A 57,459-nucleotide genomic window follows, 5' to 3' on the forward strand; every position below is an offset into this window, starting at 1 on the left:
TTCAACGTGCGCTGTCTTCGCTGGAGTCTGGCGGTGCACTCGTCGGCGAAAGGGCTCTCCCAGATCGCGCCCTCGTCGCCTCCGGTGTGGAAGGCGGCCGCGCGTGGGGTGGCCCTTCTTCACGGCGTTGTCGGGGTACGGCCCCAACTTACGGGCAAGCGCCCGCGCTTCCCGCGCACAATCCCGCAGCTGTTCTGCCCGCTTCCTCAACTTGGCGTCGTCGCCCGGCGTGGACCCCATGTTCGCTTCCGCCCCGTTGACTGGTGGTGCCTGCTATTTCTCGGAAGTTGATTTACGGCATCGCCGGGGAAGCATACGGGGGCGGTGTCGACCATCCGATGCTCGCGCTGGACGTCGCGGGCCCCCCGCGTTCCTGGAGCCGGACGCGTGGTGGTCCATCCGGACGGCGGCTGGACGGTCGTGGAGATCAAGTTCTTCCCCCTGCTGACGGTTCGGCGGACCCGGCGAAGGTCGGGGCTGCGGCCCGGCAGGCGGCTGTGTACGTGCTGGCCCTGGAGGAGGTCGCGGCCCGTCTCGCCCCGGAAGGGGCCTCTGCCCCGCAGGTGCGGCACCGGGTCCTGCTGCCTGGACCGCCTTCAGGGTCTGACGGCCGAGGAGGGCACCGACCTGGTGGCAGAAGCGCTGAAAGGTGCCGGCCTCACCCGGAAGTCTCAACTCAGTATCCTTGCGCGCTTGATCGCCGGGATGCGTTCCAGCTGGCGAATGTCCGCTGCGTGGCAGGGGCACGACGAAGGGGCCCCTGCCCGGCAGGTGCGCGGATTCGCGGTGTGGGTCTGCGGCCCCCTCGGCTACTGGCACCGTGAACTACCGGCAGAGCCGATACTGCCCGGCCAGGTGGATGAAAACACGCCGCTCAGGCTGGTCCGGGTCGATGCCAAGAAGGTCTGGCAGCTGATCACCGATCTGCTCCCGGCCGCGGAGGAGTTCGCGACGGCGCCGCACTCAGGGTGAGTGGGGCCTGCCCGGAATGATGCCGGGCCGTGCCGCGCAGCGGAAAAATTGTCCGCCGCGCGGCACGGCTTGGCCCGGTCTGTGAGAGCCCCGGCCTACCGGTTGACGGCCTGGATCTCCTGGACGGTGACCGCTTGTTCGTTGCCGAAGGTGCCGTTCGGGAGGTCTCCGCCCGCACCGCCGCTGCCGGTCCAGTTGATGTCCCACGTGATGGTGGCCCGGAGCTTGTACGTGCCGTCGCCGGAGGAGCGGAGGTACCTGATTCCGCACGGCGGCGTCTCGTCGGCCTTCCCCTTGGCGTAGGGCTCGCCGATGGAGTCGTCGGCGTTGAGGACGCACTCGCCCGAGGCCGGGTACGTCACGGCGTCCTCGGTGCCCGGCTCCAGCTTGAGGGACACCGGCCTGGCGGTGGTGGTGGCCTGGATGTTGAAGCCGGGGACGTTGAGCGCCGCCGTCGCCTGGACCTCGTCGAAGACGGCCTTGTCGAGCCAGGCCCAGGTCGGCAGGTTCACCTTGGTGTTGGCCTCGGGGGCGAGGGTGACCTTGGTATCGGGCAGCTGCATGTGCTGGTATGCGAGAGCGGCGAGTATCTCCGGTGAGATGGCCTCTTCGTACTGGGGCGGCGGTGCATCGCCGTTCTCCACCCAGAAGGGGAGATCGGTGCACGAGGTCCGCTTGAGGTAGTCCGGCTCGTCGGGGTTCTCGACGCCGGCCCAGAACATGCCCTTGCCGTCGTTCTCGACGTTGTAGTCCTTGTAGCCGGGAGTGTCGGTCCAGCCGTACTCGTCCTCGTAGTGGCGCTTCGTCTCGCCGATTGCCGAACCCGCGGTCCCGCCCATGCCGGGTGCCTTCAGCTGGCTGTCAATGTGCTTCGACATCTCCTTCTTGAATTCCTTGGCGCCGAGGTACGGGGCATACCAGCAGGGCGGGGGCGTCCAGTTGACGTCTGAGGATGTCACGTTTCCGGTGCCGCCGCCCTTGGCTACGGATCCGGAGTACTGGATGCGGGCGGCAGCGAAGATACCGCTCTTGTCGCCGCCGCCGGCCTGTTCGGTGCTTGCACCCTGGTTGTTGCCCGTCGGTTCCACTCCGTAGGCCGGTTGCGTAAGTACGAGAGCCCCGAGAATCAGCGATAGAGCAACCGTGCTCGTGCGGATGGGGCTTCTCCAGACCCTATTCACTGGCACTTTGCCGCCTTGGCCTCGACGAACACCTTGGACGCCTGCCATAGGCCCTGGTCAGTGGGGAACTTGACCATCACGATCTTGAAGTAGTCGAAGTCAGCGATGCTAGGCTCACTCTTCAGGATTTTCTTGGTCTTGACTTCTTTTCCGTAGAACTTGCTCGAGTCTACGCAGAACGCCACTTCCACCGATTTGCCGTTCGGGGCAGACCGCGTGGTGGCCTGGTAGTGGCGCCGAGTGCCAGTGGCAGTCCAGCCGCCGTCGACCCTGCTGTCGATCTGGGTCTTTGCGTAATGCAGCCCCTCGCCCGTGGAATAGGCGGTCACGGCCGCTCCATCGGACGTACGCTTGTACACGCCGTGGTAGATGGCACGGACGAAATTGGCGGCATCATCCATCGCGGCCGCCTCGTTCTTGTCCTTCGGCTTGTCCCAGTCGAAGACCAGGTCCATGTCGCTGGGCAGGGACAGGTCCACGCCGTCCGGCTTGTCCCCTGCCGGTGCTTGCGAGGCGGACGCCGACTCCTTCGGCGTCTCGGCCGCCTGGCCGGCGCCTGCGATCTTGTCGTTGTCGCCGGACTTGTCGTCCCCGCTACCGCAGGCCGTCAACAGCAGTGCTGCCGTTGCCGTCAACGCGGCAGCAACGGGCAATGAGCGGCGCTTCACAGTGACTCCCCGTGAGAGACAGAAGTTCAGTAGGTGCACTGACGGTACCGGTGAGCTTTCCGCTTTCACCAGCGCGAACTTCTGCGAGAACAGGGATAATGCTGGACGTACAGGGCTCTCTGTGAGCCGGTCGTGTGTCCTGTTCGTGCCCGACTGCTTGACAGCCCCGGGCTCCGTCGAAGTCCGGCATGCGCGGTCGGGCAGGCTCCGATTCGCTAGTGCGTGCAGTGCCCGTCCACCTGCAAAGCTCGCCGTTCCGGCCCTACCGCCCGCCCCCCGAAACTACACTCCCGCCCCATGCGTAACTCCCGCAGCACCAAAGCGCATTCGAAGCCCGCGGCATCCACGACGTCCCACCACAGCGCTGGAAGAAGACACCCCGCGGAGGACACCGGGCCCGGACGATGGCCGGAGCCCGGAGGCGGTGACGCCCCCTGACCCCCGCCGCGTCCAAAGCCAAAGCCAATGCCAAAGCCAGAACCCGGGCCCGGCACAAACAGTCCCGCGACCCCCGAGCCCACTGGCTCCTGCTCGCCCTCACCCTCCCCCTCGTCTTCGCGCTGCTGATCTTCGAAGGCTGGACCCAGCACGAGGTCGACGCCGCCAAGGCGCGGTCGCCCTGTACGGCTCCCGTGCCCGACGCAGTCGCCCGCGGCGGGCCCGTGATCGGGATCAACCGGGACGGGATACGGACCGGGGCGATGCCCGCCCGGACCGTCGCGCTCACCTTCGACGGCGGGCCCGACCCCGTCTGGACACCCCGGCTCCTCGACCTGCTGCGGCAGCACAACGCGCGGGCGACCTTCTTCGTGCACGGGGCCCAGGCCGCCCGGCATCCGGAGCTCATACGGCGGATCCGGGCCGAGGGGCATGAGATCGGCTCCAATACCTATACCGGGGCCGTGCTGGGGGAGTCCTCCGCGCCCCGTTTCCGGGCCGAGCTGGAGCTGACCCAGAGCGCCCTCGCCGGGGCCACCGGACGGCGGACGAACCTGCTGCGGATGCCCCGCACCACCAGCCCCGACACCCTGTGCGGACGCGAGTGGCAGGCCGCCCGGCGGGCCGCCGGGTACGGGTACGTGCTCGTCGCCGCCGACAAGGGGTCGCGCCGGCCCGCCCAGGGGATCGTCCGGCAGCTCAGCCAGACGGAGAGCGCCTATCAGGAGGCGCGCAGTCTTCTGAAGAACCGGGCCGTCGAGCGGTTCACCACCGTGTCCGACGGGCTCGGGCTCGTGCCGTACGCCTCCCCCTCCCTCCTGGAGCGGTGGCTCGGGCGGGGGCTGATCCACGTCACCGGTCTCGGGCAGGTCTTCTCGACCGCCATGATCTGGATCCTCGGCGTCGCCGGTGGTCTCGGCGTGCTGCGGCTGCTGCTGCTCGCACTCTTCGCCCGCGCCCATGTGCGGCGCCTGGAGCGGTTCCGGACCGGAGCGCCCTGGATGCGGGAGACGTCGGCGCCGGTGACCGTGCTGGTCCCGGCGTACAACGAGGAGGCCGGGATCGGGTCGACCCTGCGGTCGCTGCTCGACTCCACCCACCGGCAGCTCCAGGTCGTCGTGATCGACGACGGGTCCGGCGACCGGACCGCCGACATCGCCGAGACCATGGGGGACGCGCGGGTGGAGGTCCTACGGCAGGCCAACGCCGGCAAGGCCGCCGCCCTCAACACCGGGCTCGCGCACGCCCGTTACGACATCGTCGTGATGGTCGACGCCGACACCGTCTTCGAGCCCGACGCCATCGAGCGGATCGTCCAGCCGCTCGCGCACCCCGCCGTGGGTGCCGTCAGCGGCAACACCAAGGTCGGCAACCGGCGCAGTCTGCTGGCGAGATGGCAGCACCTGGAGTACGTCTTCGGCTTCAACCTCGACCGGCGCATGTTCGAGGTGCTGGAGTGCATGCCGACCGTGCCGGGTGCCATCGGGGCGTTCCGGCGGGACGCCGTGATCGGTGTCGGCGGGGTCAGCGAGGACACCCTCGCCGAGGACACCGACCTCACGATGGCCCTGTGGCGGTCCGGCTGGCGCGTGCTGTACGAGGAGTCCGCCGTCGCCTGGACCGAAGTGCCCACCAGCCTGAGGCAGTTGTGGCGGCAGCGGTACCGGTGGTGCTACGGCACGCTGCAGGCCATGTGGAAGCATCGCGGGGCCGTGTTCGGCACCGGGCCGGCCGGGCGGTTCGGGCGGCGCGGGCTGACGTATCTCGCGCTGTTCCAGGTCGCCTTGCCGCTGCTCGCGCCCGTCATCGACGTCTACGCCCTCTACGGGGTGCTGTTCCGCGACCCGTGGGAGTCCGCCGCGGTCTGGTTCGCGTTCCTCGGCGTGCAGATCCTCTGCTCCGGCTACGCCCTGAGACTCGACGGCGAGCCGGTGCGCGCCCTGTGGTCGATGCCGTTCCAGATCGTCGTCTACCGGCAGTTGATGTATCTCGTCGTCATCCAGTCGCTGGTGGCGCTGCTGCTCGGCAGCCGGCTGCGCTGGCAGCGGATGAAGCGGTCCGGGACGGCCGCTGAACAGATCGGCGGGCCCGTCCCGTATAGGAGTGTGCCGATGCGCTGACCCGAGAGCCCCCCACAGCACCTTCGAGGCGTCGATGAGCGACTGGACCGACCGTCCGGGAGACTACCGAACGGGGCAGGACCCGACAGGGGCCCCGCCGCTGTCCTTCCGGGTACCCCCACCCTCGACCCGCACCGCCCCGCTGCCCGGCATGCCCTCGCCCGCCGCCCCCGGCCGCTACGACAGCGGCCCGGGCCCCCGCGGCGGACGAGGCAGCAGGAACCCGCGGCGGCGGGCGGGCAGGGGCCGGAGGTACCTGCGTAACGCGGTCGTCCTGTCGTCCGTGCTGGTGCTCGGCGGGGCCGGTACGTACGTCTGGGCCGACACCCGGCTCAACCAGGAGGTCGACCTCGGCGCGCTCGGCGCTCGCGTGCCGGCCGGCGAGGGCACCAACTACCTGGTCGTCGGCTCCGACAGCCGCGAGGGACTGTCGGAGCAGGACCGGAAGGACCTCAACACCGGTTCGGCCGAGGGCCGCCGCACCGACTCGGTGATCCTGCTGCACACCGGCGCCAACGGCACCACCATGCTCAGCCTGCCGCGCGACTCCTGGGTGACCCTCCCGCCCTACGTCGACCCCGACACCGGCCGCAGCTACCGGGCCGCGCCGGACAAGCTGAACGCCGCGTTCTCGCTGGGCGGCCCCGACCTGCTGGTGCGGACCGTGGAACGCAACACCGGTGTGCGCATCGACCACTACGCGGAGATCGGCTTCGCCGGTTTCGTGGGGGTGGTGGACGCCGTCGGCGGCGTCGACCTGTGCCTGGACCGGCCCGTGCGGGACAAGGACTCCGGAGCGAACCTGCCCGCGGGCTGCCAGACCCTCGACGGCGCCGAGGCGCTGGCCTTCGTACGGCAGCGCAAACAGGAGGCCCGGGGGGATCTGGGCCGCACCCGCAACCAGCAGAGATTCCTCGCCGCCCTCGCCCGCAAGGCGGCCACACCTTCCACCCTCGCCGACCCGTCCAAGTCCCTTCCGACCCTGCGGGCCGGACTCGACACGCTCATCGTCGACGACGGCACGGAACTGCCCGACCTCATGGCGCTGTTCGAGGCCATGCGGAAGGCGACCGGCGGCGGAGGAAGACAGCTCAACGTGCCCGTGGCCGACCCGGACCTGCGCACCCCCAAGGGCAGCGCGGTGAAGTGGGACGAGCGGCGGGCGCGCGCCCTCTTCGCGGCCCTGCGGGAGGACCGGTCGCCGCGCTGATCAGCGCGGCGGGGCGGCACCGGGCCCGCGTGCGACCCCGGTTCACCGCTCCGGTGACCCGGATTCGCTTCACCTCGCGAGTTTGGAGTTCTGCGCCCTCACCACGGTCGCGGACATCTTGGCGTCGCTGGGCCGCCTGCTGTCGGCGACGGCGAAGCCGTTCACCGAGAAGTAGACGGCGAGCACGTCGCCGTCGCGGACGGCTTCGGTGTGCAGGGTGTGGGTGACACCCCGGAACGTCATCGTCGACCGGAAGGCGACGGCACCGGGCGCCGTGCCCTTCTCGGCGGTGACCGAGTCGTAGGCCGTGGTGTTCTCGCCCGCCTTCGCGGTGAACCCGTCCCCGCACCCCGGCACGGCCTTCGCCAGCCCGGCCAGCACCGACTCGGCCTCGGCCGCCGGCTCGTACACGGCGAGAGTGATGTACGTGCTCGCCTTGCCGAAACCCGTCCCGGCACTGCGCGTGATGTCGGCCTGCGGTTCACCGAGCGGGAGTTGATTCATCGCATGGGCCAGCGGGGCACAGCCGGGCCTGTCGACCGTGACCTCGTCCGGGGACTTGGCGAAGGCGTACTCGGCTTCCGGTGCGGACACGTTGTGGCCGGGCAGGTCGTCCTTCGTCACGATGACCTTCGCCAGCCGCTGTGCCGGAGTGATCTGCCTGGCTTTCGGCGCCGACGGCGAACCAGTGGGCGTGTCCTCGCCGCCCGAGCAGGCGGTCAGTGCGGAGGTCAGGGCCAGGACGGAGACGACGGCCAGGGCGGCGCGCTTCAAAGGAGGGCTCCTCGGTGCTGATTCGAGCGGACATCATGGCGTGGCTGCTCGGGGGGGCTCATGGGGGGTGTGCGGGTGCGATGGCAAGGGTGTGACGACGCGGGGACCGCCTGCCCGGTTGATCAACGGCCCTGCTGAGACCGGCCGGCGCGGGACGCAGGGAGCCGTGCTCGTTTCAACGGGCCCTGCCGAGCCCCGCCGACGGGGGCATCAGCGAGCCGTACCCCGTCGCCGCCCACGCGCTCCGCGCGGCCGGGAGCTCGAAGTAGGGGACCGTACGGCCGTTCGCGTCGGTGTCGGGGAGGACCTCGGGGGCGCGGCGGTCCCGCAGCGCGTCCGCACACTCCTTGCACACCGCCACGTCGAGCCGGTCCCGGCGGCCGAGCGGACGCCAGCCGGTGCGCAGGACCGCGCGGCCGTGCAGGGGGTTGAAGAAGCAGAGGGGAAGGCCGGGGGAGCCGGCCAGGGCATCACGGCCCTCCTGCGCCAGGGCCAGGGCGCCCGCGAGGTCAGGCAGGCCCCGGGCCCCGTCGAGGACCGTGCCGGCCGCGGCGTACACGTCGAGGGCCTGCTGGAGGCCGGGGGTCGCGGCGACGTCGGCGGCCTGGGTCGCCTCGCCCAGCGCCAGTACCTCCGCCTCCGCCCGGCGCCGCACCCGCGCCTCGTCGGCCGCGCGGGCGGTGGCGAACACCAGCTGGGGGACGGCCGGGGACGTGCGGGAACGGAGCAGGGCCGCGCGGGTCGCGAGCGCGGTCAGGGCCAGGGCCGGTACGGCGATGAGCAGCCACCAGCCGGTCCAGCCGGACCCGCTCGTGGAGCCGGACCCCGACCGCGCGGGCGGGGCCGATCCGTCCAGGTCGCTCACCGCCTCCTCGTAGCGCTGCTCGCCCTTGCCCTCCGCCACCAGGTCCACGGCCTTCGCGGTCAGGTCCGCCAGTCCCGCGTCCCGCATCTCGTCCAGGAATCCGGCGGCCGCCACGGCCCTGCTCGCCTGGTGGGCGTCGCCGGGCCACTCGTAGCCCCGCAGGGAGTCGGGGAAGTCGCCGTCCGACGTGATGAGGACGAGGTCGCGCCGTGCCGGGAGCCGGTCGCGGACCGTCCCGGCCAGGAGGTCGGATTCGCCGTCGAAGGCGTCGCCCTTGGTGAGGGGGGTGAGCACGACCTTGATGGGCAGGCCCGTGCGGCGGATGCGGTCCGCCAGTTGCCGCTGCCGGGACGGCGGTACGGCTTCGGCGTAGGCCTCGTCGACGTAGACGGGGGAGGTGCGCAGGGCGTTCGCGATGCGCTGCCCGGCGCTCGGGCCGTCGCCGTCCGCCGCGACGGCGCCGCCCGTCGTGGTGAGCACCGTCAGCAGCAGTGCCGCGAGGGTGGTGATCACGCGCTTCGCGTCAGTGGACACCTGCGGTCTCCCTCACCTTGTCGATGAGCCGGGCGATTCCGTGGGGTACGGCGGTCAGGGGGCCGTCGGTCACGTCGTAGTAGGGGAGGCGGGTGTTGCCGAGGGAGGGGTCGGGCAGCTTCAGCAGCCGGCCCGGGATGTCGCCCGGTGCGGCGACGGCCGCATCGCCGCAGAGCGGGCAGACAGGCAGCAGGCGGCGGCTGTTGGCCTCGGCCGAGACGCGGACGTGGTGCCGGCGGGCGGCGGGGCCGTGCAGCGGATTGACGCCGCAGCACAGGTCGGCCGGTTCGCCGGCGAGTGCGGCACGGCCGGCTCGCGCGAGCACGATGACGGCGACCAAGGTCGCGGCGTCCGTCCCCGGCTGCCGCACGCGCCCCGGGTCGCCGTCGACCAGGAGCAGCGCGGCGTCGAGGTGGTCCCAGGCGCGGTCGCGGTCCTCCGGGTCGGTGAACCCGGCTGACAGCGCGGTGAGTTCGGCGTAGGCGGTGCGCCGGAGGTAGGAGGCGGACGGTTCGGTCGGGGCGGTGAGCGGCAGGCTGCCGGACGGCTCGGGCTCGGGGGAGCGCCGCCGCCGCAGGGCCCGGACGATCCATGTCGCCCCGGCCACGAGGCTCGACAGCAGGAGGGCCGCGAAGGCGCCCACGAGCAGGCCCGGCCAGAAGTCCGTCGAGAACAAGGGCGGGAGGGCGGTCTCGTCGGCGGCGCTCGGCGCCGCGGGGGGCGCGGGCTCGGACCAGGGCCGGTCGGTGCGCGGGGTGTCGTCGAGGAAGGTCATCAGCGCGTCGAGGCGCTCGCCGAGGAGGTGGTCGCCGGCCTCGTCCGCCCTGCTGTCGCCCAGCGTGATGGCGTCCGGTACGTCGAAGGAGAGGCTGTTGCCGTCCAGGCGCAGGCCGTGGTTGTGGACGTCGATCGTGCCGTCGTCCGGGTCGGCGACCACGTACACCCCGTCCCCGCCCACCTTGGCGTGCACGGCCGCGGCGAACAGCCCCGAGTCGCCGGCCGACTCGCTCTCCGGTGTCTGCGGCACGAGGGAGACGTACACCGGGCCGCCGCCGTCGGAACGCCGGAAGTCCCGGATCCGCTCGTGCAGCCGGTCCAGTTGCCGGGCGTCGAGGACGCGCAGGCTCTCCGGATCGGCGTACACCGGGTCCTGCTTCAGCCCCGCCGCGACCCGCTCCACACGGGCGGACAGGTCGGCGGGGGTGGGAGGCTTCGCCGCGCTCGACCGGGTCTGGTCGAAGACGACGGTGGCGGTGAGGGCGACGGCGGCGGCGGAGAGGAGGGCCGCGCCCAGGACGAACCGGCGCCGGACGGGCTTCTTCGGCCGTCCGCGCCCTGCGTAGGCCGCGAGCAGCAGGATCGTCAGGGGTACGCCGGTGAGCAGGATGCCCGTGAGGAACGACTGGTTCTGGCGGTCGGACGGGCCGATGTACAGGTCGGCGGGTTCGTCCTCCCGGTGCTGCTCGCGAGCGGCCTCGGCGCGGGCGCCGGCCTTCTGGCCGCCCTGCGCGATGACATCGGCGAAGCGCTCGAAGCTGCGCAACACCCCTGCGTCGTAGGGGAGTTCGTACTGGGTGACGGTGATGGCCGCATCGGTGGGAGCGTCGACGCCGAAGGCCCTGGCCTCCGCGATGTCCGGCCCCTCGAAGAGGACGTACAGCCCGTCCCGTCCGAGCCGGTCGTGCACGGCGCCGAGCAGCTGCCTGCCGTCCGTGCCGCCCTGCAGGGGCAGGACCAGGACGTAGGTCGGGACGCCGGTCTTCTTCGCGATCCGGGCGAGGCCGGGGGCGGTGGAGCGGGGGACCTCGCGGGGGAGCTGGTCGGTGACGTGGACCGGGTTCTCGCGCAGGCGGTCGGCGAGGTAGGCGGCCCGGGTGGGGGAGTCCGCGGCGACGGCGGGGGTGGCGGTTGCGAAGAGGGCCGTCAGCGCGCACAACGCGAGGAGCCGACCCAGAACGCGGGCGCCGCTGTATCTCGTCCCCCATATCCGCTTTGTGCAGGCGTTGTTGGTCGTGACTGCTCTCACCGGTGAGTCCCCCGCGGTCCGTTCGATGTCCGCGCGGCACTCTACTCGGCCGTTCGCGAGTGCTACAGGTCGCCCGGTTGCGGCTCGGCCGGTTCTCCGGAGGGGCCCATGAGCTCGCGGCCCTCACCCTCACGGGCAGGATCACGCGACGCCTCAGCGCGACTTCGTGAGTGAATCGTGCAGGCCTGATGGCCAGTAGGTGACGAACTTGTCTGTCGGCAGGGGCTGTTGGAGTCCCTGGCGATTCGCTCGCGCACAGGTGCTGACGTCATGTGGGGCTGGTCCCGGCCGGGTTGGGCGGGTGGGACGTTGCAGATGGGTAACAGGCCGCAGCCTGCGGCCCGTGGGGCCGGACGCGCCTTGAGGGGCTTATGTGCGGCTGATACGGTGCGATGGCTTGACACTCACCCCCAGTGCTGGCTATTCGCCCAGGTCGGGCGGGTACGTCCGGCCCGTCCCGCACTTCTGCGTGCGGGGCGACGCGGGTGAAGTGTCCGAATTTGAAGGCACATGACAGACATCTTCTTGGGTGTACGGGGAGCGGTTGCGTGAAGATCCAAGAGCGTACGGGGGCGGGCGCAGGTCGTTCTGCCGCTCCGGCTCAGCCGTCGGTCGGCGACCGGCTTCCCACCCCGCCTCGCGAGCGCAAACCGGCACTGGCCGCGCTCGCGGTGCTGCTGATCCTGGTGGGTGCGCTGGGGGCGACCATGCTCGTGCTCCAGGCCGGTGACCGGATCGAGGTCGTCAAGGTCACCGAGGCGATTCCCGCGGGCGGCTCCGTCAACACGTCGAACACGGCCTCCGTCATGGTCGCCAAGGACGACAGCATCCACTACGTCGAGTGGGCTCAGCTGGACCAGCTGAAGAAGCTGAAGGCCGTCAACGCCATCCCCGCCGGAGTCGTCGCCGTCGGCGAGATGTTCGGCGACGAGGCGGGTGTCGCCGCCGGCAAGGCCACGGTGGGCCTGTCCCTCAAGGCCGGCCAGTACCCGACCGGCATCAAGCAGGGCGACACCGTCGCGGCCTACCGCGTCAGCTCCGCCACCGGCTCGTCCAACAGCAACAGCAACTCCTCGTCGTCGTCGGCGTCCAGCAACTCCGTCATCGTCGACAACGCCCGCGTCACCTACGTCCCGGGCGCAAAGGACAGCGGCGACGAACTCGTCAGCAGCACCAACCTGGCGGTCACCCTGACCGTCGACAGCGACAAGGCCGCCGACCTGGCCCAGGCCGCCTCCAACGGCGAGGTCGCTCTCGTCCAGGTCCCCGGTAACTCCGGCAACTAGAAGGCGGCACCCAACCCATGGCGCTCATCGCTCTCGCCGCCGACAAGGGTTCCCCCGGCGTCACCACCGCGGCCGTCGCCCTCGCGGCGGTCTGGCCGCGGCGTGTCCTGCTCGCCGAGGCGGACCCGGCGGGCGGTGACCTCGTCTACCGCAGTGCCGCCGCGCACGGCGGACCGCTCAACCCCAACACCGGCATGCTCTCCATCGCCGCCACCGCCCGCCGCGGCCTCGTGCCCGACCAGCTCTGGGACCACGTCCAGCCCCTGAGCGGCGGTCTCGAGGTCCTCGTCGGGCTCGGCATCGCCGAACAGGCCGCCGGACTCGCGGGGTTGTGGCCGACGCTCGGGCACGCCTTCAACTCCCTCGCCGACTCCCCGCACGCCGCCGCCGACGTCATCGCCGACTGCGGACGCATCAGCGGGGACACCCCGGCCCTCGAACTGTTCCCGCACGCCGCGCTCGTGCTGCTCATCTCGCGCACCGAGCCGGAGGCCCTCGCCCGCGTCCGGGACCGCGCCGCCGCCCTCGCGGGCAAGCTGCACGGCGGACCGCGTGGCGCCGCGAGCCTCGGCACCCCGATGATCGGCGTCGTCCTGATCGCCGACACCGGCACGGCAGGCAAGCTCGCCTCGCAGGTCAACGACATGCTCGTGCATGCCCAGACCGGCGCCCGCGTGGTCGGCACCATCGCCGACGACCCGGCCGGAGCCGACCAGCTGGCCGGCCGCAGGCGCGGCCGCCTCGACAAGTCGCTGCTGATCCGCTCGGCCCGCAAGGTCGCCGCCGACCTCTACCAGCAGTACGGCGCCGCCTGGGCCGCCTCCGCGCAGGCCAACCAGGCACCGCAGGCCCACCACGCCCCGCACGCCCCGGGCCAGATGCAGGGCCACGCGGGGGCCGGCGCATGACCGCTGTCGACCACCAGTTGGTCAAGCGGTTCCGCCAGGACGCCGGCGACCGCATCGCCGAGCAGCGCCGGCAGGACCAGGCCGCGGGCGTCACTCCGATGTCCACGGAGGACGAACGGCAGTACGCCCGTGCCGTCATAGCCCAGATCCTGGAGGAGTACGCCCGCGCCGAGATCAACGCGGGCCGTACGCCGCTGGACGCCGAGACCGAGGAGCAGTACGCGGCCGCCGTGCACGCCGCGCTGTTCGGCGTCGGCCGGCTCCAGCCGCTGCTGGACAACCCCGAGGTCGAGAACATCGACATCAACGGCTGCGACCAGGTGTTCATCGGGTACGCCGACGGCCGTGAGGTGCAGGGCGACCCCGTCGCCGAGACCGACGAGGAGCTCATCGAGCTCATCCAGGTGCTGGGTGCCTACTCGGGTCTGTCTTCCCGGCCCTTCGACTCGGCCAACCCGCAGCTCGACCTGCGCCTGCCCGACGGTTCGCGACTGTCGGCCGTCATGGACGTCACCCGGCGGCCCGCGCTGTCCATCCGCCGGGCGCGCATGGGCAAGGTGTTCATCTCCGACCTCGTCGGCAACGGCACCCTGTCGCCCGAGGTCGCCCACTTCATGGCCTGCGCGGTCCGCGCCCGCAAGAACATCATGATCGCCGGTGCCACCAACGCCGGTAAGACCACGCTGCTTCGGGCCCTCGCCAACGAGATCCCGCCGCACGAGCGCCTCATCACGGTCGAGCGGGCCCTGGAGCTCGGCCTCGACACCTTCCCCGACCTGCACCCCAACGTCGTCGCCTTCGAGGAGCGCCTGCCCAACTCCGAGGGCCAGGGCACCATTTCGATGGCGGAGCTGGTGCGACGCTCGCTGCGTATGAACCCCTCCAGGGTCATCGTCGGTGAGGTCCTCGGCGACGAGATCGTCACCATGCTCAACGCGATGTCGCAGGGCAACGACGGCTCGCTGTCCACGATCCACGCCAACAGCTCGCACGAGGTGTTCAACCGTATTTCCACCTACGCGCTCCAGGCGACGGAGCGGCTGCCCATCGAGGCCAGCCAGATGCTGATCGCGGGCGCGGTCAACTTCGTCGTCTTCATCCAGCGGCGCAACAACTTCGGCAACGGCGGCCGTCTCCAGCGCATGGTCACCTCCGTCCGCGAGGTCAACGGCGTCGACGGACGGGTGCTGTCCAGCGAGGTGTTCGCGGAGGCCCCCGACGGCCGGATCGTGCCGCACGCCCCCATTGCCTGCCTGGAGGAACTGATGGCACACGGCTACCAGCCGTCCGGGACCTGGGGGTGAGCCGGGAATGAACACGACCAACGCGGCGATCGGCTCGCTCGGCTCCATGGGCGGCCTGTTCTCCACCACCGTCCTGTACTCGATAGGGAGCGGCGTCGCCGTCGGCGGCGGACTCGCCCTCCTGCTCATCGCCATCCGCGGGCTGCCCGCCAAGCCCGACCACGAGAAGCAGAAGGCCGCCGAGCGGGCGAGCGAACTGATCCGCTTCGCCGGGCAGCGCGGCTCGCTGGCCGCCATCGTCGGCCTGGTCGTCCTCGTCCTCACCCGCTGGGCGGTCGCGGGCATCGCGGCCGGCGTCCTCGTCTTCTTCTGGGACCGCCTGTTCGGCGGAGCCGGTGAGGAACGGGCCGCCATGCGCCGCGTCGAGGCCCTCGCCTCCTGGACGGAGTCCCTGCGCGACACCATCGCCGGTGCGGTGGGCCTGGAGCAGGCCATCCCGGCCTCCGCCCGCGCCGCGGCCCCCGTCCTGCGGCCCCACCTCGACGCCCTCGTCGACCGGCTGCGCGCCCGCACCCCGCTGCCCGAGGCGCTCCAGCAACTCGCCGACGAGATCGACGACGCCTCCGCCGACATCATCGTCGCGGCCCTCATCCTCAACGCCCGGCTGCGCGGCCCGGGTCTGCGCCAAGTCCTCGGCGCCCTGGCCAAGTCGGCCCGCGAGGAGGTCGACATGCGCCAGCGGGTCATGGCCCAGCGCGCGTCGACCCGCAGGTCGGTGCAGATCGTCGTCGCGGTCTCCATCGCCTTCGTCCTCGGCCTGTCCATCTTCAACCGCGACTTCGTGGAGCCGTACGGAACGGCCGTCGGCCAGCTCGTCCTGGCCTGTGTCTGCGGCCTGTTCGCGCTCGGCTTCTGGTGGCTGCGCAAGCTGTCCACCATCGAGACGCCCGAGCGCTTCCTGGTCCGTGACGAGGCCTCCGTCCAGTTCGTCCGCCCGAGGACGCCGTCGGGGGCGCAGTCCCAGCAGCGGCTGCCGCAGGAAGAAGGGGCACGCTGATGGACCTCACGATGCCGCTCGTCGTCGGCGCCGTCATCGGCCTGGGCATCTACGCCCTCGTGCGCGCCCTCATGCCCAGCAAGCGCAGCGCGATCTCACAGGTCGCGCGGATCGACGCGATGCGGGCCCGCGGCTCGGCCTACGAGTCGGTCCGCGTCGAGCGGGAGAAGGGCCGCCTGGGCGCCTTGCGGGCCGAAGTGGGCCTGCGCGTCTCGGAGTTCTACCTCCAGCAGGGCTGGGAACAGCGCTCGCTGCGCGCGGACCTGGCGGTGCTGGACCGCAGCTGGGAGAAGTTCCTGGCGACGAAGGTGCTGCTCGGCGTGGCCGGCCTGTTCTTCGGCCCGTTCCTGTTCGCCATCGTCTACACCCTGGGCTTCGGCAGGAGCCCGATCATCCCGGTCTGGCTGGCCCTGCTCTTCGCGGTCGTCTTCTTCTTCCTGCCCGACCTGGAGGTACGGCGGGACGCGGCGGAGAAGCGGCGCGACCTGCGGCGTGTGATCGGCGCGTACCTCGACCTGGTGTCGATGAGCCTCGCCGGCGGACGCGGTCTGCCCGAGGCCCTGATGGCGGCTGCCGAGGTGTCCGACGGCTGGGCCAACCAGCGCATCCGCAACGCCCTGTCCGACGCCCGCATCACCGGCGTCAGCCAGTGGCAGGCACTCGGCGCGCTCGGCGAGGAGATCGGCGTCGAGGAGCTCAAGGACCTCTCCGCCTCCCTGGCCCTGGTCGCGGACGACGGTGCCAAGGTCCGCGAGTCCCTCGCCTCCCGCGCCGAGACCATGCGCCACCGCGAGCTCGCCGAGATCGAGGGCAGCGCGGGCGAGAAGTCCCAGTCGATGCTCGTGGCGCAGCTGCTGCTGTGCGCCGGGTTCCTGGTGTTCCTGATCTTTCCGGCGGCGATGCGGGTGTTCCAGGTGCAGTGAGCCGTGCATGAGCCTTGCAGCGACCTTCACAACTGCAGAACTCCGTGAACCGATTTCGAAAGGACAAGACGTCATGAACGGACGCAACTTCCACACCGGCATCCCCGCCGTGGACTTCCTGGTCACCTTCCTCCAGGCCCGCACCGAGCGGGCCCGCTCCGGCGAGCTGGACCGCGGTGCCTCCGCGGTCGAGTGGGTCATCATCTCCGCGGTCGTCGTGGCGATCGTCGGTGTCGTGGCCGCCATCATCAACGCCGCGCTGAGCGAGGGCGCCAACAAGGTCGGCGACTGCATCAAGGGCGCGGACGCGGGCAAGACCTGCTGATCGCCTCGACCATCAGGAGCATCAGAGCAACGGGGTTCACGGGGATGCCGGCAGACGTCAGCAGACGGGTACGCCGCTGGGTGCGGGCCGCACGGGAACGGGCGGCCACCCGCGGCGACTCAGGCATGACCGCGATCGAGTTCGTGCTGCTCACCCCGGTCCTGTTCTTCATGATCTTCGCGACGGTGCAGTTCGCCCTGTACTTCTTCGCGGACCACGTGGCCCAGGCGGCGGCCCAGGCCGGAGCCCGCAAGGCCCGCGCCACGGCCGACGAACAGCCGGGCGCGTGGCGGGGCGAGGCGCGGGACGTGGTGGACAGCTACATCCGCCAGCTCGGCCCCCAACTGGTCCTGTCCCCGGACGTGACGATGGTGCAGCCGGAGCAGAACACGGTGGGCGTGGAGATCGCGGCGAGGGTCCCGACGGTGTTCCCCGGGCTGGACCTGACGGTGCACGCGCAGTCGGTGGGGCCGGTGGAGCGGTTCGTACAGGAAGAGGGCAACTGAATGTCCGTCCCTTCCCTCCCCGAGGGCCGCCGGTCCGCGGACGACCGTGGCCTGTCCACCGTCGAAGTCGTGATCCTCGCACCGGTGATGATCCTGTTCATCCTGGTCCTGGTGGCATTCGGCCAACTCGTGGACGGCCGCGGGGCGCTCGACGGCGCGGCCCGGGACGCGGCCCGCGCGGGGTCGATCCAGAAGGACCACGCGACCGCCATGGCCGAGGCGAGGAAGGCCGCGGAGGCGAACCTGGCGGACGTCTGCTCGGGCCCGGTGAACGTCACGCAGACCAGCCAGGGCTTCGAACCGGACACCATCTTCACCGTCGAGGTGAGCTGTCAGGTGCGGGGCCTCGCCATGCTCGGCCTCGACGTCCCGACGACCCTGTCGTCGAGCTTCAGCTCGCCCCTCGACCCGTTCCGGAGGTCGGCATGAGACGGCTTCGGTCCTTCGGGCCGTCCTGGTGGGCGGCCCGTGGCGCGCGCCTGGACGACCGTGGCTCCGGCGCGGGAGCGGTCATCATCTTCACGCTCGTCTTCCTCTCCCTCTCCGCGTTCGTCATCGACGGCGGCCTGTCCATCTCCAAGCGGGAACGCGCCGCCGACATCGCCGAACAGGCCGCCCGCTACGCCGCCCAGGACATCGACCGCGACGCCCTCTACGAGAACGAGGGCGGCCCCGCACCGATCAACTTCGAGAACTGCAACGCCCGCGTGAAGGCCTTCGCCCGCGAGATGGACATGACGGGCGCGGACATCGGCGCGACCCACTGCGTGGCGGCGAACGCCGAGCAGGTCGAGGTCGAGGTACAGCTCACGTACTCCCCGGTGTTCACGGGCATGTTCTACGGCGGTGACGTGGTGGTCCACGGCCAGGCGGTGGCGCAGAACGAGGTCGGCTGAGCCGATCCGGAACATTCGGCGAATCTGCACACCGTTCACTGTGAGGTCGTGAGGGGGGCGGGCGGAAGGCGAGCCCGGCCCGATTCCCGCACCGTGGGCCACATTCCCGTATCGCGAAGTGGCAGAAGATGTGAAGACCGTGGGGTTCTCGGTGACCAAAAGGCCACACCCGTGAATTCGCCCCTCGAATTCCAACTCCCTCCCGTAGCCACTGACTGGCCGCCCCTTCTTCCGACGTGCTTTGATCAGTCGCGCTCGAGCACTTCGAATTATTGAACGAAGGGAACCGCCCTCCATGGCCTTCACCCCGCAGATCCAGACCGCCCAGATGTCCGACGCCGAGCTGGACACCATCGCCGGCGGCCAGGTGAGCGGTGCTGCCGCGGGTGCCGGCGCCGCAGCCGGTCTCTACGTCGAGACCACGGCCGCCGGCCTCACCGCCGGCGTCGGCGGCGGCGTGGGCCTCGCCGTCTCGCCGCAGGGCATCGCGGCGGACCTGCACCTCAACGCGGCCGTCGCTCACTGACGCACGCATGAAGAAGGCCCCGGGGCTTGGGCCCCGGGGCCTTTTCGCATCTCTCGGACAGGGGGTCTACTTTCCCCCGCCGTCTCCCTTACTGCCCCTACCGCCCCGCTTGTCCTCGGTCTTCATGGCGTCGTTCACCTTCTTGGCGAGTTCGTCGTCCAGCTTCTTGAACTCGCGCACGACGGCATCGGACATACTCGCCAGCGCATCCAACTGCTGCGTGATGTCCTCGCGCCCGTCTTCCCAGTTGGACTCGAAATCGTCGAGCGCGTCATTGACGCTGCCGTCGCCTATGTCGTCCTTGTACGACTCGAAGAGCTTCTTGGTGTGATTCAGACGGGTCTTGATGGACCGCAGCCGGCGCCCGTAGCTCTCCAGCTCGGTCAGCGGAAGCGCGAGGTCGCTCTTGCTCTTGCCCATGCGGATTCCCCCAGCAGGTCGGACGGTCAGACGAAGCGGAAGGTACTCGTCACAGCGTCGAAGATGTCATGGAACGCCTCGGCCAGATCCAGCACGGGGCTGGCCCCTGAGATGAGCACAACCTGGTCGGCGGTTCCCGGTACGGTACGTAGGTCTGGGTCAGCGCCATACGCAGCGTACGGCTGTCCCCCTCGGCGACGGGAAGGTCCTCGACGCCGTACGTACGGGCCGCTGGACCCACGTCCGGGAGGTCGACCGTCGTGACCTTGCGCCAGGCGTCGCCCTCACGGCGGGGCGTGATGGAGCGCAGGCTCTCGGCGATGGCACGGGGGTCTGTGGACAGCGCCACACCCTGCTTGTTCTTCGCTCCCAGCACGGAGACTGTGACGGTCGCGGACAGCGGGATGCCGTCGAAGTTCTCCGCCATGCAGCCCATGTAGAGGGCGCCGGAGTCGTGTGCGTCCTTGGCCATCTTGCGCAGCATGCTGGTCACTTCAGCGCGATAGGGCGCCAGCTCGGGCGTCTCCCGCACCCGTTCGTCGACAAGGGTCCGGACGGTCGCCTCACGGCCTTCTGGGCGGATGCCGAACTCCCACCAGGACTCAGGAACCGCCAGTGAGAAACTGGGCATCAGTTCAACCAATCTTGTCCTGGTCTGAGTGTTTGTCACATGTCGATCCCGAGGCCCTGGGTTGCGATATCGACCAGTCTGGGTTCTGGTACTGACGGGGATTACTTGCGGCTGAGCAGCTCCGGAATGGCAGGTGAGCATCCTGATGGGTTCGCCATTGTTTGTCTTCCCCTGCCGAGACTTTGCAGTCCGACTCGGCCACGCTGAGCCGCTGGATCTCCGCCCCGGCGATCTCGCTGCGAGGCGGCGCCCGTCCTGACGCCGCCGTAACTGCCCCAGCCGCCGGGGGCCATGGCAGGCGCGGGCGCGAGGAGGGCGACGGTCGGCTAGACGACAGTGACCGGCCGGGAGGCGCGTGGGGACCTCACTTCGCGCATCCACCCCTCTGCGAACGGGCCGACACCGCCTGCCACACCCCCTGGGCGTTCCTGCCCATGGAAATCACGTAGAGGACCTCGGGGTCCGTGCCCGCCGGGTTGCCCTTGACCTCACCGGTCCTGCGGTTCCTCGTCGAGGCCTTGCTCTCGTCGGTGCAGTAGGAGAGGGACGCCGCCGCCTTGTCCTTGGCGAGGATGACCTTGGGGTCGAACACGGGCAGCTTGCCGATGACAGTGAGGTTCTTGTCCGTGTATGTCCTGATCCACTGCTGGCTCTGCAGGAATCCGTTTTTCGTGTCGTAGAAGGCGCGGTCCTTGCTGTCGGGGTCGTTCTCGATGATCGCCGCGTACCCGGCCCGCAGCTGTTCCTTGCCGTCGTTCAGCACCGCCTGCTCAACCGGATCGCTGCTCGTCCAGTTCTCGAAGGTCAGCCGGAAGCTGTTCGGGAGCTTGATCACCGGGCGCTTGTCGTCGGCCCCTGCGGAGGGCGAAGCCGATGCCGGGCTGCTGAGTTGTTGCCCGCACCCTTGGTGTCGTCCGATGACGCATCGTCGCCCCCGCCACAGGCGGTCAGAAGCAATGCCGCCGTCGTGGCGAACGCTGCGGCAGTGGTGGTCAGTGCGCGGCGGGCCACAGTTGATCTCCCCCGTAATTTCGGTGTAGGCGACAGGGAACGACGCTAACAGGGGTGGGGCAGGGTGCCATGAGAAGCAGTGGTGGATCGTGTGGGGAAGGTGAGGAGTGTGACGTGGTCGGTTGCGAAGGGTGCTGCTCATGCTGGGTGACAACCTTCAGGGACCCCTTGCCCCAGCAGAGCGACGATCCTCCGGGCACCGTGCGGCGAACTCGTCAGCCGTGCCCACGAGCCGTCCCGGAACGAGACCGTGAAGTCGGACTCGGCCATGCTGAACCGCTTGATCTCCGCGCTGGTGATCTCGCTGCGCGGCATCGACCAGAGGACGGCCTCGGATCCCGGGACCTTCTCACCACCACCCCAGGAAAGGTGCCGGCTGCCCCGCCCGGTGTCCTCGTACGACCAGATGCGCACCAGCCCGTCCTGCTCCGCCAGTTCGATCTCGGTCACCGTGCGCCAGGACCGTCGGGAGGGATCGAGCTGCCAGGGCAGCGTGCGGGCCGTTTCACCCTCGCCCGCCCACATGACGGGGAAGTCGTCGATCTCGTTCTCACGCTCCTCCAGCTCCCCCCGCTTCTCCGGCGAGGCGGGACTGCCGAGGGCTTCGGCGAGGATGTAGAGGGGCAGCATCAGGAGCCCGGTGGTGGCGGACAGCACGTGTACGCCCAGCTTGCCGAAGAACCCCCGCACCTTGAAGGGCGGTTGGGCCGGCCAGCCGGGCAGGTCCCGCTCGATGTCGTTGCGTTCGAGGTCCCGGAAGGAGCGTCGCTTCGCCACAGAGGCGGCTGTGCCACTCGCGAACTCGACCCGGTAGCGCTCGGGTTCCTCGCCCATGCCTTCCTTCACCGTCATGCCGCGTGAGTCACTCACCGGTTGATCGACTGGATCTCCTGGACGTTCATGTCCTGGGTCGTCTCGAACGTGCCGTCGGGCAGGTCGCCACGCGTGCCGTCGGAGCCCTCCCAGGTGATCTTCCAGGTGACGCTGGCCGAGAGCTGGTAGGGGGTGCCGTCGGTGGCGCGGAGGTAGCGGATGCCGCACGGCGGGTTCTTGTCGGCGGCGCCCTTGGTGTACGGGGTGCCGATGGAGCCGTCGTCGTTGATCGCGCAGTCGCCGGAGGCGGGGAAGACCTCGGCGTCCTCGGTGCCCGGGTCGAGGTGGAGGGCGACCGGCTTGGCGGTGGTCTCCGCCCACAGGCCCGTGTTCGGCAGTGCGGCGCGGACCGTGACGTCCTTGAAGGTGCCCTTGTCGAGCCAGACCCACGTGGGCAGGTTGACCGTGGACTTGGCCTCCGGCTTCAGTTCGACCTTGGTCTCCGGGACCTTGACCTTGTTGTAGGCGTACTCGGCGAGTGTCTTCGGGGTGGGCGCGTTCGGATCGTCCGGGACCTCGCCGGCGTCGACCCAGAACATGATGCGGCCGCAGTCCCACGACTCCGAAGCGTTCGGATCAGGGGCGACACCCCGCCAGAAGTAGCCGTCCTTGCCGAGGTTGTAGTCCTTGTAACCCTCGGCGGTGCTGTTTGTCGGGGCCTTCAGGTCGAAGTTGTCCGCCGGCTTGCCGTCCCGGTAGTGGTCGGTCCACAGGCCCTTGCCGAACCAGGATTCGTGGATTCCGACGTCACCGCCACCGTCCGAGTCCACGAACCTCTTCAACTGCTCCGGGCTGAAGGCGGGCTCGTACCAGCAGGCCGGGGGCTTCCAGTTGGGATCGACCGTGCCGAGGTTGCCTTCTTCGCCGCCGCCACCCCCGCCACTCGGGTACGTGACCTTGATGTTGGAGACCGAGGCCGACAGACCTCCCTTGCCGTCGCTTCCGCCTTGCGGAGGCGGGGCCGCTTCTCCGCCGACCGGTTTGTCGGCATGAGCCGTACCAGCGGTCCAGAGGACGCAACCAGCCGCAAGCCCCACGATCAACTTCGTTCGCCGGGGCGCGGTCACCCTCGGCATGCCTCTGCCTTCCCCTCGACAGTGACCTGCTGAGCACGCCACACCGGGTTGTCCTTCACGGACGTCATGAGAAGGGTGAACTTCTGGTAGCTGGCCAGACTTTCCTTCGTGCGGTGGACCTTCTCACTCTTGACTTCCTTGCCGAAGACCTTGGACTGGTCCTCACAGAAGGTGACGTTGACCGTCTTGACCTTCTCGGACTCGTCGCCAGGGCTGACTTCGGCGTCGTAGTACCGGTCCCTGCCCGTCAGCGTCCAGCCGCCGTCCACGTACTCCTTGATCTGCGAGTGCGCGTACTGGGAAGCCTGGCCCGACGAGTAGAACTGGAAGGCGGGATCATTCGGGTCCTGCTTCGTGATGCCGTGGTTCAGCGCGCGAATGTAGTTCGCGGCGTCCTCGAGGGCTGCCGCGCTGTCCTGGTCCGACGGCTTCTCGAAGTCGAAGACCAGGTCCAGGTCCTTCGGGACACTCACGTCAGGCCGCTCGACATCGGTCGACGTCGAGCCCGAGGCCGAAGCGGAAGGGGTGCCGGCACCCTTGCCCGCTCCCTCGATGTCGTCCGACGCGTCGTTGCCACCCCCGCCGCAGGCAGTGAGCAGCAGGGCCGCTGTCGCAGTGAGCGCGGCGGCTGTTGTCTTCAGGGCGCGGCGAGCCACTGGTGGATCTCCCCCGTTGTTACGAACGTTGTTCTGCGTGTGCGGTAGAGAACGAAGCTATCAGGGGATGGTTAAGGGGCCTTGATAGGCAGTGGTGGATTGCGTGGGGATCGTGAAGGGCATGCGTGGCACATGCGAAGATGACGTTCCCGGTTGCCCGGCCCCGGAGTGAACTCCCGTGACGTCAGGGGCAAATCGGACTTCGGTGGGGATCCTGCTGTCCGCCCTTCGACGCCCTCCGTAAGAGTCCATAAGATCTCTGTAGGCTCAGCACACCCCTCACCCACAGCTCGGCCTCACCCCACTCCGCACACGACCCCAGGACACCCGCCATGCCGCGACGCCGCACCTCAAGCTCGTCAAGCTCGACGGGAAGTACGACGGGAGCGACGGGAACCACGGCCGCCCCCAGGAACCGGACCCCGCAGCCGGTGAGGATCCGGCGGCGGTCGTTCGGGGACTTCGTCAAGGCGTTCTTCGCCCTCGTCGCCCTGGCCGTGCTGCTCGTGGGCGTGCCGGGAGCGCTGGCCACGCAGATCGGGTGGCCGCTGCCCGACGGGGTGCCGAGTCTGGACTGGCTGCAGCAAGAGATCACCGTCCACACCTTCCTGAACATCCTCACCGTCATCGTGTGGCTGGCGTGGGCGCAGTTCACGGCATGCGTGCTCGTGGAGATGAAGGCCGCGCTGTCGGGTGTCGGCGTGCCGGGGCGGGTGCCCGGCGCCGGGCCGAGCCAGTTGCTCGCACGCCAGCTCGTCGCCGCGCTGCTCCTCGTCGGCGCCACCGCCGCCAGCTTCACGCCCGGGCTGTCGCAGCTCGGGAACGGCTACGACGCCAACCAGAAGCCGACCGTCGCCGCCGCCCAGGCCACCCCGGGCCTCTTCGCCCAGCAGCAGGAGCAGGCCTCCGGCGCCGCGGCCGCGCTCGCCGAGCAGGCCTCGCACGCCGCCGCCCACGCCGACGCCGGCGGCAGCACCGCCCAGCAGGGCGACACGAAGTACTACCGGATCCAGCCGCCCGAGGGGCGTCACCACGACTCCCTGTGGGAGATAGCCCAACGGCACCTCGGTGACGGGCGCCGCTACAAGGAGATCTTCGAGCTCAACAAGGACCGCGTGCAGCCGGACGGGTCCAAGCTCTCCGAGGCCAGTCTCATCCGGCCCGGCTGGATCATGGAGATGCCGGGCGACGCCCGCGGCGGCGAGCTCGTCGAGATGCCCGACGAGGCGCCCAACGTGTCGCCCGACGTACAGCAGCAGATCAGCGACTACGCCCAGACCGGCGACCACGCACAAGGCGCAGGCGGCGCCCAGGGCGGCAGCGGCCATGCCCAAGGCGGCGGCGCCACCCAGGTGTCCGTCCCCGACCAGCAGCGGCCCGCCCACGACGGGACCGGACATCAGCAGGCCACCGCCGTCGGCGCGGAGTCCGACAGCTCCTTCGGTCTCCCTGAAGCCCTCCTCACCGCGCCCCTCCTCGCCGCCGGTCTCCTCGGCGCCCTGGGACGGCGGCGCCGGCAGGCGCTGTGGCAGTCGGCGTTCGGGTCCGTCGGCGGGCGGCGCGGCATGGAGCCGCCCACGCCGACCGGTGACGCGCAGGACGTCCAGGACGCGCTGCTCGTCGGTGCCGACCCCGAGGGCGTACGGATGCTCGACCGGAGCCTGCGCGGGCTCGCCGCCTCCCTCGCCGAGGAGTCGCGCGCGCTGCCGGTCGTGTACGCGGCCTGGCTCAGCAACGGCGACCTGCACCTCCAGCTCGCACAGCCCGCCGGGAAGCCCCCGGCCCCCTGGCAGCAGGGCCAGGACCAGACGTTCTGGATGCTGGCCCGCACCGATGCCGAGCGCTACGAGGACGTCGACACGGCCGCGCCCTACCCGGGCCTGGTCAGCCTCGGCACCATGGACGACTCGCGGCTGCTGCTCAACCTGGAGGCCGTGCCCGGCATCGTCTCGCTCAGCGGCCGGGAGGCCGACCGGGCCGCCGTGTTCGCCTCCGTCGCCGCCGAGCTGGCGACCAACGGCTGGTCCGACCGCATGACCATCACCCTCGTCGGCTTCGGCGAGGACCTCACCGCGCTCGCCCCGAACCGCATCCGGCACCTGGAGGACGTCGAGGCGCTCGTCGAGACGATGGAGGCCGAGACCCGGCAGCGGCGGGGGGCGCTCGGTGCCGCCGGGCACGATTCCGTCCTCACGGGCCGCACCGGGCCCGCGCAGCACACCCGTTGGGCCCCGCACCTGGTTCTGCTCGCCGCCCAGCCGTCCGCCGAGGACGCCGTCAAGCTCGCCGAGCTCGCCGCCGACGCCAGCCGTCTCGGCATCGGCTACCTCGTCGGCACCGAGACCGGCGATCTGCCGGGCGCCGCCTGGGAGATGGAGATCACCGGCCAGGGCAAGCTGCTCGCGCCGCTCCTCGGGCTCGAACTCGACGCGCAGTTGCTGCCGGCCGCCCAGCAGCGGGCCGTGGTCGAGCTGTTCGTCGAGGCCGACCCCGAGCGCGAGAGCGACGGGCCCGCGACCACGCCGCCGTTCCTCGTCGACATCAGCGAGCAGGGCCGGCCGGCCGTGTACGCCCGGCTCGTCGGGCCGTACGAGATCATCGGCCTGGACAACCCGGACGGGGAGCGCAGCGCGCTGCTGCACGAGGCGCTCGCCCTGCTGCTCCTGCACCGCGAGGGCGTGCACCCGCGTGTGCTGTCCTCCGCGCTGTGGCCGCGCGGCGTCACCGACGACGTGCGCGGCGCGCTGCTCGACCGGCTGCACGACTGGCTCGGCGCCGACCCCGACGGCACCCCCCGCCTCACCACCGACGGCTCCGGCCGGCTCACGCTCGCCAAGTCGGTCGTCTCCGACCTGGACGTGCTGCGGTCCCTGTACCACGAGGCCACGCAGGGCAGGGGCGTCGACAGCCGGGCCGTGCGCGGGCGGCTGCTCACCGACGCGCTGGTGCTGGTGCGCGGGCCGCTGCTCGCCGACCGGCCCGAGGGGCGCTACCGGTGGCTCACCCACGAGATCGTGGACGCCCAACTGCCGCTGCTCGTCGCGGACACGGGGCTCGCGCTGTGCGAGTTCCACATGGAGAAGAACCGCGCGGAGAAGGCCATCGAGGCGCTGCAGGCTGCCCTGCGCACCGCTCCGGCCGACGAGCGGCTGTGGCACGAGCTGCTGCGCGCCACCCACGCCACCGGCGACCCGGACCGGCTGACCGCCCTCGCCACCGACCTCATCGGCCGCAGCGGGGCCCGTGGCCTGCCGCCGCGCACCGAGGCACTGCTCGACGAGCTGCTGCCGGCGTGGCGTGACGCGATCGCCGCGGTGGGATGAGCACCGGGCTGCTGGCCCTCGCCGCCGCGCTGTGGGGCGCGGCGGCCGGAGCACTGCTGCCGCGCGCGGCCTACCGGTTCTCGGCGCCGTCGGGGGAGGCGTGGCGGCAGGAGTGCCCCGGCGGGCACACCGTCAAGGGCTGGCTGGGTCGGGCGGCGTGCCCCGAGTGTGCGGAGCCCGCGTACGGGCCGCGTACGACGCCCCTGGTGATCGCCACCGCCCTGGTCTGCGCCGTCCTCGCCGCCGCGACCGGCACCCGCCCCGAGCTCGGGGTCTGGCTGCTGCTCGCCCCGGCCGGGGTGCTGCTCACGGTCGTCGACTTCCGCGTACGGCGCCTGCCCGACCCGCTCACCCTCCCCTTCGCCGGTGCGGCCCTGGTCCTGCTGGGCCTCACCGCCCTCGTCCCCGAACACGCGGGCCACTGGACGACCGCCCTGCTCGGCTCCCTCGCCCTGGGCGGCGGTTACTTCGTCCTGTTCCTCATCAACCCCGCGGGCATGGGCTTCGGCGACGTCAAACTCGCCCTCGGCACGGGCGCCGCCCTCGGCTGGTACGGCTGGCCGACGGTCATGCTCGGCACCTTCGCAGGCTTCCTCCTGGGCGCCCTGTACGGCGCGGCCCTCGTCATCACCCGCCGGGCCACCCGCAAAACAGCCATCCCGTTCGGCCCGTTCCTGATCACGGGGGCGTTCCTGGGGCTTCTGGTGGGCGCGTTCACGGCCTGACACGGGGCGTGGAAACGCGCTGAACTCCTGTGATCCGCGCGACCGGCGCTGTCATGATGCTGATCATGACAAACCCACCCTCTTACCCCACCGGCCCGACCCCGTACCCCACCGGCGCGCCCCCGTACCCCAGCGCCCCCGCCCCCGACGCCACCGGCCACCCCTACCACCGCCTGGACCGCGCCACAGGGCGTCATCGCTGGTGGCGGCCATGGGCCGGCACCCTGTTGCTGGCCGTCGCCTACTTCGCCGCTCTCCTGGTGCTGCTGGCGTTCAGCTTCGGCCTCGGCACGGCGCTCGGCGCCCCCGAACTGCCCGACGGCGGCGCCGACTTGGGGCCGGTCGGGAACACGGCGATGGACCTCGTGTCCATCGCGATAGCCCTGCCCCTGGTGCTGCTGGCCACGCTGTGGCCGGCGAGACGGCCCGTCGGCACCGTCACCTCGGTCACCGGTCGGCTGCGGATCGGCTGGCTCGGGCGGTGTCTGCTGGCCGGGCTGCCGCCCATCCTCCTGCTCACGGTGACGGCCTTCCTCCTGCCGGGTGACTCGGGCGAGTCCGACACGTGGGTGGGCTGGCGCTCCTTCCTCACGGCCCTGGCCGTGCTGGTCGTCCTCGTCCCGCTGCAGGCCGGGGCCGAGGAGTACGTCTTCCGCGGCTGGCTGCTCCAGGCGGCCGGGGCGTTCGTGCGCTCCCCGTGGTTCGCCGTGATCCCGCAGGCCGTGCTGTTCGCCGCGGCCCACGGCTGGGGCACCCGGTGGGGCTTCCTCGGTCTGCTGGTGAACGGCCTGGTGGCGGGACTGCTCACGATCCGCACCGGCGGGCTGGAAGCGGCCATCGCCCTGCACGTCCTGAACAACCTGCTGGCCTTCGGCGCCTCCGCCGCGGTCGTCGACGGGCTGTCGTCGGACGAGACCGCGGCCGACGCGCCCTGGCCGCTGGCCCTCACCGCCATCGTCACCGACCTGCTCTACGCCGCGATCGTGCTGTGGTTCGCCCGGCGCCATAAGCCGCAGCGTCTCTCGGCCCCGAGCACCCCGCCCGCCCCCTGCGCCCATCCCGCCCGCACGGCCTGACGTCCGGCCCGGCGAACCCCTGGCGTACGCTGGGCTGGTCCGTCCACAACCCTTACGAAAGGGACGCCCGGTGACCGAGAAGGCCGACCTTCAGCCCATCCTCGACCGTGCAGCCGCCGGTGGGCGGATCACCCCGGACGAGGCGCTCGTGCTGTACCGGGACGCCCCGCTGCACGCGCTGGGCGCCGCCGCCGACGCCGTACGCCGCCGCCGGTACGCCGGTACCGAGCACATCGCGACGTACATCATCGAGCGCAACATCAACTACACGAACGTGTGCGTCACGGCGTGCAAGTTCTGCGCGTTCTACGCCCCGCCGAAGGCCAAGGACAAGGGCTGGACGCGCGACCTGGACGACATCCTGCGCCGGTGCGCGGAGACCGTCGAGCTGGGCGGCACGCAGATCATGTTCCAGGGCGGGCACCACCCGGACTACGGCGTCGAGTACTACGAGAAGCACTTCGCCGCGATCAAGAAGGAATTCCCGCAGCTGGTCATCCACAGCCTGGGGGCGTCCGAGGTCGAGCACATGGCCCGGATCTCCAAGGTGAGTGTGGAAGAGGCCATCCGGCGCATCCACGCCGCCGGCCTCGACTCCTTCGCCGGTGCCGGTGCCGAGCTGCTGCCCGAGCGGCCCCGCAAGGCCATCGCCCCGCTGAAGGAGTCCGGCGAGCGCTGGCTGGAGATCATGGAGATCGCGCACAACCTGGGTGTGGAATCCACCTCCACCATGCTCATGGGCACCGGCGAGACCAATGCCGAGCGCATCGAGCACCTGCGGATGATCCGCGAGGTCCAGGACCGTACGGGCGGCTTCCGCGCCTTCATCCCGTACACCTACCAGCCCGAGAACAACCACCTGAAGGGCCGCACACAGGCGACGCTCTTCGAGTACCTGCGGATGATCGCCATCGCGCGGCTGTTCATGGACAACATCGCCCACATCCAGGGCTCCTGGCTGACCACGGGCAAGGAGGTCGGGCAGCTCTCCCTGCACTACGGCGCCGACGACCTCGGCTCGATCATGCTGGAGGAGAACGTGGTGTCGTCGGCCGGTGCCAAGCACCGGTCGAACCGGATGGAGATCATCGACCTGATCCGGAAGGCGGGCCGGGTGCCCGCCCAGCGCGCGACCACGTACGAGCACCTCGTCGTCCACGACGACCCCGCGAACGACCCGGTCGACGACCGCGTCGTCTCGCACATCTCCTCCACGGCCATCGAGGGCGGCACGGCTCACCCCGAGCTGAAGCTGCTCGCCCCCAACTGACCCGACCGTGCTGACGATCCACGCCGCACCGCTGGTCCTCCCGGCGGGCGCGGACCCCGTCGTGGACGGCGCCGTCGTGGTGGACGGCGACCGGGTCACGGCCGTGGGGCCCTACGACGAGGTCGCCGAAGACGCGCCCGGTGCGCGGGTGCGGCGCTGGCCCGGTGTGCTCACCCCGGGCCTGCGCCAGTGGCATCCGCTGTGGCTGCTGCGCCACTGCTACCACCCCGACCCGCGCGAAGCCGGCGAGCTGGGCGAACAGCCCCTGTGGGGCGAGCGGCTGGCCGCCCTGGGCGACCTCACCGAGACCCGCTGGTCGGGCAGCGTACGCCGCGGTGTGCAGCGGATGCTGCGCTACGGCACGACGGCGGTCGCCTCGCCCGGCGCCCGCTTCCGCGATCCCCTGGTGGCCACGGCCGTCGTCCGCTCCGGGCTGACCGTCGTGGGGACCACGGGGGCTCCCGGCACGCTGCTGGGCGAGCGGCCCGACCTCGACCCGTTCGCGGAGGGGTACGACCTCGCGGGTACCGTGCACGGGCCGCTGACCGTCGGTGCACGGGCCGACCTGGCCGTGTTCGACGTGCCCGACGAGTCGGCCCTGCGCGAGCGCGGCGCTGTGACCTGCGTGGCGACCGTGCTGGCCGGCCGGCTGGTGTACCGGGCCCGCTGACCCCGGGCCGGCTCAGCCCGCGAAGGCCTTCCCGAACGCCCCCGGCCCCTGTGCCACCCCGCTGCAATCGGGCGCCGCCTTGCGCGACGTGGAGCCGTCCGCGCACTGCCGGTCCCGGGCCGTCGACCACATCGACACCCAGGCGATGCCCTTCTCCTCGGCGAACGCGCGGACCTCGGCGGCGTCCGCGAGCGTGAAGGTCTCTCCGGCGACGTCGTTGACGCCGATCATCGAGGTGAGCGCCATGCCCTGCCAGGCGGCCGGGTCCGAGGTGCCGAAGACCTTCTTCAGCTGGGTGTGCGCGGCCTTCGCGGCCGTGCGGGCGTAGCCGCCCATGTCACCGTCGTACGACGAGCCGTAGTTCATCGTCATGAGGTTGACGGTGGAGACCTGGACGCCGTTGTCGTTGGCGGAGGCGAGGAGCGCCAGGCCGTCCTTGCCGAGGCCCGAGGGCATCACCGGCAGGGTGAACGAGACCTTCAGGCCGGTCCGTTCCTTCTGCAACCGCGCGATCGCCTTCGAACGCAGGGCGATGGAGGCGGAGTCGGAGAGTTCGTCGCCCTCGATGTCGAAGTCGGCGAGGGTGCTGCCGGCCGCGTCGAGGGCCTTGCCGTAGGCCGCCGCCAGTTCCGGGACCGTGTCGCAGTTCGCCGCGAGTTCCGTGCCGGAGGCGCCGCCGAAGGAGACCCGGACCTGGCCGCCGTCCCTCTTGAGCTTCGCGATACGGGCCTTGACGGCCGCGTCGCCGATGGCGTGCCTGCCGTCCCAGCGCGGGACGCAGTCGTCGCCGCCGGCCAGGACGAACGCCAGGTTGTACGTGGCGGGGGAGCCGGCGGCGTCGGTGCCGGCGGCCTCGGTGGCGCTGACGTAGGGGGCGTACGCGGTGCCGGTCCCGGCGGGAGGCGGGGCACCCGCTCCGGCGGAGGACGAGGTGCTGGGACCGGCCGTCACCGTGGGGGCCGCGGGGGCCGCGTCGCCCTGCCCGGAGCATGCGGCGGTGGCGAGGGCGAACAGACAGCCCAGCCCGGCCGCCGCCGGTTTCCGGAAACTCCTCATGACGTGCGCTCCCGTTCTCGTGCGATCTGGGGGTCGGACAGAAAGTACGTTTCCCGGCAGCGAACGTCTCACGGAGGCGGTGGCGCGCAGGCGGCCGCGGCTCCTGCCCGGAGGGGGTGCTGCAAGAATGGGCCCGTGACCCGCGCATCCCTGGACAAGCAGCCGCACGAAGTCGCCTCGATGTTCGACGACGTGGCGGAACGGTACGACCTGACCAACGACGTGCTGTCCCTCGGCCAGGACCGGCGATGGCGCAAGGAGGTCGCCAAGGCGGTCGACGCCCGCCCCGCGCAGAAGGTCCTCGACCTGGCGGCGGGCACGGGAACGTCCTCGCTGCCCTTCGCGCAGACCGGTGCCTACGTCGTTCCCTGCGACTTCTCCCAGGGCATGCTCCAGGTCGGCAAGGAGCGCCGGCCCTGGCTGCCGTACACCGCCGGCGACGCGACGCGGCTCCCCTTCAAGGACGACACCTTCGACGCCGTCACCATCTCGTTCGGGCTGCGCAACGTGCAGGACACCGACGCCGCCCTGCGCGAGATGCTCCGGGTGACCCGGCCCGGCGGGCGGATCGTGATCTGCGAGTTCTCACACCCGACGTGGGCGCCGTTCCGCACGGTCTACACCGAGTACCTGATGCGCGCCCTGCCGCCGGTCGCCCGGGCCGTCTCCTCCAGCCCCGACGCCTACGTATACCTCGCCGAGTCCATCCGCGCCTGGCCCGACCAGCCCGCGCTGGCCGGGCGGCTGGGCAAGGCCGGCTGGTCGCGAGTGGCCTGGCGCAACCTGAGCGGCGGGATCGTCGCCCTGCACCGGGGCTTCAAGGAGAGCTGAGGGTCAGGTTCGGGTCGCCCGGCTCGTCGAGCTCGCGCCGGAGACCGCCCCGGGGCGGTCGCGGGACCCGCGGTTCGTGCACGCCCCCGCCGCCCTCACCGGGACCGAAGTCGAACCACACGTAGACCATCGAGTCCCGCGGCACCTCGGCACCGGGCTGCGGGTACTGGCGTACGACGTAGTCGACGACGGGGGGAGCCGGCCCGGGCCGGTCCGGCGCGGTGAGCAGGAGCCCCTGCGCCCGGGCCGTCTCGCGCGCGTCCACGGCCATCAGGCCGACCAGACGCGGTACGCGCACTTCGGGTGTCTTGCGGGATATGTGCACAGATGTCACCCCCAGCGGTACGGGAAGGGTAACTCCCGCCCCGTACCGACCGGAAGCGACAGATGTCTTTCTGTGACAGTCGACTACGCTGCGTCAGCGCTCTGCAGGTCGAGCCGGTAGCAGTGCCCCGCCCGTTGCGAGGCCGGAGTCGTGAACGTCTCGGCGAGGCGCATCCCGAGGCGCCGCGTCACCGCGATGGACCGGCTGTTGCGGGCGTCGACCATCGCGACGACGCCCGGGACACCGGCCGCCCGCATCCGCTCCAGCGTCTGCCGCGCGGCCGCGGTGACATAGCCCTTGCCCCAGTGCTCCCGGCCCAGCCGCCAGCCGATCTCGATCTCCCCGGCCGGGCCCCAGTCCCGCTCCCACGGCTGGGCGCCGGTGAAGCCGATGACCCGCCCCGCGTCGTCCAGCACGGTCCACAGGCAGAAGCCGAGTTCGGCGTCATGCCGGCGCTGGCGGGCGGTGAGCTCCTCGTAGACCGAGAGCTCCGCGGCCCTGCCGCCCTGGAACTCCATGACGTCCGGGTCGTCGAAGATCCGGTGCCAGACGACCGCGTCCTCGTGGGTGGGGACGCGAAGCCGCACGGCGGGGAGAACTCGATTCACGGAGGCAGCCCTTCAGCCGGGTGATGAATGCTGCTGCATAGACTGCCCATGTCCAGTGCCGGTCGGCACGCAAGATTCCGAACTTGGGGAGATCCCGCCGTGACCGTCGTGACCGAGCCCCTCTCCGAGAACACCGCCGATGTGATCGTCGTGGGCGCGGGGCCGGCCGGCTCCACCACCGCCTACCACCTCGCCAAGGCCGGACTCGACGTCCTCCTGCTGGAGAAGACCGAGTTCCCCCGCGAGAAGGTCTGCGGCGACGGCCTCACCCCGCGTGCCGTCAAACAGCTCGTGGCGATGGGCATCGACATCTCGGAGGAGGCCGGCTGGCTGCGCAACAAGGGCCTGCGCATCATCGGCGGCGGGGTACGGCTCCAGCTCGACTGGCCGGATCTCGCCTCCTTCCCCGACTATGGCCTCGTCCGCAAGCGGGACGACTTCGACGAGCAGCTCGCCCGGCAGGCGCAGAAGGCCGGTGCCCGGCTCTTCGAGCGGTGCAACGTGGGCGCGCCGATCCTCGACGAGCGCACGGGCCGCATCACCGGTGTGCACGCCAAGCTCGGTGAGGAGAAGCGCGAGGTCACCTTCCGCGCGCCGCTCGTCGTGGCCGCCGACGGCAACTCCACCCGGCTGTCCCTGGCGATGGGCCTGCACCGCCGCGAGGACCGTCCGATGGGCGTGGCGGTGCGCACGTACTTCACCAGCCCGCGCCACGAGGACGACTACCTGGAGTCGTGGCTGGAGCTGTGGGACCGACGCGGCACCGAGGACCGCCTCCTGCCGGGCTACGGCTGGATCTTCGGCATGGGCGACGGCACCTCCAACGTCGGTCTGGGCGTGCTCAACACCTCCGACTCCTTCAAGGAGCTGGACTGGCGCGAGGTGCTGAAGGCCTGGTGCGCCTCCATGCCGGAGGACTGGGGCTACACCCCGGACAACATGACCGGCCCGATCCGCGGCGCCGCCCTGCCGATGGCCTTCAACCGCCAGCCGCACTACACCAAGGGCCTGCTGCTCGTCGGTGACGCCGGCGGCCTGGTGAACCCCTTCAACGGCGAGGGCATCGCCTACGCCATGGAGTCCGGCCAGATCGCCGCCGACGTCATCGTCCAGGCCCACGCCCGGCCGACCCCGGCGAGCCGCGAACTGGCCCTCCAGCGCTACCCGCGCGTCCTGAAGGACACCTACGGCGGCTACTACACGCTCGGCCGTGCCTTCGTGAAGCTCATCGGCAATCCCAAGGTGATGCAGATCGCCGCCCAGCGCGGTCTCACGCACCCGATGCTGATGAAGTTCACCCTGAAGCTCCTCGCGAACCTCACCGACCCGACGGGCGGCGACGCGATGGACCGCATCATCAACGGCCTGAGCAGGGTGGCACCCAAGGCCTGAGCCGCGCGGCGGCGCCGGCGGCCTGAGCGGGGCCGGCACCGGGGCGGGCGGAGACGGTGAAGGCCCCTCGCGAGAGCGGGGGGCCTTTCGCATGCTTCACGGGCCGTCGTGCACGAACACCCGCGGACCGGCCCCGGCCTGGTTCGCCTCGCCGTCACCACCACGCCAATCCGGGAAAATTCGGGCGCATGGTGGGGGAGTGGCGGGTGCGCATGGGCCGCCCGCAGCGCCGGGTGGGCCCTGGAAGGGCTCTGAGGGGGCCTGGAGCGGTTCGGGGACGGGTCAAGGGGAATCGGGGCCGGGCGGCTCCGGACAGGCCGGGAGGGCCGTTGCCTCGCGGTGGCAACGGCCCTCGAGCCCGTGTGAGCGGATGGGTCGGACGGCGTGTGACGTCAGAGGACGCGCACCGCGCCCGACGCCGGGTAGCCCGACAGGTCCTGGATGACGACGCCCTTGGACGGGTTGGCCGCGTCGAGGTACTGGCCGTTCCCGATGTAGACACCCACGTGGTACGCGGAACCCTTGCCGCCCCAGTACAGGATGTCGCCGACCTGGACGCTGGACAGCGGGACGTCCGTGCCGGCCATCGACTGGTCCTGCGAGACACGCGGCAGGTCCACACCAACCTGCTTGTACGCGGCCTGCACGAGGGAGGAGCAGTCCCAGGCGTTGGGACCGGTGGCGCCCATGACGTAGGCGTCGCCCACCTGGGCCTTGAGGAACGCGATGACCGTGGCGACGCTGCCGCTGGCGGGCGCCGACACCGACGTGGAGGTGGACGCGGACGCGGAGAGGGTGGCGCGCTCGGTGCTGCGGTTGGCGCGCTCGGCGGCGGCCTTGCGGGCGGCCTCCGCGGCCTTCTTCTTGGCCTCCGCCTTCTTCTTCGCCTCGGCGAGGTCCTTCTTGGCCTCCGTCGCGGCCTTGGCGGCGGCGGCGTCACGCTCGGCGCGCAGTTCGTAGTTCGCGGCGGCCTGCTGGGTGGCGGCCGCGGACTGGGCGACCTGAGCGGACAGGTCGGCCGTCAGGGTGGGCAGTTCGATGGTCTGCGTCACCGGCTCGGCGGCGCTCGCCGAGGCCGACGCACCAGCCGCTGCCATGCTGAGAACGCCACCGGCAACTCCGGCGCGCAGGGCGATCGAAGAGGTCGCGCTGCGGCGGGGCTTCCGGTGGCTGCGTATGTGAGCGGTGTGGGACATGGGAATAACCGGTACCAGGGGCTCCTTCATATCTTCAAGAAACGTGTGCTGCGCCACAGTTACTCAATCGGGCTCCCAAAACCCCCGAACGAGACCCTTTATTGACGCCGTAACGGACATTGCGGACGCACCGTGATCGGCCTGTGATCACGGTGTTTGATCAATACGCCCGAATTGCCCAGCGCCTACCATCGGGTGGGTTGATTGGCCAAGCCCCGTTCTCATGGATCTCTCACCCATGTGACGGGGATCACGGAACGGTTGGCCCGAAGGTCGCGTCCCGGCGTGCGGATCACGGCCGGGTCACGGGCTCGCGAAGATCGTGAACGCGTGCACGCGTCCACACCTCGCCCCACATGCCCTCTGATGTGTGAACGCGCCTCTATCAAGAGATCAAGTCCATCGCCAATTTGCATGCAAGAGAACCCTCTTGATATTGAGACGCCCCCTCCGGCCTGCGCTGACGAGCCAAAATGTCACCTCTCGTGATCACACGGACGCTTCGCGTGTGAAGATCACCGCTCATCCGACTTCATGATCGATCGTCAGGTGGTGGAGATCACAAAGCTTGTGCAATACCCCGTGTCGCAGATCACAGAGCGTCGGGCATAAGATGCACGCGGTTGGGCTTGTGACCTGCTTCACATGTTCCCGATCTTCGCCGGGGCGGGCGGGGTTCGAGGGACCGGTGGGGCGGATGTGAGCCCGATGCAATCCGCCAGCAGTCAGTGCCGACTGAGAGGAGCGAGGAGCGGTGAACGCTTATGCGCCCATCCTCGTACTGGGAGCCCTCGGGGCAGGCTTTGCGATCTTCTCCGTGGTCATGGCCACGTTGATCGGGCCCAAGCGGTACAACCGGGCCAAGCTCGAGGCCTACGAGTGCGGCATCGAGCCGACCCCCACGCCGGCCGGCGGCGGGCGCTTCCCGATCAAGTACTACCTGACGGCGATGCTCTTCATCATCTTCGATATCGAGATCGTCTTCCTCTACCCCTGGGCCGTCACCTTCGACGCCCTGGGGATCTTCGGGCTCGTGGAGATGCTGCTCTTCGTGCTCACCGTCTTCGTCGCGTACGCGTACGTATGGCGGCGCGGCGGCCTGGAATGGGACTGAGGGGCCACACGTCATGGGACTCGAAGAAAAGCTGCCGAGCGGCTTCCTGCTGACCACCGTCGAGCAGGCCGCGGGCTGGGTGCGCAAGGCGTCGGTCTTCCCCGCCACGTTCGGCCTCGCCTGTTGTGCCATCGAGATGATGACCACCGGAGCCGGCCGCTACGACCTGGCGCGCTTCGGCATGGAGGTCTTCCGGGGCTCGCCGCGCCAGGCGGACCTGATGATCGTCGCCGGCCGGGTGAGCCAGAAGATGGCGCCGGTGCTCCGGCAGGTCTACGACCAGATGCCGAACCCCAAGTGGGTGATCTCCATGGGGGTCTGCGCCTCCTCGGGCGGCATGTTCAACAACTACGCCATCGTCCAGGGCGTCGACCACATCGTGCCGGTCGACATCTACCTCCCCGGCTGTCCGCCCCGGCCGGAGATGCTGCTGGACGCGATCCTCAAGCTCCACCAGAAGATCCAGTCCTCCAAGCTCGGCGTGAACGCCGAGGAGGCGGCCCGCGAGGCGGAGGAGGCGGCGCTCAAGGCCCTGCCCACGATCGAGATGAAGGGGCTGCTGCGATGAGCGACGCGAGCGGCGCGAACCCGGAGAAGGACCTCAGCGCGTCGAATCTCCCGGGCCAGCGCGGTGAGGGCGGCGAGGAGATCCGCGTCCAGCGCGGCATGTTCGGCGCGAACAACGGCGGCGACACCTCCGGCTACGGCGGCCTGGTCCGCTCGGTCCGGCTCCCGGGACCGGCGACCCGCCCCTACGGCGGCTGGTTCGACGAGGTCGCCGACGAACTCGAAGGCGCGCTGGAGGAGCAGGGCCTGCTCCCCGACAACGCCATCGAGAAGACGGTCGTCGACCGCGACGAGCTGACCTTCCACATCGAGCGCGAGCACCTCGTCCGCGTCGCCCGCACCCTGCGCGACGACCCGGCCCTGCGCTTCGAGCTGTGCACCGGCGTCAGCGGCGTGCACTACCCGAACGACAAGGGCCGCGAGCTGCACGCCGTCTACCACCTGCGCTCGATCACCCACAACCGGGTGATCCGCCTGGAGGTCAGCGCCCCCGACAGCGACCCGCACATCCCGTCGCTGTTCGCGGTCTACCCGACGAACGACTGGCACGAGCGCGAGACGTACGACTTCTTCGGAATCGTCTTCGACGGCCACCCCGCCCTGACGCGGATCATGATGCCGGACGACTGGCAGGGCTTTCCGCAGCGCAAGGACTACCCCCTCGGCGGCATCCCCGTCGAGTACAAGGGCGCCCAGATCCCGGCTCCGGACCAGCGGAGGTCGTACTCATGAGCACATCGCACGCGTCCCCCCGGGAGACCACGGAAGGCACCGTATACACGGTCACGGGCGGCGACTGGGACGAGGTCGTCGAGTCGGCGGCCCGCGCCGACGACGAGCGCATCGTCGTCAACATGGGCCCGCAGCACCCGTCCACCCACGGCGTGCTCCGCCTGATCCTGGAGATCGAGGGCGAGACCGTCACCGAGGCCCGCTGCGGAATCGGTTACCTGCACACCGGCATCGAGAAGAACCTCGAATACCGGACGTGGACGCAGGGCACCACGTTCGTGACGCGCATGGACTACCTCACGCCGTTCTTCAACGAGACGGCGTACTGCCTCGGCGTCGAGAAGCTCCTCGGCATCGAGGACCAGATCCCGGACCGGGCCTCGATCATCCGCGTGCTCCTGATGGAGCTGAACCGGCTCTCCTCGCACCTGGTGTGCATCGCCACCGGCGGCATGGAGCTGGGCGCGACCACGATCATGATCTACGGCTTTCGTGATCGTGAACTCATTCTCGATATCTACGAGCTGATCACCGGCCTGCGGATGAACCACGCGTACATCCGCCCCGGCGGCCTCGCCCAGGACCTGCCGCCCGGCGCGGTGGACCAGATCCGCGAGTTCGTGAAGAAGATGAAGAAGAACCTCCCGGAGTACGACAAGCTCGCCACCGGGAACCCCATCTTCAAGGCCCGCATGCAGGACGTCGGCTACCTCGACCTGGCCGGCTGCATGGCCCTCGGCGCGACGGGCCCGATCCTGCGCTCCACCGGCCTGCCGCACGACCTGCGCAAGGCCCAGCCGTACTGCGGCTACGAGACCTACGACTTCGAGATCCCGACCGCCGACACCTGCGACTCCTACGGCCGCTTCCTCATCCGGCTGGAGGAGATGCGCCAGTCCCTCCGGATCGTCGAACAGTGCCTGGACCGGCTCCAGCCCGGCCCGGTCATGGTCGCCGACAAGAAGATCGCCTGGCCCGCGCAGCTCGCCCTGGGCCCCGACGGCCTCGGCAACTCCCTCGATCACATCAAGAAGATCATGGGCACCTCCATGGAGGCCCTGATCCACCACTTCAAGCTGGTCACCGAGGGCTTCCGCGTCCCGCCCGGGCAGGCGTACGCGGCGGTCGAGTCGCCCAAGGGCGAACTCGGGGTGCACGTCGTCTCCGACGGCGGCACCCGCCCCTACCGGGTCCACTTCCGCGACCCGTCCTTCACCAACCTGCAGGCCATGGCGGCGATGTGCGAGGGCGGCCAGGTCGCCGACGTCATCGTCGCGGTGGCGTCCATCGACCCCGTGATGGGAGGCGTCGACCGGTGACCACATCGTCTTCCGAGCGGGGCGTCAGCCTGGGCATGCCCGAACTGCCCGCACCCGCCTACCCGGACGACGTCCGGGCCCGTCTGGAGACCGACGCGCGCGAGGTCATCGCCCGCTACCCGGACTCCCGGTCCGCCCTGCTGCCGCTGCTGCACCTCGTGCAGGCGGAGGAAGGGCACGTGACCCGCACCGGCATGCGGTTCTGCGCGGACGTCCTCGGCCTGACCACGGCCGAGGTCACCGCGGTCGCCACCTTCTACACCATGTACCGCCGCCGCCCGAGCGGCGACTACCAGGTGGGGGTGTGCACCAACACCCTGTGCGCCGTGATGGGCGGGGACGCGATCTTCGAGGAGCTCCAGGAGCACCTCGGCGTCGGCAACGGCGAGACCACCGGCGACGGCAAGGTCACCCTGGAGCACATCGAGTGCAACGCGGCCTGCGACTTCGCGCCGGTCGTGATGGTCAACTGGGAGTTCTTCGACAACCAGACCCCGGCCAGCGCCAAGAGCCTCGTCGACGACCTGCGCGCGGGACGGCCGGTCACGCCCACCCGCGGGGCGCGCATGTGCACCTTCAAGGAGACCGCCCGGGTCCTGGCCGGCTTCCCCGACGAGCGGGAGGGGGCCGTGGAGTCCGGGGGAAGCGCGGGACCCGCCTCCCTGGTCGGCCTGAAGCTCGCCAAGGGCGAGGCGTCCTCCGCGCGCGTGGTGCATCCGCGCGGCGAGGCCGCCCGCACCGGGGCGCCGCACGAGCCGTCACCGACGGAGCACCTGAGCTCGCACGACGCGCCGCAGGACACATCGGCCTCCGACCCCTCCCACCCGTCGCCCCCCACCACCTCTGATGGAGGGGCTCCGCCCCGCCCCGCTGATTCGGCCGGGCCCACCGCCGAGGAGGGGGAGTGATGACCTTGGCACCCGAGCTGAAAGACACGAGCCCCGAGAAGCTGCTCGCACCGGTGCTGTCGGCCTTCTGGGACGAGGACAGGTCCTGGACGCTGGACGTCTACCGGCGGCACGACGGGTACGAAGGGCTGCGCAAGGCGCTCGCCATGACGCCGGACGACCTGATCGCCTACGTCAAGGACTCCGGTCTGCGCGGACGCGGCGGCGCGGGATTCCCCACCGGGATGAAGTGGCAGTTCATTCCCCAGGGGGACGGCAAGCCGCACTATCTTGTTGTCAACGCCGACGAGTCGGAGCCGGGGACGTGCAAGGACATCCCGCTCCTCTTCGCGAACCCGCACAGCCTCATCGAGGGCATGATCATCGCGTGTTACGCGATCAGGTCGTCACACGCCTTCATCTATCTGCGGGGTGAAGTCGTCCCGGTGCTGCGGCGGTTGCACTCGGCCGTGCGCGAGGCGTACGAGGCCGGCTTCCTCGGCGAGAACATCCTGGACAGCGGACTCGACCTCGACATCACCGTGCACGCGGGCGCGGGCGCGTACATCTGCGGTGAGGAGACCGCACTGCTCGACTCGCTCGAAGGCCGCCGGGGCCAGCCGCGGCTTCGTCCCCCCTTCCCTGCCGTCGCGGGCCTCTATGCGTGCCCGACTGTGGTGAACAACGTCGAATCGATCGCGTCGGTTCCCGCGATCCTGCAGCGGGGCAAGGAATGGTTCCGGTCGATGGGGAGTGAGAAGTCGCCCGGCTTCACGCTCTACTCCCTCAGCGGCCATGTCGCCAGCCCCGGCCAGTACGAGGCGCCGCTCGGGATCACGCTCCGCCAGCTCCTCGACATGAGCGGCGGGATGCGCCCCGGGCACCGCCTGAAGTTCTGGACGCCGGGCGGCTCCTCGACCCCGATGTTCACCGACGAGCACCTCGACGTCCCCCTTGATTACGAAGGAGTGGGCGCCGCGGGTTCCATGCTCGGCACCAAAGCCCTCCAGTGCTTCGACGAGACGACCTGCGTGGTCCGTGCCGTCACCCGCTGGACGGAGTTCTACGCCCACGAGTCCTGCGGCAAGTGCACGCCCTGCCGCGAAGGGACCTACTGGCTGGTGCAGTTGCTGCGCGACATCGAGGCCGGCAAGGGACAGATGTCCGACCTCGACAAGCTGAACGACATCGCCGACAACATCAACGGCAAGTCCTTCTGCGCCCTCGGCGACGGCGCCGCCTCGCCGATCTTCTCCTCGCTCAAGTACTTCCGCGAGGAGTACGAGCAGCACATCACGGGCCGGGGCTGCCCCTTCGACCCGGCCAAGTCGACGGCCTGGGCCGACCGCACGGAGGTGAACGCATGACCGTGACCACCAGCTCTCCCTCCGGCGGGGGAGAAGCGGCGGTCCCGCCGGAGGACCTCGTGTCGCTGACGATCGACGGCGCCGAGATCAGCGTGCCCAAGGGCACCCTGGTCATCCGGGCCGCCGAACAGCTCGGCATCGAGATCCCCCGGTTCTGCGACCACCCCCTCCTGGACCCGGCCGGCGCCTGCCGCCAGTGCATCGTCGAGGTCGAGGGCCAGCGCAAGCCGATGGCGTCCTGCACCATCACCTGCACCGACGGCATGGTGGTCAAGACCCACCTCACCTCCCCGGTCGCCGAGAAGGCCCAGAAGGGTGTGATGGAGCTCCTGCTCATCAACCACCCGCTGGACTGCCCGGTCTGCGACAAGGGCGGTGAGTGCCCGCTGCAGAACCAGGCCATGTCGCACGGCGACGCCGACTCCCGCTTCGAGGGCCGCAAGCGGACCTACGAGAAGCCCGTACCGATCTCCACGCAGGTGCTGCTCGACCGCGAACGGTGCGTGCTGTGCGCCCGCTGCACCCGGTTCTCCAACCAGGTCGCGGGCGACCCGATGATCGAGCTGATCGAGCGGGGCGCGCTCCAGCAGGTGGGCACCGGCGAGGGCGACCCGTTCGAGTCGTACTTCTCCGGCAACACCATCCAGATCTGCCCGGTCGGCGCGCTGACCTCGGCGGCGTACCGATTCCGCTCCCGCCCCTTCGACCTGGTCTCCTCCCCGTCGGTGTGCGAGCACTGCTCCGGCGGCTGCGCCACGCGCACCGACCACCGGCGCGGCAAGGTCATGCGGCGGCTCGCGGCGAACGACCCCGACGTCAACGAGGAGTGGATCTGCGACAAGGGGCGGTTCGCCTTCCGGTACGCGCAGCAGCGCGACCGGCTTCAGACGCCGCTGGTGCGCAACGCCGAGGGCGAGCTGGAGCCCGCCTCCTGGCCCGAGGCGCTCCAGATCGCGGCCCAGGGGCTGCTGGCCTCCCGGGGCCGCACCGGCGTCCTGACCGGCGGCCGCCTCACCGTCGAGGACGCCTACGCGTACAGCAAGTTCGCGCGCGTGGCCCTCGACACCAACGACATCGACTTCCGCGCGCGGGTGCACAGCAGCGAGGAGGCCGACTTCCTGGCCGCGCAGATCGCCGGGCGCGGCCGGGACCTCGACGGCACGGGCGTCACGTACACCGCGCTGGAGAAGGCACCGGCCGTCCTGCTGGTCGGGTTCGAGGCGGAGGAGGAGGCGCCCGGCGTCTTCCTGCGACTGCGCAAGGCCTGGCGCCGGCACGGGCAGAGGGTCTACTCCCTGGCCACGCACGCCACCCGCGGTCTGGAGAAGGCGGGCGGCACGCTGCTGCCGGCCGCTCCCGGCACCGAGACCGAGTGGCTGGACGCGCTCGCGAGCGGCGCCGGCCTGGAGGACGACGGCGCGCTCGCCGCCGAGGCGCTGCGCGCCGAGGGCGCGGTGATCGTCGTCGGCGAGCGGCTGGCCGCCGTGGCCGGCGGGCTCACCGCCGCCGCACGCACGGCCTCCGCGACCGGCGCCCGGCTGGTGTGGATCCCGCGCCGGGCCGGGGAACGCGGTGCGATCGAGGCGGGCGCGCTGCCGTCGCTGCTGCCGGGCGGACGCCCGGCCACCGACCCGCGCGCGCGGGACGAGGTCGCCGCCGTCTGGGGCGTCGCCGGTCTCCCGCACCGCTACGGCCGTGACACCGGCCAGATCGTGGAGGCCGCGGCGACCGGAGAGCTCCAGGCCCTGCTGGTGGCGGGCGTGGAGGTCGCCGATCTGCCCGACCCGGCACGCGCGCGTGCGGCGCTGGACGAGGTGGGCTTCCTGGTCTCGCTGGAACTGCGGCCGAGCGAGATCAGCCGCAAGGCCGATGTCGTCCTGCCCGTGGCCGCGGTAGCCGAGAAAGCCGGCACCTTCCTCAACTGGGAAGGCCGCATCCGCTTCTTCGAGGCCGCGCTCAAGCCGGACCAGATGACCCGCAGCTCGGCGCCCACCGACGCGCGCGTGCTGCAGATGCTGGCCGATGCCATGGACGTCCACCTCGGACTGCCCGATCTGCGCACGGTGCGCGGCGAGATCGACCGGCTCGGCGCCTGGGACGGCCCGCGGGCGGGCGAACCCCTGGAGACCGCGGCTGCGCTGCCGCGGCCGGCCGCCGGGGAAGCCGTCCTCGCGGGGCACCGGCTGCTGCTCGACCAGGGCGTCCTCCAGCAGGGCGACGAGGCACTCGCCGGAACCCGGCACGCCGCACGCGCGCGGGTGTCGGCCCCGACGGCCGCCGAGGCGGGCGTCAAGGACGGCGATCTGCTCGCCGTGACCGGCCCGCAGGGGGTCGTGGAACTCCCGCTCCAGATCAGTGACATGCCCGACCGGGTGGTGTGGCTGCCGCTCAACTCCACCGGCGGCGGCGTCGCCTCCGACACCGGGGCGCGGCCCGGCTCCCTCGTCCGCATCGGCCCGGCGACGCTCGTCGGCGAGGCCCCCAAGGAGGTGGAGGCATGAGCCCGTACCTCGCCGCTGAAGACCTCTCGATGTTCGGCACCGACCCCTGGTGGCTGGTCGTCATCAAGGCGGTGTTCTGCTTCGCCTTCCTGATGGTGACCGTGCTGGTCTCCATCGTCATGGAGCGCAAGGTCGTCGCCTGGATGCAGCTGCGCATCGGCCCCAACCGGCACGGCCCGTGGGGCATGCTCCAGTCGCTCGCCGACGGCATCAAGCTGATGCTCAAGGAAGACGTCATCGTCAAACGCGCGGACAAGGTCGTCTACGTCCTCGCGCCGGTCGTCGCGGCGATCCCGGCCTTCATGGCGATCGCGGTGATCCCCTTCGGCCCGGCCGGCAACGAGATCTCGATCTTCGGCCAGCGCACCACGATGCAGCTCACCGACCTGCCGATCGCGATGCTCTACATCCTCGCGGTCGCCTCGGTCGGCATCTACGGCATCGTGCTGGCGGGCTGGAGCTCCGGTTCGACGTACCCGCTGCTGGGCGGCCTGCGCTCGTGCGCCCAGATGATCTCCTACGAGATCGCGATGGGCGCCGCCTTCGCCTCCGTCTTCCTGTACTCGGGGTCGATGTCGACGTCGACGATCGTCGAGCAGCAGGCCGACCGCTGGTACATCGTGCTGCTGCCGGTCTCCTTCATCATCTACATCGTCACGATGGTCGGCGAGACCAACCGCGCCCCCTTCGACATGCCGGAGTCCGAGGGTGACCTGGTCGGCGGCTTCAACACCGAGTACTCGTCGATCAAGTTCGCGATGTTCATGCTCGCCGAGTACGTCAACATGGTGACCGTCTCGGCCGTCGCCACCACGCTGTTCCTCGGCGGCTGGCGGGCCCCCTGGCCCATCAGCACCTTCTGGGAGGGCGCCAACCACGGCTGGTGGCCGCTGCTGTGGTTCACGGTCAAGGTCCAGCTGCTGCTGTTCATGTTCATCTGGATCCGCGGCACCCTCCCGCGCGTCCGCTACGACCAGCTGATGAAGCTCGGCTGGAAGGTCCTCATCCCGGTCTCGCTGGTGTGGCTGATGCTCGTCGCCAGCGTCCGGGCCTTCAGGAACGAGGGCTACGACTTCGCCGACATCGCCCTCTACGTGGGCGGCGGCGTGCTCGCCCTGCTGCTGCTCTCCTTCGTCGCCGACATGTTCCGCGAGAAGGCCAAGAAGGCCGAACAGCCGGCCGAGACCCCGGCCGCCTTCGACCCGATGGCGGGCGGATTCCCCGTACCGCCGCTGCCCGGACAGGAACTACCGCCGGTCCCGCGCCGCCGCTCGCGCCGTGAGCGGGAGCTGATTGTCAGTGGTGGGCCGGATACTCAGGGTGACGAAACTCTGGGCGGATCTACGGATGGAAAGGAGGCGTCCGATGGCTGAGGAACTCGAGCGTTCGAAGGCCGAGGAACCCAAGGACACCAAGCCCGGTTTCCAGAACCCCGTGGCCGGCTTCGGCGTGACCTTCAAGGCCATGTTCAAGAAGCGGCTGACCGAGCAGTACCCGGAGCAGCAGAAGACCACGGCTCCGCGCTTCCACGGACGGCACCAGCTCAACCGCCATCCGGACGGCCTGGAGAAGTGCGTCGGCTGTGAACTGTGCGCCTGGGCCTGCCCCGCCGACGCCATCTACGTGGAGGGCGCGGACAACACCGACGAGGAGCGCTACTCGCCGGGCGAGCGGTACGGCCGCGTCTACCAGATCAACTACGCCCGCTGCATCCTGTGCGGCCTGTGCATCGAGGCCTGCCCCACCCGGGCGCTCACGATGACCAACGAGTTCGAGCTGGCCGACTCCAGCCGGGCCAACCTCATCTACACCAAGGAGCAGTTGCTCGCCGGTCTCGAGGAGGGCATGGTCGACTCGCCCCACGCCATCTACCCCGGCACGGACGAACAGGACTACTACCGGGGCCTGGTGACGGAGGCGGCGCCCGGCACCGAGCAGCAAGTCGCCCACTCCAAGGGCGAGGTCGTCCAGGAGGCCGACTCGACCTTCGGCGGGACGGAACCGGCCTCGGGGAAGGTGGCCGGCCGATGACCACCCAGCTCGCCGCCTACTCCACCTCCACCGCAGAGGCCGTCCAGTTCTGGATCCTCGGCACCGTCGCGGTGATCGGCGCCCTGGGCACCATCCTCATGAAGAGGGCCGTGCACAGCGCGCTCTGCCTCGCCGGGACCATGATCATCCTGGCGGTGTTCTACCTCGCCAACGGCGCCTACTTCCTGGGCGTCGTCCAGATCATCGTATACACCGGCGCGATCATGATGCTGTTCCTGTTCGTGGTGATGCTCGTCGGTGTCACGGCGGCGGACTCCCTGAAGGAGACCATCAAGGGCCAGCGCTGGCTGGCCGCGCTGTGCGGGCTCGGCTTCGGCGTCCTGCTGTTCGCCGGGATCGGCAACGCGTCCCTGACGGAGTTCAACGGCATCGGCCAGGCGAACGCCGGCGGCAACGTGGAGGGCCTCGCCGCCCTCCTCTTCACCAAGTACGTCTTCGCGTTCGAGATCACCGGCGCCCTGCTCATCACGGCCGCCGTCGGCGCCATGGTGCTCACCCACCGCGAGCGCACCGAGCGGGCCAAGACGCAGCGGGAGCTCGCCGAGCAGCGCGTGCGCGAGGGCAAGCAGCTGCCGCCGCTGCCGGCGCCCGGTGTGTACGCCCGGCACAACGCGGTCGACATCGCGGGACTGCTGCCCGACGGCACCCCGTCCGACCTCACCGTCAGCAAGACCCTGCGCGAGCGCGGCCAGATCCGCGACGTGTCGCAGGAGGCGCTCAACGACCTCAAGGCCCTGGAGCAGCGGTCCGAGGAGCGTCTTGAGCGCAGGGCGGTCGGGCCGGCGAAGTTCCAGCGGTCCGAGGAGGCGTCGAAGTGAACCCCGTCAACTACCTGTACCTCGCGGCCCTGTTGTTCACGATCGGCGCCATCGGCGTGCTGATCAGGCGCAACGCGATCGTCGTGTTCATGTGCATCGAGCTCATGCTCAACGCCTGCAACCTCGCGTTCGTCGCCTTCTCCCGGATGCACGGCAACCTCGACGGCCAGATCATCGCCTTCTTCACGATGGTCGTCGCCGCCGCCGAGGTCGTGGTCGGGCTCGCGATCATCGTGTCCCTGTTCCGTGCCCGCCACTCGGCCTCGGTCGACGACGCCAGCCTGATGAAGCTGTAAGGGGTCGGAAGAATCGTGGAGAACCTCATTGCGCTGCTGGTGGCGGCGCCCCTGCTCGGAGCGGCGGTCCTGCTGTGCGGCGGGCGGCGGCTGGACGCCGTCGGCCACTGGCTCGGCACCCTGCTCGCGGCCGTCTCCTTCGTGCTCGGCCTGGTGCTGTTCACCGACATGCTGGGCCGGGACGCCGAGAGCCGCGTCCTGAGCCAGCACCTGTTCAGCTGGATCCCGGTCGAGGGCTTCCAGGCGGACGTCGCCTTCCAGCTCGACCAGCTGTCCATGACGTTCGTGCTGCTGATCACGGGCGTCGGATCGCTGATCCACCTGTACTCCGTCGGGTACATGGAGCACGACGAGCGGCGCCGCCGCTTCTTCGGCTATCTGAACCTGTTCCTGGCGGCGATGCTGATCCTCGTCCTCGCCGACAACTACCTGCTGCTGTACGTCGGCTGGGAGGGCGTCGGTCTCGCCTCCTACCTGCTGATCGGCTTCTGGCAGCACAAGCCCAGCGCCGCCACGGCCGCGAAGAAGGCCTTCCTGGTCAACCGCGTGGGCGACATGGGCCTGTCCATCGCGATCATGCTGATGTTCCTGTGGTTCGGCACCTTCGCCTTCGGGCCGGTGCTCGGCAGCCACGGGGAGGCAGGTCTCGCCGGTGCCGCCGGTGAGGACAAGCTGACCGCGATCGCGCTGATGCTGCTCCTCGCCGCCTGCGGCAAGTCCGCCCAGGTGCCGCTGCAGTCCTGGCTCGGGGACGCGATGGAGGGCCCGACCCCGGTCTCGGCCCTCATCCACGCCGCGACCATGGTGACCGCGGGCGTCTACCTGATCGTCCGCTCCGCGGCCGTCTTCAACGGCGCCCCGGACGCCCAGCTCGTCGTCACCATCGTCGGCGCGGTCACGCTGCTGTTCGGTGCGATCGTCGGTTGCGCGAAGGACGACATCAAGAAGGCCCTGGCCGGCTCGACCATGTCGCAGATCGGCTACATGATCCTCGCCGCCGGCCTCGGCCCCATCGGCTACGTCTTCGCGATCATGCACCTGGTGACGCACGGCTTCTTCAAGGCCGGGCTGTTCCTCGGCGCCGGTTCCGTCATGCACGGCATGAACGACGAGGTCGACATGCGCCGCTACGGCGGACTGCGCAAGTACATGCCGGTCACGTTCGTCACCTTCGGCCTCGGCTACCTGGCGATCATCGGCTTCCCGGGCCTGTCCGGGTTCTTCTCCAAGGACAAGATCATCGAGGCGGCGTTCGCCAAGGGCGGCACCGAGGGCTGGATCCTCGGCGCCTGCGCCCTGCTCGGCGCGGCCATCACCGCGTTCTACATGACGCGCGTGATGCTGATGACGTTCTTCGGCGAGGAGCGCTGGCGCAACGCCCCGACGCCGTCACCGGCCGCGCCGAGCGCGGAGCCCGCCGCCGAGACGCGCGGCGAGTACACCCCGCCGCATCCGCACGAGTCGCCCAAGGTCATGACGATCCCGATGATCGTCCTGGCCGTCGGGTCGGTGGCCGGCGGCGCGTTCTTCAGCATCGGCGACCGGTTCATGCACTGGCTGGAGCCGGTCACGGGGCACAGCCACGGCAACCCGCCGATCAGCGCGGGCGTGGTCACCGGCGCGACCGTCGCCTGCATGGTCATCGGCGTCGCCATCGCCTGGGCCCAGTACGGCCGCCGCCCGGTCCCGGCCGTCGCCCCGCGCGGCTCGCTGCTCACCCGGGCCGCCCGGCGCGACCTGCTGCAGGACGACTTCAACCACGTCGTCCTGGTCCGCGGCGGCGAGCACCTCACGCGGTCCCTGGTCTACGTCGACCACACCCTGGTCGACGGCGTCGTCAACGGCACGGCGGCCTCGGTCGGCGGCCTCTCCGGGCGGATGCGCAGGCTGCAGAACGGCTTCGCCCGCTCCTACGCGGTCTCGATGTTCGGGGGTGCGGCGGTCATCGTCGCCGCGACCCTGCTGATGAGGGCGGTCTGATACCGATGTCCTTTCCTCTGCTGACAGTGACAGCGGCGCTCCCGGCCGTCGGGGCGATCGCCACCGCCGCCGTACCGGCCGCGAAGCGCACCACGGCCAAGTGGCTGGCGCTGCTCTTCTCGCTCGCCACGCTCGTCCTGGCGATCACCGTCCTGGTGCGCTTCGACCCGGGCGGCGACCGCTACCAGCTCACCGAGTCCCACGCCTGGATCGCCGACTTCGGCGTCCGTTACGAACTGGGTGTGGACGGCATCGGAGTGGCGCTGATCGCGCTGACCGCCCTGCTGATCCCGTTCATCATCCTCGCGGGCTGGCACGACGCCGACCCCCTGGAGACCGGCAGCAGCCGGTGGCGGCCGACGCAGGGCTTCTTCGCCCTGATCCTCGCCGTCGAGGCGATGGTGATCCTCTCCTTCGAGGCCACCGACGTCTTCCTCTTCTACATCTTCTTCGAAGCCATGCTGATCCCGATGTACTTCCTCATCGGCGGCTTCGGGGACCGTGCCCACGAGCACGGCGAGAAGGCGGCGGCGACCCAGCGTTCGTACGCCGCGGTGAAGTTCCTCCTCTACAACCTGGTCGGCGGTCTGATCATGCTGGCCGCGGTGATCGGCCTGTACGTGGTCGCCGGGAACTTCTCGCTCCAGGAGATCGCCGAGGCCCGCGCCAACGGCACCCTCGACATGGCGACCAGCACCGAACGCTGGCTCTTCCTCGGCTTCTTCTTCGCCTTCGCGGTGAAGGCGCCGCTGTGGCCGCTGCACACCTGGCTGCCCAACGCCATGCAGGAGTCCACCGCCCCGGTCGCCGTGCTCATCACGGCGGTCGTCGACAAGGTGGGCACCTTCGCGATGCTCCGCTTCTGCCTCCAGCTCTTCCCGGAGGCCAGCAAGTGGGCCACGCCCGCCATCCTCGTCCTGGCCCTGATCAGCATCATCTACGGGGCGCTGCTCGCGGTCGGCCAGCGGGACATCAAGCGGCTGGTGGCGTACGCGTCGATCTCCCACTTCGGCTTCATCATCATGGGCATCTTCGCGATGACCAGCCAGGGCCAGTCCGGGGCGACGCTCTACATGATCAACCACGGCATCTCGACGGCCGCGCTGATGCTGGTGGCGGGCTTCCTGATCTCCCGGCGCGGCTCGCGGCTCATCGCCGACTACGGCGGAGTGCAGAAGGTCGCCCCGGTGCTCGCCGGCACGTTCCTGGTCGGCAGCCTCGCGACGCTGTCGCTGCCGGGGCTCGCGCCGTTCGTCAGTGAGTTCCTGGTCCTGGTCGGCACGTTCACGCGCTATCCGGTGATCGGCATCATCGCCACCTTCGGCATCGTCCTCGCCGCGCTCTACACCCTCGTCCTCTACCAGCGGACGATGACGGGCCCGGTGAAACCGGAGGTCTCCGCGATGCCGGACCTCCGGGTCCGTGAGCTCGTGGTCGTCGCCCCGCTGGTCGTCCTGCTGATCTTCCTGGGCGTCTACCCGAAGCCCGTCACGGAGATCATCGACCCAGCGGTCAAACAGACCATGTCCGACGTACAGAAGAAGGACCCCCAGCCCGAGGTGGAGGCGGCCAAGTGAGCGCAACAGCCGTCCACAGCCTGTGGACAACCGCGGCCGATCCGATCACCAAGATCGACGCACCGAAGTTCGAGTACGGCCAGCTGTCGCCGACCCTGATCGTCGTAGGTGCGGCGATCATCGGGATCCTCATCGAGGCGTTCGTCCCGCGGAAATCGCGCTACTACGCCCAGATGTTCGTGTCCGTCGTCGCCCTCGCGGCCGCCTTCGCCGCGGTCGTGGCGCTCGCGGCCGACGGGTACGGCACGACGAAGGCACGCATCGCGGCCATGGGCGCGATCGCCGTCGACGGGCCCGCCCTGTTCCTGCAGGGCACGATCCTGCTGGCGGCGCTGGTGGGCCTGTTCACCTTCGCCGAGCGGCGCCTCGACCCGGTGGTGCACGGCAACCGCGTCGACTCCTTCGCCGCGCAGGCCGCGTCCGTGCCGGGCAGCGAGAGCGAGAAGGCCGCGGTCAAGGCCGGGTTCACCACCACCGAGGTGTTCCCGCTGCTGATGTTCGCCGTCGCCGGCATGCTGATCTTCCCGGCGGCCAACGACCTGCTGACGCTGTTCGTGGCGCTGGAGGTCCTCTCCCTCCCGCTGTACCTGCTGTGCGCGCTGGCCCGCCGCAAGCGGCTCATGTCGCAGGAGGCGGCGGTCAAGTACTTCCTGCTCGGCGCCTTCGCCTCCGCGTTCACCCTGTTCGGCATCGCGCTGCTCTACGGCTACGCGGGCTCGATGTCGTACGCGACGATCGCGCAGGTCGTCGACGGCACCGTGCAGGACGTCAACCCGGCGCTCGCCGACACCATGGGTAACGACGCGCTGCTGCTCATCGGCGCCGCGCTGCTGGTGATGGGGCTGCTGTTCAAGGTGGGCGCGGTGCCGTTCCACATGTGGACGCCGGACGTGTACCAGGGCGCTCCGACCCCGGTGACCGGGTTCATGGCGGCCGCGACGAAGGTCGCCGCGTTCGGCGCGCTGCTGCGGCTGCTCTACGTCGTGCTGCCGGGCCTGCGCTGGGACTGGCGGCCGGTCATGTGGGCCGTGGCCATCGTCACGATGCTGGGCGGTGCGATCGTCGCGATCACGCAGACCGACATCAAGCGGCTGCTGGCGTACTCGTCGATCGCGCACGCCGGGTTCATCCTCGCGGGTGTCATCGCGACCACGCCCGACGGTGTCTCGTCGGTGCTGTTCTACCTGGCGGCGTACTCGTTCGTGACGATCGGCGCCTTCGCGGTGGTGACCCTGGTCCGCGACGCGGGCGGTGAGGCGACGCACCTGTCCAAGTGGGCGGGGCTCGGACGCAGGTCCCCGCTGGTGGCGGCGGTGTTCGCGGTGTTCCTGCTGGCCTTCGCGGGCATTCCGCTGACGTCCGGCTTCGCAGGCAAGTTCGCCGTTTTCAAGGCCGCGGCGGAGGGCGGGGCCGCCCCGCTCGTCGTCATCGGTGTGATCTCGTCGGCGATCGCGGCGTTCTTCTACATCCGCGTCATCGTGCTGATGTTCTTCAGCGAGCCGCGGCCGGAGGGCCCGACGGTGGCGGTGCCGTCGCCGCTGACGATGACGGCGATCGGGGTGGGCGTGGCGGTCACGCTGGTGCTCGGTGTGGCGCCGCAGTACTTCCTGGATCTGGCGGGACAGGCGGGCGTGTTCGTGCGCTGAGCTGCGCCGCCCGAGCGGCAGCGGCCCGGTTCCCCACTCGGGGGCCGGGCCGCTGTGCTTGGCGGCGTGGCGGCTACTCGCCGCCCTTGCGGCGCGGCTTGATGCCGGTCAGATCCAGGTCCACGGGGAACGGGGCGCTGACCTTCATCCGCTCCCGGAAGATTCCGACGCTCGTGTACGCACCGGTGGTGGGCTCCAGCTCGAAGGCGTGCACCGCGGCGAGTCCCTTCTCGTTCTCCACACGCCAGTAGTGCGGGATCCCGGCCCGGGCGTACTTCAGAGGCTTGGTCTCGCGGTCCCGTGAAACGGAGTCCGCGGAGACGACCTCGATGGCGAGCAGGACGGACTCCGCCGGATACCGGGTTTGCCCGGGGTCCTCTACAACGTCTCCGTGTACCACGATCACATCCGGCTCCGGCCGGTTCTGGCGGTCGATGTCGATGGTGAACTCGCGAATGACCTCGTACTCCGCGGGTGCGAGGGACTGCAGCTGCCAATTGAAGAAGTCGACAGCGCGTGAGTGGAACAGGGTTTGCGGACTCACGAAGACGAGACTCCCGTCGATCAGCTCCGTGTGCGGAGGAAGATTCGGGAGGCGGTCCAGGTCGTCGGCGGTCCAGCCGCCTTCCGGCGGGGTCGGCCAGGTGGGCTTGGACGCCTTCGGTGCGACGCTCATCAGGGCTCCCATGGGACGGAGTCTCGCGGGTGCATTCAGACTATCCGCCGGAAACGGGCAGGTCTCCGGCGAACGCGTGAACGACGATCGTGTCCTTGACGCAGCCCTACGGGGCGGACCTGTGGATAACTCCGGGGCTGTCGGTGCCGGCGCCTATGGTGGACGCAGTGGTCGAGGCGCGACGCACGGGGGACGCAACGATGGGCGCTACGGGCGGGACGGGTGTGATGACGGAACTGGACGCGGTGACCGGGGCCGGGAGGACCGGGGCCGGGATCGGCGCGGGCAGCGGTCCCGCCGGGCCCCTCGGCGCCGACGCGAGTGAGACGCTGGCCGCGCTGCACCGGGTCTTCGGCTACGACGCCTTCCGCGGCGAGCAGGAAGCCGTCATCGACCATGTGGTGGCGGGCGGCGACGCCGTCGTGCTGATGCCGACCGGTGGCGGCAAGTCGCTGTGCTACCAGATCCCGTCCCTGGTCAGGCCGGGCACGGGCGTGGTCGTCTCCCCGCTCATCGCCCTCATGCAGGACCAGGTGGACGCGTTGCGGGCGCTGGGCGTGCGGGCCGGTTTCATGAATTCCACGCAGGACTTCGACGAGCGGCGGATGGTGGAGGCCGAGTTCCTCGCCGGCGAGCTCGACCTGCTGTACCTGGCGCCGGAGCGGCTGCGGCTGGAGAGCTCGCTCGATCTGCTCTCCCGCGGCAAGATCTCCCTCTTCGCGATCGACGAGGCGCACTGCGTCTCCCAGTGGGGCCACGACTTCCGGCCCGACTACCTGGCGCTGTCCCTCCTCGGCGAGCGCTGGCCGGACGTGCCGCGGATCGCGCTGACGGCGACGGCCACCCGCGCGACGCACCAGGAGATCACCGAGCGGCTGAACATGCCGACGGCCCGCCACTTCGTGGCGAGCTTCGACCGGCCCAACATCCAGTACCGGATCGTGCCCAAGGCCGATCCGAAGAAGCAGCTGCTGAACTTCCTGCGCGAGGAGCACGCGGGCGACGCCGGCATCGTCTACTGCCTGTCGCGCAACTCGGTGGAGAAGACCGCCGAGTTCCTCAGCCGCAACGGCATCGAGGCGGTGCCGTACCACGCGGGCCTGGACGCGGGCACGCGCGCCGCCCACCAGTCCCGCTTCCTGCGCGAGGACGGCCTGGTCGTGGTGGCGACCATCGCCTTCGGCATGGGCATCGACAAGCCGGACGTCCGCTTCGTCGCCCACCTCGACCTGCCCAAGTCGGTCGAGGGGTACTACCAGGAGACGGGCCGGGCCGGCCGCGACGGACTGCCGTCGACGGCCTGGATGGCCTACGGGCTGAACGACGTCATACAGCAGCGCAAGCTGATCCAGTCCAGCGAGGGCGACGAGGCCTTCCGGCGCCGCGCCCAGGCCCACCTGGACTCGATGCTCGCGCTGTGCGAGACGGCCCAGTGCCGCCGCGGCCAGCTCCTCGCCTACTTCGGCCAGGACCCGGATCCGTCCGGCTGCGGCAACTGCGACACGTGCCTGACCCCGCCGGAGACCTGGGACGGCACGATCGCGGCGCAGAAGGCGCTGTCCACGGTGGTCCGGCTGCAGCGGGAGCGCGGGCAGAAGTTCGGCGCGGTGCAGATCGTCGACATCCTGCTGGGCAAGCGCACCGGCAAGGTCATCCAGTTCGACCACGACCAGCTGTCCGTGTTCGGCATCGGCGAGGAGCTCACCGAGGGCGAATGGCGGGGTGTCATCCGCCAGTTGCTCGCCCAGGGGCTGCTCGCGGTGGAGGGCGAGTACGGCACGCTGGTGCTGACCGAGGCGAGCGGGGCGGTGCTGCGACGGGAGCGGGACGTGCCGCTGCGCAAGGAGCCGAAGAAGCCCGTGACCTCCCGGTCGGGGTCCTCGTCCTCCGGCTCCGGCCGGGGCGAGCGCAAGGGCAAGGCGGTCGCCGCCGAGCTGCCCGAGGAACTGCTGCCGGCCTTCGAGGCACTGCGCGCCTGGCGCGCCGAGCAGGCTCGTGAGCAGGGCGTCCCGGCGTATGTGATCTTCCACGACGCCACACTGCGGGAGATCGCCACGGTGTGGCCGACGTCGGTGGGGGAGCTCGGCGGGATCAGCGGGGTCGGCGAGAAGAAGCTCGCCACGTACGGGGAGGGCGTGCTCGGGGTTCTGGCGGCCCTGGGCGGGCCGGCTCCGGCAGCGGGCCCGGCCCAGGCCCAGGAGCCCGGCCCCGCTCACGCCCCCGGCCGGGACGCGGGCGAGCCGGACGACTGGCCGGAGATGGACGCGGAGCCGGAACCCGACGACTGGATATAGAGCAGGTTCAGACGGGGCACGGGGCCGGACCGGTCACAACGCCCGTCCCGCGTACGCCCTGACATCCGCGTCGGAGTCCGTCGTCGCCGTGGCGAGGGCCGCCCGGGCCTCCTCGGTCGCGCGGTGCCGGGTCAGGGCCAGGACGGCGGCCTTGCGGACGTCGGCGTTGGAGTCCGCCAGAGCCTTGGCGAGGGCTGCGACGGCCACGTCGGGGTCGGCGACGGACAGGGCCGTGGCGGCTCCGGCCCGGACCTGCCAGGCCGGCTCGGACAGGGCGGCCACGGCGCGCGCGGTGAGGGGCGCCGGGCAGCCGGTCGTCCCCAGTGCCCCGTAGGCCGCTGCGCGCACCAGGGCGTCGGGGTCGTCGAGGAGGCCGGTGAGGGCGGCTTCGATCGCGTCGGCGGCGGGATCGGCGGCCGGCGCGCGATCGGCCGGGCGCTCGGCACCCACCGTGGCCAGGCCCTTGGCGATCGCGACGCGGACCTCGCGGGACGGGTCGCCGACCGCGGCACGGGCCAGTTCGCCTGCCGCGTCGACCGACACCAGGGCGCGGACGGCCTCGATGCGGACGGCGATGTCGGAGTCGGCTAGGGAGTCCGCGAAGAGGGCGGCGTCTCCGAGACGCAGGGCGCGCAGGACGTCCAGGGCGGCGGCGCGGACCACCGGGTCCGGCTCGGCGAGGGCGGCGGCGAGGCCGTCGCGCAGGTCGGGCTCGGCCGGGAGTGTCTCGACGAGCTCGCGCAGTGACGCGGCCGCGGTGGCCCGCACCTCGGCGGTGCTGTCGCGCAGGGCGGCGGCGAGGGCGGTGCCCGTCCCGGGCGGCAGCGTCTCGGTGAGCACGGCGACGGCCTCGCGGCGCACGGCGGGCGTGGGGTCCGTCAAGTACGGCTGAAGAGCACCGAGTTCGGGCTGCTCCTCGGCGAGGGCGACGAGTTCGAGCAGGCGGGCGGAGGACTCCTCACCGGACGGGGCGGTGACCGAAGTCTGCGGCGCCGCAGTGGGCTCCGGGTCCGCAGCTCCCACCAGTGCCGCGACCGGCGCCACGTCCCGCGAGCCGGCCGTGGCCACATCCTCGGCGTGGACCTCGCCGAGAACACGGGACGGGCCACCGACGGGATCGAAGCCGTCGACCGGAACGAGATAGGGAGCCACGGGGCGGGCCGTGAACTCCATCGCACCAGAGGGGGACTTGTGCAGATCGAGATGGTGGAACCAGGACGCGTCGTCACGCTGGGGATGGTCGAGGCGGTCGTGGTAGAGGCCCCAGCGGGACTCCGTACGGGCCAGGGAGGAGCGCGCGGCCATCTCCGCGCAGTCGCGGATGAAGGTGACCTCGGCGCAGCGCATCAGTTCGTGTGCGGTGCGGGCGCCCATCGCGGCGATGTCGTCCCGCATCCGCTCGAACGCCTCCAGGGCCAGCGACAGCCGGGCGCCGGACTTGGGCGGGGCCACGTAGTCGTTCACGAAGCGGCGCAGCTTGTACTCGACCTGGGGCTGCGGAGGGCCGTCGGGGTTGCGCAGCGGGCGGTAGATCAGCTCGTGCGCCTCGCGCAGCTGGTCCCCCGGCAATTCCCCGTCGTAGGCCGAGTACTGGGCGGCGTCCGCGCCCGCGAGGTCGCCGAAGACGAACGCGCCGATCATGTAGTTGTGCGGGACGCAGGCCAGGTCGCCGGCCGCGTACAGCCGGGGCACGGTCGTGCGGGCGTGGTCGTCCACGCGGACGCCGGAGGCGGAGTGGCCGCCGCACAGGCCGATCTCGGAGATGTGCATCTCGATGTCGTGGGTGCGGTAGTCGTGGCCGCGGCCGGAGTGGAAGGTGCCGCGGGTGGGGCGCTCGGTGGAGTGCAGGATCGTCTCCAGGGCCGAGACCGACTCCTCGGGGAGATGGCTCAGCTTCAGGTAGACCGGGCCCCGGTCGGAGGCGACCTCCGCCGCGAACTCGGCCATCATCTGGCCCGACCAGTAGTCGGAGTCGACGAAGCGCTCGCCGTGCCGGTTGACTTGGTAGCCGCCGAAGGGGTTGGCGACGTAGGCG

The 57,459-nt window shown here is 70.5% G+C and carries 51 protein-coding genes and 2 pseudogenes (1 of these 53 cut by a window edge); 36 read left to right on the forward strand and 17 right to left on the reverse strand.

The window, feature by feature from the left end; all coding sequences use genetic code 11:
• Positions 1-326: 326 nt before the first annotated feature.
• A pseudogene (locus tag HNR57_RS39460) lies at positions 327-594 on the forward strand (hypothetical protein); the annotation flags it as partial.
• A gap of 36 nt (positions 595-630) precedes the next feature.
• Positions 631-972, forward strand: coding sequence for a hypothetical protein (locus HNR57_RS10085; protein WP_246554607.1), 342 nt, complete (start codon positions 631-633; stop codon positions 970-972).
• A gap of 95 nt (positions 973-1,067) precedes the next feature.
• Here HNR57_RS10085 and HNR57_RS10090 read toward each other — a convergent pair whose 3' ends face one another.
• Positions 1,068-2,153, reverse strand: coding sequence for a hypothetical protein (locus tag HNR57_RS10090; protein WP_184560322.1), 1,086 nt, complete (start codon positions 2,151-2,153; stop codon positions 1,068-1,070).
• Entirely contained in the window at positions 2,150-2,821 is a 672-nt protein-coding gene (locus HNR57_RS10095; RefSeq protein WP_184559092.1) for a hypothetical protein, read from the reverse strand. Before HNR57_RS10095 ends, HNR57_RS10090 begins: the two co-directional genes overlap by 4 nt.
• Positions 2,822-3,348: 527 nt before the next feature.
• Between HNR57_RS10095 and HNR57_RS10100 the strand changes: the two genes are divergently transcribed.
• Positions 3,349-5,379 carry a bifunctional polysaccharide deacetylase/glycosyltransferase family 2 protein gene (locus tag HNR57_RS10100; RefSeq protein ID WP_246554505.1) on the forward strand — a complete coding sequence of 677 codons (2,031 nt, stop codon included), beginning with the start codon at positions 3,349-3,351 and terminating at the stop codon, positions 5,377-5,379.
• A gap of 151 nt (positions 5,380-5,530) precedes the next feature.
• Entirely contained in the window at positions 5,531-6,589 is a 1,059-nt protein-coding gene (locus tag HNR57_RS10105; RefSeq protein ID WP_425583469.1) for an LCP family protein, read from the forward strand.
• A gap of 69 nt (positions 6,590-6,658) precedes the next feature.
• Here HNR57_RS10105 and HNR57_RS10110 read toward each other — a convergent pair whose 3' ends face one another.
• The 3 genes from HNR57_RS10110 to HNR57_RS10120 all read right to left on the reverse strand — a co-directional run bounded on the left by HNR57_RS10110 (position 6,659) and on the right by HNR57_RS10120 (position 10,788).
• Positions 6,659-7,363 carry a hypothetical protein gene (locus HNR57_RS10110; RefSeq protein WP_184559098.1) on the reverse strand — a complete coding sequence of 235 codons (705 nt, stop codon included), beginning with the start codon at positions 7,361-7,363 and terminating at the stop codon, positions 6,659-6,661.
• Positions 7,364-7,538: 175 nt separating this feature from the next.
• Positions 7,539-8,762: a hypothetical protein gene (locus HNR57_RS10115; protein WP_184559100.1), complete on the reverse strand. Its 1,224-nt coding sequence runs from the start codon at positions 8,760-8,762 to the stop codon at positions 7,539-7,541.
• Positions 8,752-10,788: a hypothetical protein gene (locus tag HNR57_RS10120; protein ID WP_313673287.1), complete on the reverse strand. Its 2,037-nt coding sequence runs from the start codon at positions 10,786-10,788 to the stop codon at positions 8,752-8,754. The genes HNR57_RS10115 and HNR57_RS10120 overlap by 11 nt, the downstream gene beginning before the upstream one ends.
• A 548-nt stretch (positions 10,789-11,336) precedes the next feature.
• Here HNR57_RS10120 and HNR57_RS10125 point away from each other — a divergent pair.
• From HNR57_RS10125 to HNR57_RS10170, 10 genes are all read left to right on the forward strand, one after another.
• The gene (locus tag HNR57_RS10125) at positions 11,337-12,074 is read left to right on the forward strand and encodes a hypothetical protein (protein WP_184559102.1); all 738 of its coding nucleotides are present in this window, start codon (positions 11,337-11,339) and stop codon (positions 12,072-12,074) included.
• A gap of 17 nt (positions 12,075-12,091) precedes the next feature.
• The gene (locus HNR57_RS10130) at positions 12,092-12,982 is read left to right on the forward strand and encodes a hypothetical protein (protein ID WP_184559104.1); all 891 of its coding nucleotides are present in this window, start codon (positions 12,092-12,094) and stop codon (positions 12,980-12,982) included.
• The gene (locus tag HNR57_RS10135; RefSeq protein WP_184559106.1) at positions 12,979-14,286 is read left to right on the forward strand and encodes a TadA family conjugal transfer-associated ATPase; all 1,308 of its coding nucleotides are present in this window, start codon (positions 12,979-12,981) and stop codon (positions 14,284-14,286) included. The genes HNR57_RS10130 and HNR57_RS10135 overlap by 4 nt, the downstream gene beginning before the upstream one ends.
• Before the next feature lie 46 nt (positions 14,287-14,332).
• Positions 14,333-15,283, forward strand: a complete 951-nt coding sequence (locus HNR57_RS10140; RefSeq protein WP_184560326.1) for a type II secretion system F family protein — start codon at positions 14,333-14,335, stop codon at positions 15,281-15,283.
• A complete protein-coding gene (locus HNR57_RS10145) occupies positions 15,283-16,206 on the forward strand; it encodes a type II secretion system F family protein (protein ID WP_184559109.1) in 924 nt (307 codons plus the stop codon). Before HNR57_RS10140 ends, HNR57_RS10145 begins: the two co-directional genes overlap by 1 nt.
• Positions 16,207-16,279: 73 nt before the next feature.
• Complete coding sequence (locus HNR57_RS10150; RefSeq protein ID WP_010041603.1) at positions 16,280-16,531, forward strand: hypothetical protein; 252 nt, start codon at positions 16,280-16,282, stop codon at positions 16,529-16,531.
• A 44-nt stretch (positions 16,532-16,575) separates the two neighbouring features.
• Positions 16,576-17,037 carry a TadE family protein gene (locus tag HNR57_RS10155; protein ID WP_097219035.1) on the forward strand — a complete coding sequence of 154 codons (462 nt, stop codon included), beginning with the start codon at positions 16,576-16,578 and terminating at the stop codon, positions 17,035-17,037.
• Positions 17,038-17,466: a TadE/TadG family type IV pilus assembly protein gene (locus HNR57_RS10160; RefSeq protein WP_184559111.1), complete on the forward strand. Its 429-nt coding sequence runs from the start codon at positions 17,038-17,040 to the stop codon at positions 17,464-17,466.
• Positions 17,463-17,933 (forward strand): pilus assembly protein TadG-related protein, encoded by a 471-nt coding sequence (locus HNR57_RS10165; protein ID WP_184559113.1) that lies wholly within the window; start codon positions 17,463-17,465, stop codon positions 17,931-17,933. Before HNR57_RS10160 ends, HNR57_RS10165 begins: the two co-directional genes overlap by 4 nt.
• 295 nt (positions 17,934-18,228) lie before the next feature.
• Positions 18,229-18,459: a hypothetical protein gene (locus HNR57_RS10170; RefSeq protein ID WP_184559114.1), complete on the forward strand. Its 231-nt coding sequence runs from the start codon at positions 18,229-18,231 to the stop codon at positions 18,457-18,459.
• Between the two features lie 66 nt (positions 18,460-18,525).
• Here the strand turns inward: HNR57_RS10170 and HNR57_RS10175 are convergent, their stop codons facing one another.
• From HNR57_RS10175 to HNR57_RS10200, 6 genes and pseudogenes are all read right to left on the reverse strand, one after another.
• Positions 18,526-18,879: a hypothetical protein gene (locus HNR57_RS10175; RefSeq protein WP_184559116.1), complete on the reverse strand. Its 354-nt coding sequence runs from the start codon at positions 18,877-18,879 to the stop codon at positions 18,526-18,528.
• Positions 18,880-18,905: 26 nt separating this feature from the next.
• A pseudogene (locus HNR57_RS10180) lies at positions 18,906-19,510 on the reverse strand (hypothetical protein).
• A gap of 364 nt (positions 19,511-19,874) precedes the next feature.
• Positions 19,875-20,345, reverse strand: a complete 471-nt coding sequence (locus HNR57_RS10185) for a hypothetical protein (RefSeq protein WP_246554435.1) — start codon at positions 20,343-20,345, stop codon at positions 19,875-19,877.
• A gap of 314 nt (positions 20,346-20,659) precedes the next feature.
• A complete protein-coding gene (locus HNR57_RS10190) occupies positions 20,660-21,391 on the reverse strand; it encodes a hypothetical protein (protein WP_184559118.1) in 732 nt (243 codons plus the stop codon).
• Positions 21,388-22,470 (reverse strand): hypothetical protein, encoded by a 1,083-nt coding sequence (locus HNR57_RS10195; protein ID WP_184559120.1) that lies wholly within the window; start codon positions 22,468-22,470, stop codon positions 21,388-21,390. Before HNR57_RS10195 ends, HNR57_RS10190 begins: the two co-directional genes overlap by 4 nt.
• Complete coding sequence (locus HNR57_RS10200) at positions 22,458-23,126, reverse strand: hypothetical protein (RefSeq protein ID WP_184559122.1); 669 nt, start codon at positions 23,124-23,126, stop codon at positions 22,458-22,460. The genes HNR57_RS10195 and HNR57_RS10200 overlap by 13 nt, the downstream gene beginning before the upstream one ends.
• A gap of 332 nt (positions 23,127-23,458) precedes the next feature.
• On the opposite strand from HNR57_RS10200, the gene HNR57_RS10205 reads away from it, so the two are divergent.
• From HNR57_RS10205 to HNR57_RS10225, 5 genes are all read left to right on the forward strand, one after another.
• The gene (locus HNR57_RS10205) at positions 23,459-26,449 is read left to right on the forward strand and encodes a BTAD domain-containing putative transcriptional regulator (RefSeq protein ID WP_184559124.1); all 2,991 of its coding nucleotides are present in this window, start codon (positions 23,459-23,461) and stop codon (positions 26,447-26,449) included.
• Complete coding sequence (locus HNR57_RS10210; RefSeq protein ID WP_184559126.1) at positions 26,446-27,174, forward strand: prepilin peptidase; 729 nt, start codon at positions 26,446-26,448, stop codon at positions 27,172-27,174. Before HNR57_RS10205 ends, HNR57_RS10210 begins: the two co-directional genes overlap by 4 nt.
• 65 nt (positions 27,175-27,239) lie before the next feature.
• Positions 27,240-28,250 carry a CPBP family intramembrane glutamic endopeptidase gene (locus tag HNR57_RS10215; RefSeq protein ID WP_246554438.1) on the forward strand — a complete coding sequence of 337 codons (1,011 nt, stop codon included), beginning with the start codon at positions 27,240-27,242 and terminating at the stop codon, positions 28,248-28,250.
• 70 nt (positions 28,251-28,320) lie between these two features.
• Positions 28,321-29,520: a cyclic dehypoxanthinyl futalosine synthase gene (gene mqnC / locus HNR57_RS10220; RefSeq protein ID WP_184559128.1), complete on the forward strand. Its 1,200-nt coding sequence runs from the start codon at positions 28,321-28,323 to the stop codon at positions 29,518-29,520.
• A 7-nt stretch (positions 29,521-29,527) separates the two neighbouring features.
• Positions 29,528-30,190 (forward strand): imidazolonepropionase-like domain-containing protein, encoded by a 663-nt coding sequence (locus HNR57_RS10225; RefSeq protein WP_184559130.1) that lies wholly within the window; start codon positions 29,528-29,530, stop codon positions 30,188-30,190.
• 12 nt (positions 30,191-30,202) lie between these two features.
• Here HNR57_RS10225 and HNR57_RS10230 read toward each other — a convergent pair whose 3' ends face one another.
• A complete protein-coding gene (locus HNR57_RS10230; protein ID WP_184559132.1) occupies positions 30,203-31,246 on the reverse strand; it encodes a chitinase in 1,044 nt (347 codons plus the stop codon).
• A gap of 135 nt (positions 31,247-31,381) precedes the next feature.
• Here HNR57_RS10230 and HNR57_RS10235 point away from each other — a divergent pair, with 135 nt between their 5' ends.
• Positions 31,382-32,077: a demethylmenaquinone methyltransferase gene (locus tag HNR57_RS10235; protein WP_184559134.1), complete on the forward strand. Its 696-nt coding sequence runs from the start codon at positions 31,382-31,384 to the stop codon at positions 32,075-32,077.
• Here HNR57_RS10235 and HNR57_RS10240 read toward each other — a convergent pair.
• Positions 32,064-32,375, reverse strand: a complete 312-nt coding sequence (locus tag HNR57_RS10240; RefSeq protein WP_184559136.1) for a PASTA domain-containing protein — start codon at positions 32,373-32,375, stop codon at positions 32,064-32,066. The two genes, HNR57_RS10235 and HNR57_RS10240, sit on opposite strands and share 14 nt — an antisense overlap.
• Positions 32,376-32,485: 110 nt before the next feature.
• Positions 32,486-33,010 carry a GNAT family N-acetyltransferase gene (locus tag HNR57_RS10245; protein WP_184559138.1) on the reverse strand — a complete coding sequence of 175 codons (525 nt, stop codon included), beginning with the start codon at positions 33,008-33,010 and terminating at the stop codon, positions 32,486-32,488.
• A gap of 99 nt (positions 33,011-33,109) precedes the next feature.
• On the opposite strand from HNR57_RS10245, the gene HNR57_RS10250 reads away from it, so the two are divergent.
• Entirely contained in the window at positions 33,110-34,402 is a 1,293-nt protein-coding gene (locus tag HNR57_RS10250) for a geranylgeranyl reductase family protein (protein WP_184559140.1), read from the forward strand.
• 392 nt (positions 34,403-34,794) lie between these two features.
• On the opposite strand, the gene HNR57_RS10255 is transcribed toward HNR57_RS10250, so the two are convergent.
• On the reverse strand, positions 34,795-35,628 hold the full coding sequence (locus HNR57_RS10255; RefSeq protein WP_184560329.1) for a C40 family peptidase: 834 nt from the start codon (positions 35,626-35,628) through the stop codon (positions 34,795-34,797).
• A 724-nt stretch (positions 35,629-36,352) separates the two neighbouring features.
• Between HNR57_RS10255 and HNR57_RS10260 the strand changes: the two genes are divergently transcribed.
• The 14 genes from HNR57_RS10260 to nuoN are packed head-to-tail and all read left to right on the forward strand — an operon-like array spanning position 36,353 to position 52,454.
• Complete coding sequence (locus tag HNR57_RS10260) at positions 36,353-36,712, forward strand: NADH-quinone oxidoreductase subunit A (RefSeq protein ID WP_003974383.1); 360 nt, start codon at positions 36,353-36,355, stop codon at positions 36,710-36,712.
• Positions 36,713-36,725: 13 nt separating this feature from the next.
• Positions 36,726-37,280, forward strand: a complete 555-nt coding sequence (locus tag HNR57_RS10265; protein ID WP_030610600.1) for a NuoB/complex I 20 kDa subunit family protein — start codon at positions 36,726-36,728, stop codon at positions 37,278-37,280.
• Positions 37,277-38,011, forward strand: coding sequence for an NADH-quinone oxidoreductase subunit C (locus HNR57_RS10270; RefSeq protein ID WP_184559142.1), 735 nt, complete (start codon positions 37,277-37,279; stop codon positions 38,009-38,011). The genes HNR57_RS10265 and HNR57_RS10270 overlap by 4 nt, the downstream gene beginning before the upstream one ends.
• Positions 38,008-39,330, forward strand: coding sequence for an NADH-quinone oxidoreductase subunit D (locus HNR57_RS10275; RefSeq protein ID WP_107455991.1), 1,323 nt, complete (start codon positions 38,008-38,010; stop codon positions 39,328-39,330). Before HNR57_RS10270 ends, HNR57_RS10275 begins: the two co-directional genes overlap by 4 nt.
• Positions 39,327-40,238: an NADH-quinone oxidoreductase subunit NuoE gene (nuoE, locus tag HNR57_RS10280; protein ID WP_184559144.1), complete on the forward strand. Its 912-nt coding sequence runs from the start codon at positions 39,327-39,329 to the stop codon at positions 40,236-40,238. Before HNR57_RS10275 ends, nuoE begins: the two co-directional genes overlap by 4 nt.
• Positions 40,238-41,584 (forward strand): NADH-quinone oxidoreductase subunit NuoF, encoded by a 1,347-nt coding sequence (gene nuoF, locus HNR57_RS10285; RefSeq protein ID WP_221342353.1) that lies wholly within the window; start codon positions 40,238-40,240, stop codon positions 41,582-41,584. The genes nuoE and nuoF overlap by 1 nt, the downstream gene beginning before the upstream one ends.
• Positions 41,581-44,085, forward strand: coding sequence for an NADH-quinone oxidoreductase subunit G (locus HNR57_RS10290; RefSeq protein ID WP_184559147.1), 2,505 nt, complete (start codon positions 41,581-41,583; stop codon positions 44,083-44,085). Before nuoF ends, HNR57_RS10290 begins: the two co-directional genes overlap by 4 nt.
• Complete coding sequence (nuoH, locus tag HNR57_RS10295) at positions 44,082-45,458, forward strand: NADH-quinone oxidoreductase subunit NuoH (protein ID WP_184559149.1); 1,377 nt, start codon at positions 44,082-44,084, stop codon at positions 45,456-45,458. The genes HNR57_RS10290 and nuoH overlap by 4 nt, the downstream gene beginning before the upstream one ends.
• On the forward strand, positions 45,451-46,116 hold the full coding sequence (gene nuoI / locus HNR57_RS10300) for an NADH-quinone oxidoreductase subunit NuoI (RefSeq protein ID WP_184559151.1): 666 nt from the start codon (positions 45,451-45,453) through the stop codon (positions 46,114-46,116). The genes nuoH and nuoI overlap by 8 nt, the downstream gene beginning before the upstream one ends.
• Positions 46,113-46,955: an NADH-quinone oxidoreductase subunit J gene (locus HNR57_RS10305; protein WP_184559153.1), complete on the forward strand. Its 843-nt coding sequence runs from the start codon at positions 46,113-46,115 to the stop codon at positions 46,953-46,955. The genes nuoI and HNR57_RS10305 overlap by 4 nt, the downstream gene beginning before the upstream one ends.
• The gene (gene nuoK / locus HNR57_RS10310) at positions 46,952-47,251 is read left to right on the forward strand and encodes an NADH-quinone oxidoreductase subunit NuoK (RefSeq protein WP_030234325.1); all 300 of its coding nucleotides are present in this window, start codon (positions 46,952-46,954) and stop codon (positions 47,249-47,251) included. The genes HNR57_RS10305 and nuoK overlap by 4 nt, the downstream gene beginning before the upstream one ends.
• A gap of 15 nt (positions 47,252-47,266) precedes the next feature.
• A complete protein-coding gene (gene nuoL, locus HNR57_RS10315) occupies positions 47,267-49,231 on the forward strand; it encodes an NADH-quinone oxidoreductase subunit L (RefSeq protein ID WP_184559155.1) in 1,965 nt (654 codons plus the stop codon).
• Between the two features lie 5 nt (positions 49,232-49,236).
• Positions 49,237-50,808, forward strand: coding sequence for an NADH-quinone oxidoreductase subunit M (locus HNR57_RS10320; protein ID WP_184559157.1), 1,572 nt, complete (start codon positions 49,237-49,239; stop codon positions 50,806-50,808).
• Entirely contained in the window at positions 50,805-52,454 is a 1,650-nt protein-coding gene (nuoN, locus tag HNR57_RS10325) for an NADH-quinone oxidoreductase subunit NuoN (protein WP_184559159.1), read from the forward strand. Before HNR57_RS10320 ends, nuoN begins: the two co-directional genes overlap by 4 nt.
• Before the next feature lie 73 nt (positions 52,455-52,527).
• Here nuoN and HNR57_RS10330 read toward each other — a convergent pair whose 3' ends face one another.
• Complete coding sequence (locus HNR57_RS10330; RefSeq protein ID WP_184559161.1) at positions 52,528-53,130, reverse strand: Uma2 family endonuclease; 603 nt, start codon at positions 53,128-53,130, stop codon at positions 52,528-52,530.
• 227 nt (positions 53,131-53,357) lie between these two features.
• Here HNR57_RS10330 and recQ point away from each other — a divergent pair, with 227 nt between their 5' ends.
• Positions 53,358-55,424 carry a DNA helicase RecQ gene (recQ, locus tag HNR57_RS10335; RefSeq protein WP_246554441.1) on the forward strand — a complete coding sequence of 689 codons (2,067 nt, stop codon included), beginning with the start codon at positions 53,358-53,360 and terminating at the stop codon, positions 55,422-55,424.
• A gap of 33 nt (positions 55,425-55,457) precedes the next feature.
• On the opposite strand, the gene HNR57_RS10340 is transcribed toward recQ, so the two are convergent.
• Positions 55,458-57,459, reverse strand: partial view of a fumarate reductase/succinate dehydrogenase flavoprotein subunit gene (locus HNR57_RS10340; RefSeq protein WP_313673306.1) — the 3' portion only. Its footprint extends 812 nt past the window's final position; 2,002 of the gene's 2,814 nt are visible here — the last part of the coding sequence; the start codon falls outside the window, past its right edge; it ends in the stop codon at positions 55,458-55,460.

The organism is Streptomyces paradoxus (assembly GCF_014202475.1).
GTDB lineage: Bacteria > Actinomycetota > Actinomycetes > Streptomycetales > Streptomycetaceae > Streptomyces > Streptomyces paradoxus.

What these genes read in the sequence shown, in the direction of transcription:
- HNR57_RS10305 (WP_184559153.1), top strand. Translation starts at nt 46,113, where the DNA reads ATGACCACCCAGCTCGCCGCCTACTCCACCTCCACCGCAGAGGCCGTC.
- HNR57_RS10135 (WP_184559106.1), top strand. Translation starts at nt 12,979, where the DNA reads ATGACCGCTGTCGACCACCAGTTGGTCAAGCGGTTCCGCCAGGACGCC.
- HNR57_RS10145 (WP_184559109.1), top strand. Translation starts at nt 15,283, where the DNA reads ATGGACCTCACGATGCCGCTCGTCGTCGGCGCCGTCATCGGCCTGGGC.
- HNR57_RS10175 (WP_184559116.1), bottom strand. Translation starts at nt 18,879, where the DNA reads ATGGGCAAGAGCAAGAGCGACCTCGCGCTTCCGCTGACCGAGCTGGAG.
- HNR57_RS10205 (WP_184559124.1), top strand. Translation starts at nt 23,459, where the DNA reads ATGCCGCGACGCCGCACCTCAAGCTCGTCAAGCTCGACGGGAAGTACG.
- HNR57_RS10165 (WP_184559113.1), top strand. Translation starts at nt 17,463, where the DNA reads ATGAGACGGCTTCGGTCCTTCGGGCCGTCCTGGTGGGCGGCCCGTGGC.
- HNR57_RS10210 (WP_184559126.1), top strand. Translation starts at nt 26,446, where the DNA reads ATGAGCACCGGGCTGCTGGCCCTCGCCGCCGCGCTGTGGGGCGCGGCG.
- nuoH (WP_184559149.1), top strand. Translation starts at nt 44,082, where the DNA reads ATGAGCCCGTACCTCGCCGCTGAAGACCTCTCGATGTTCGGCACCGAC.
- HNR57_RS10195 (WP_184559120.1), bottom strand. Translation starts at nt 22,470, where the DNA reads ATGCCGAGGGTGACCGCGCCCCGGCGAACGAAGTTGATCGTGGGGCTT.
- HNR57_RS10320 (WP_184559157.1), top strand. Translation starts at nt 49,237, where the DNA reads ATGTCCTTTCCTCTGCTGACAGTGACAGCGGCGCTCCCGGCCGTCGGG.
- nuoI (WP_184559151.1), top strand. Translation starts at nt 45,451, where the DNA reads ATGGCTGAGGAACTCGAGCGTTCGAAGGCCGAGGAACCCAAGGACACC.
- HNR57_RS10265 (WP_030610600.1), top strand. Translation starts at nt 36,726, where the DNA reads ATGGGACTCGAAGAAAAGCTGCCGAGCGGCTTCCTGCTGACCACCGTC.
- HNR57_RS10170 (WP_184559114.1), top strand. Translation starts at nt 18,229, where the DNA reads ATGGCCTTCACCCCGCAGATCCAGACCGCCCAGATGTCCGACGCCGAG.
- HNR57_RS10160 (WP_184559111.1), top strand. Translation starts at nt 17,038, where the DNA reads ATGTCCGTCCCTTCCCTCCCCGAGGGCCGCCGGTCCGCGGACGACCGT.
- HNR57_RS10215 (WP_246554438.1), top strand. Translation starts at nt 27,240, where the DNA reads ATGACAAACCCACCCTCTTACCCCACCGGCCCGACCCCGTACCCCACC.
- HNR57_RS10270 (WP_184559142.1), top strand. Translation starts at nt 37,277, where the DNA reads ATGAGCGACGCGAGCGGCGCGAACCCGGAGAAGGACCTCAGCGCGTCG.
- HNR57_RS10275 (WP_107455991.1), top strand. Translation starts at nt 38,008, where the DNA reads ATGAGCACATCGCACGCGTCCCCCCGGGAGACCACGGAAGGCACCGTA.
- HNR57_RS10140 (WP_184560326.1), top strand. Translation starts at nt 14,333, where the DNA reads ATGGGCGGCCTGTTCTCCACCACCGTCCTGTACTCGATAGGGAGCGGC.
- HNR57_RS10155 (WP_097219035.1), top strand. Translation starts at nt 16,576, where the DNA reads ATGCCGGCAGACGTCAGCAGACGGGTACGCCGCTGGGTGCGGGCCGCA.
- HNR57_RS10150 (WP_010041603.1), top strand. Translation starts at nt 16,280, where the DNA reads ATGAACGGACGCAACTTCCACACCGGCATCCCCGCCGTGGACTTCCTG.
- recQ (WP_246554441.1), top strand. Translation starts at nt 53,358, where the DNA reads ATGACGGAACTGGACGCGGTGACCGGGGCCGGGAGGACCGGGGCCGGG.
- HNR57_RS10255 (WP_184560329.1), bottom strand. Translation starts at nt 35,628, where the DNA reads ATGAAGGAGCCCCTGGTACCGGTTATTCCCATGTCCCACACCGCTCAC.
- HNR57_RS10130 (WP_184559104.1), top strand. Translation starts at nt 12,092, where the DNA reads ATGGCGCTCATCGCTCTCGCCGCCGACAAGGGTTCCCCCGGCGTCACC.
- nuoF (WP_221342353.1), top strand. Translation starts at nt 40,238, where the DNA reads ATGACCTTGGCACCCGAGCTGAAAGACACGAGCCCCGAGAAGCTGCTC.
- HNR57_RS10330 (WP_184559161.1), bottom strand. Translation starts at nt 53,130, where the DNA reads ATGAGCGTCGCACCGAAGGCGTCCAAGCCCACCTGGCCGACCCCGCCG.
- HNR57_RS10105 (WP_425583469.1), top strand. Translation starts at nt 5,531, where the DNA reads ATGCCCTCGCCCGCCGCCCCCGGCCGCTACGACAGCGGCCCGGGCCCC.
- HNR57_RS10230 (WP_184559132.1), bottom strand. Translation starts at nt 31,246, where the DNA reads ATGAGGAGTTTCCGGAAACCGGCGGCGGCCGGGCTGGGCTGTCTGTTC.
- HNR57_RS10290 (WP_184559147.1), top strand. Translation starts at nt 41,581, where the DNA reads ATGACCGTGACCACCAGCTCTCCCTCCGGCGGGGGAGAAGCGGCGGTC.